This is a genomic window from Nonomuraea sp. NPDC048826, assembly GCF_043198225.1.
In the GTDB taxonomy this organism is placed as follows: Bacteria; Actinomycetota; Actinomycetes; order Streptosporangiales; family Streptosporangiaceae; genus Nonomuraea.
Genome location: NZ_JBICUQ010000007.1, coordinates 442939 through 499399 on the forward strand (window position 1 = coordinate 442939; position 56461 = coordinate 499399).

A 56461-nucleotide genomic window follows, 5' to 3' on the forward strand; every position below is an offset into this window, starting at 1 on the left:
ACGAACGGCTTGCCGGGCAGCAGGTAGTCCCACTCGTGCAGGCTGATGTACAGCCCGTACACCGCCGGCACGGCCACGAACATGCCGAACAGCAGCAGGTACGGGATCAGGAAGAACAGCGGCGTGAGCGGCCCGCGCCTGCGCATGGCGGCCGGGGGCGCGCCGCCCCCGACCGGCGCCGGCCGCCGGGTGCGTACGTCGACCACAGGTCAGCCGCCGTACTTCTTGCGGTTCTGCTCCAGGATCTTGTCGGCCTTGGACACGGCGTCCGACAAGGCCGCCGCCGGCTCCTTCTTGAGCAGGATCGCGCTGCTGACGGCGGCGTCGATGAGCGGGCTGACGTCGGCCACGCCCGCGACCGGCGGCGGGAAGAACAGGTGGTCGATCTGGGAGCCGATGACCGCCTGCTCCTTGAGCGCCGCGAACTCGGCGCTCTCCCTGATCGACTTGCGGGCCGGGACCTGGCCGCCCTTGGCCCACTCCAGGGAGTGCCGGCTGATCCAGTTGATGAACACCTTGGCGGCGGTGAGCTTGTTCTCGTCCGGGCGGCGCTGCTTGAACACCACGAACTGGTGCGAGCCCGCCCACGCCGCCGGCTGGGAGCCGATCTGCGGCAGCGGCGCGACGCCCCACTTGAGGTCCTTGACCTCGTTGAGGGTGTTGATGGTCCAGATGCCGTTCCAGTTGAAGGCGGCCTTGCCGTTCTTCAGCGCGATGACGTCGGCGTCCTGGCCCACGTTCTTCGGGCTGTAGCCCTTCTTCACCAGATCGACCAGCCAGGTCAGGGCCTGGACGCCGGCGTCGTCGCCGAACGTCGCCGTGGCCGCGTCCTCGGTGAACAGCGTGCCGCCGTGCTGGTAGAGCAGGCTGGTGAACTGGAAGGTGCCGGTGAACGGGAACGGGGTCGCCCAGTGGCCCTGCACCCCGGCCTTCTTCAGCTCCTCCAGCGCCGCCAGGTAGTCGTCGGCGGTCTGCGGGGGTTTGTCGGGGTCAAGCCCGGCCTGCTCCATGACGGTCTTGTTGTAGAACATGCCGAGCGGGTGCACGTCCAGCGGGATCGCGTACCGGCCGCCCTTGTACGTGCCGGCCTGCCAGACCGGCGGGGAGAAGTCGGCCTCGTCGAGCTGTAAGGAGGCGGCCAGGTCGTCCAGCGGCAGCACGATCTGCCGGGCGGCGTTGGTCGCCACGCTGTCGACGTGCATGATGCCCAGGTCGGGGCCCTGCCCGGCGGTGACCGCCGCAGGCACCTTCGCGTAGTAGTCCACCCACTGGTAGACGTTCATCGTCACCTTGATGGCGGGGTGCTCGCCGTTGAACTGTTCGACGAGCTTCTTCATGTACGGGCCGTCGCCGCCGGTGAAGCCGTTCCAGAAGGACAGGGTCACGTTGGGGCCCGTGTACGTGGTGGGAGCGGCGGAGGCGGGGCCGGACCGCCGGGCGGCCGGGCCCGCGGGACCGCCGCCTCCGCCGCAGGCCGCGAGGAGCAGGGCGCCGCCGGCGCCGGCGCCGAGGCCCAGCAGGCCCCGGCGGGTGAGGGTGTGGGTGGGCGTTCCGGTCATCACGATCACTTCCCAGCGGTGGTGAGATGATCGCATTTCTACATCGATGCATCCAACGTTGTAAACAGCAGGAAACCGAAGTGTTACATCGTTGGAAAACGGCTATAGTGCCTCTGTGCAGCCACGACTGAAGGACGTCGCCGAGCTCGCCGGAGTGTCGATCAAGACGGTTTCCAACGTCGTCAACGGCTACCCGTTCGTCAAGCCGGAGACCCGCGAGCGGGTCGAGCGGGCCATCTCCGAGCTCAACTACCGGCCCAACCTGACCGCACGCAACCTGCGCCAGGGCCGCTCGGGCGTGATCGCCCTGGCGGTGCCGGACCTCGACATCCCCTACTTCGCCGAGCTCGCCGGCCACGTCATCACCGCCGCCGACCGGCACGGCTGGACCGTGCTCATCGACCAGACGCAGGGCGACCGGGGCAAGGAACGCCTGGTCGTTTCCGGCATCCGGGCGCACCTCATCGACGGGCTGCTGTTCAGCCCGCTCGCCCTCACCGCCGGCGACCTCGCCGGACGCGCCGACCACACGCCGATGGTGCTGCTCGGCGAGCGCATCGGCCGGCGCACCCCGTACGACCACGTGGGCATCGACAACGTGGCCGCGGCCACCGAGGCCGCCGCGCACCTGGCCGGGCTGGGGCGGCGGCGCATCGCGGCGATCGGCGCGCGCCGGGCCGCCTCAGGGGCGACGGCGCGGCTGCGGCTACGCGGCTACCGGCGGGCGCTGGCGGACGCCGGGCTCCCCGAGGACCCGGCGCTGGTCGTGCCCGTGAACGCCTTCCACCGCGCCGACGGGGCGCGGGCCATGGCGGAGCTGCTCGACTCGGGGGCCGCGCCGGATGCCGTCTTCTGCTTCAACGACACCCTCGCCCTGGGCGCGCTGCGCACGCTGCTGTCACGTGGCGTGCGGGTGCCGGACGACATCGCGCTGTTCGGCTTCGACGACATCGAGGACGGGCGGTTCTCCACCCCGTCGCTGTCGACCATCGCGCCCGACCGCGCGGGCATCGCCCAGACTGCCGTCGACCTGCTCGCCGCCCTCCTGTCAGGGCCGGACCCGGAGCACCGGCCCACGGACGTGTGCGCCGCGCACCGCCTGATCGCCCGGGAGAGCACGCTCGGGGTTCAGGCCCCCAGCGCGGCCGGGTCCTCCAGCACCGAGCGCACCGTCGCCAGCGCCGCCCCCAGCAGCGGCCCCCGCCTGCCCAGCTCCGACACGGTCAGCGCCGCCGGGTCCCACGCCCGCACGGTCACCCGCGCGGCCAGTTCCCGGCGCGTCGGCGGCACCAGCCACTCCCCCAGCTCGGCGTAGGCCCCGCCGAGCACCACGGCGGCCGGGTCGAGCAGGTTCACCGCCCCGGCCAGCGCCGTTCCCAGCGCCTCCCCGGCCTTCTCCAGCGCCCGCACCACCCGCACGTCACCTTCCCGCGCCCGCGCCGCCAGCAACCCGATCCCGTCCCCCTCCCTCACGCGGGGGGAACCGGTGTCACCCGGCCGGGAGGGAGGCAGGCCGGCGGCGCGGAGGACGGCGGCCTTGGCGGCGTACTGCTCCAGACACCCCCGGGCGCCGCAGGAGCAGGAAGGCCCGTCCGGGTGGACCGGCATGTGGCCCAGTTCGCCCGCCAGCCCGCGCGCCCCCGTGAACAGGCGACCGCCCACCACCAGGGCCGCGCCGATGCCGCTCTCCGCCGAGACGTGGATGAAGTCGGCGGCCACCGGGTGCGCCCACAGCTCGGCCAGCGCCCCCAGGTTGGCCTCGTTCTCCACTCTCGGCGGCAGCGGCCCGGCCCACAGGTCCGCCACCGGCACATGGTGCCAGCCGAGGTTCGGGGCGCTCTCCACGGTGCCGGAGGACTCGGCGACGAGGCCGGGCACGGCCATCACCGCCGCCACAGGGCGCAGCCCGAGCCCGGCCGCGGTCTCGGTCGCCTCGTCGGCGAGGGCGGCGAGCCGGGCGAGCACCTCGGCCGGGGGCAGCGCCGCGTTCGGGCTGTCCACCACGGTCCAGGCGCGGACCTGGCCGCGCAGGTCGGTCACGCACACGCCCAGGTGCCCGACACCGACCTCCAGGCCGAGCCCGGCAGGGCCGCGGTCGCTCACCATGAGCGCGCTGCCCGGCCGCCCGACCCGCCCGTTGGCGGCCGGGCCCAGCTCGGTCAGCAGCCCGGCGGCGAGCAACGCGTCGACCAGGCTCGACACGGCCGGCCTGGTCAGCCCGGTGTGCCCGGCGACCGCCGCCCTGGACACCGGGCCGTGCCCGGCGACGGTGCCCATGACCAGGGCCAGGTTGTGCTGCCGCATGCTCTGCTGTGACGCCGGCCGCGCCCCGCCCGCGGATCCGTTCCTCATGACCCGTTCCTCACCCACGGCCTCCCCCGTGCCGGTCCGTCCGCCACGACCTTCCGTACCGGCTCCCGCCGCCGCGAGGGCCGCCCTCCGGCCACGCGCGTACGAAGCCCGCGCACGCGACGATCCCCGTCACGGACGAACCAGGGCACGGCCCCCGATAAGCCACCGGCGAACCCGGCCGCGGGAAGCGACGGTACGGGGTCGCGCCGACCGCCAGGAGCTGGGGAGGCGGGAAACGGCCGCACGAGGCGGCGCCGTCCCGCGAACCCCGGGAAGACGGGAAACGGCGGACCGTGGCCGCGCCACCCCGAACTCCGGGAAGACGGGAAACGGCCGCACGGGGCCCCGCCCCGCACGCGCAGGAGAGGTGGAGGGGCCGGGGCGTGACGGGGACGGATGTCACGCATACGATCCCCTCCATCCAGAGCCGCTCAAAACCGGTCAGAGCCGGGTGAACAGCTGTCCGGCTCGGGGCAGCGTACCGGCGATCCGCTCCACCGCCGCCACGTCCTTCGGCACCGGCTCCAGCAGCTCGCCGCGAGCGGTGCCCCAGCGGCGGGCGACGGCGTCCGGGGCCTCGCCCGTGAGGAGGGCCGCCGCCTGGGCGGCGGCGCCGAGGGCGACGAGCTCGCTCGCGGCGGGCACCAGCACCGGGCGGCCGGACAGGCGCAGGATCGTCCGGCGCCAGGCGGTGCCCCGGGCCCCGCCGCCGATGAGCAGCAGCGGCGTCGACGGGTCGGGCCGCTCGCCGCCGGCCCGCAGCACGTCGTCGAGCGCGGCCAGCAGGGCGGCGGCGGCGCCGTCGTAGGCGGCCTGCAGCACCTGCCCTGGGGTGGTGTCGTGGCGCAGCCCGTACACGAGCCCGGCGGCGTGCGGCAGGTTGGGGGTGCGCTCGCCGTCGAGGAACGGCAGCACGACGGCGGCGCCGCCGGGCTCGACCGCCTCCCGGTCACGGCCGAGCAGTTCGGCGAACTTGTCGACGGCCTGGGTGCAGTTGAGCGTGCAGGCGAGGGGCAGCCAGTTGTCGAGCGCGTCGGCGAACCCGGCGACGATGCCGCTCGGGTCCTCGGGGTGCTGCCGGGTGACGGCGTAGACGGTGCCGGAGGTGCCGAGGCTGAGCACGGGGGTGCCGGGTTCGAGGCCGAGGCCGAGCGCGGCGGCCATGTTGTCGCCGGTGCCGGAGGCGACCAGGGCGCCTTCGGCCAGCGGCCCGCCCGATCGTACGGTGCCGGCCTGCCCGGAGACGACCCGGGGCAGCAGGGCGGGGTCGAGCCCGATGTCGCGCAGCAGGTCCGTGTCGTACCCCTGGGGCGTCCACCAGCCGGTGCCTGAGGCGTCGCCGCGGTCGGTGACGCCCTCGCCGGTGAGGCGCTCGGTGAGGTAGTCGTGCGGCAGCCGGACGGCCGCCACCCGCGCGGCGTGGTGCGGCTCGTTCTCGCGCAGCCACAGCCACTTGGCGATGGTGAACGCCGCCGTCGGCACGCTGCCGGTGCGCCGGGCGAGGGTCTCGGCGCCGTACTTGTCGGCCAGCGCGGCGGCCTGCCCGGCGGAGCGGACGTCGTTCCAGAGCAGGGCGGGACGGATGGGCGCGCCGGTCTCGTCGAGCGTGACGAGGCCGTGCTGCTGGCCGCCGACGGAGACCGCGCCGGCCCGGTCGGCCCAGCCGGTCTGCCCGACGGCCGCGCACAGGGCGCGCCACCACTGCTCGGGGTCGCTCTCGCGGCCCGCGCCCGAGGTGACGGAGTGCGGGGCGCGGCCCTCCCCCACGACGGCCCCGCTGTCCACGTCCACGGCCACGGCCTTGGCAGACTGGGTGGAGCTGTCGATCCCGATCACGACACGCTGTGCCGACATGGTGCCTCCCGGTTGTGGGCTTCCCTAGCGCGCTCTCGCATATTAATTTGTTTTTTGCCCTTACGAATAGGAGTCCGATGACTGACAGCCTCGCTCCCCGCCCGGAGCACAAGTTCACGTTCGGCCTGTGGACCGTCGGATGGCAGGGCCGCGACCCGTTCGGCGACGCCACCCGTCCCCCGCTGGACCCGGTGGAGACCGTCAACCGCCTGGCCGAGCTCGGCGCCTACGGCGTGACCTTCCACGACGACGACCTCATCCCGTTCGGCTCGGCCGACGCCGAGCGCGAGTCGCACATCAAGCGCTTCCGCCAGGCGCTGGACGCGGCCGGCCTCGTGGTGCCGATGGCCACCACGAACCTGTTCACGCACCCGGTGTTCAAGGACGGCGCGTTCACCGCCAACGACCGCGACGTGCGCCGCTACGCGCTGCGCAAGACGATCCGCAACATCGACCTCGCCGTCGAGCTGGGCGCCAAGGTCTACGTGGCGTGGGGCGGCCGCGAGGGCGCCGAGTCGGGCGCCGCCAAGGACGTGCGGGCCGCGCTGGACCGCATGAAGGAGGCCTTCGACCTGCTCGGCGAGTACGTCCTCGGCCAGGGCTACGACCTGCGCTTCGCGATCGAGCCCAAGCCGAACGAGCCGCGCGGCGACATCCTGCTGCCCACCGTCGGCCACGCGCTGGCGTTCATCGAGCAGCTCGCCCACCCCGAGCTCGTCGGGCTCAACCCCGAGACCGGCCACGAGCAGATGGCCGGGCTCAACTTCACCCACGGCATCGCCCAGGCGCTCTGGCACGGCAAGCTCTTCCACATCGACCTGAACGGCCAGACCGGCGTCAAGTACGACCAGGACCTGCGGTTCGGCGCCGGCAACCTGCGTGACGCGTTCTGGCTGGTGGACCTGCTGGAGACCGGGGGCTACACCGGCCCGCGGCACTTCGACTTCAAGCCGCCGCGGACCGAGGACATCGACGGCGTGTGGGCCTCGGCGGCCGGCAACATGCGCACGTACCTGCTGCTCAAGGAGCGCGCCGCGGCGTTCCGCGCGGACCCGGAGGTGCAGGAGGCGCTGCGCGCGGCCCGCCTGGACGACCTGGCCCGCCCGACCCTGGCGGCCGGCGAGTCGCTCGCGGACCTGCTCGCGGACCGCGCCGCCTACGAGGAGTTCGACGCCGAGGCCGCCGGCCGGCGCGGCATGGCCTTCGAGCACCTCGACCAGCTGGCGATGGATCATCTGCTCGGCGCCCGCTGAGCCCTTCCGGCGTCCCGCCGCCCCCGCCCCGGCGGGGGCGGCTTTCCGTTCTCCGTATGATTGGCCGATCGCTCACCGTAGCGGCACGAAAGTCTCGATGATAGACAGCGGTGGGGGGTGTCCGGCGCGGACGCCGCGCCGGGCCGGTTCGACCGGACGCGGCTGAGCGGAGCCGCGCCCGGCCATCAGGCGAGGGGCTCGCCTTTCGCTGGAGGAGGCGGACGCGACATGGACGTGGTTACGGTCGGCGCGGTCACGGACGGCACGCTGCCGGTGGTGCTGCGCGGCGACATCGACTTCACCAACGCCGCCCGGGTGCGGGAGACGATCTCCTCGGCGGTGACGGAGCAACGGCCCCCCAGGGTGCGGATCGAGATGGGCCAGGTCACGTTCCTCGACTCCTCCGGCGTCGGCGTGCTGGTCGACGCGATGAAGGCGGCGTGGGCGGTCGAGGCGGGGTTCAAGGTGGTCAACCCCACCCCCCGGGTGTTCGACCAGCTGCGGATCGCCGGCCTGCTGGACGCCTTCGGGCTGGCCTGATCCCCCGGCGGCTGAACCGGATCCCGCCCGCCCCCGTATCCCCAGGAGAACACCCGTTCACGGAGGAAGCCAGACGCTTCAGAGATCTCGTTGGTTTACCCAAATATCCAGATTTTTGGGACAAACCTGAGCGGGACTCGACAGAATGCGGATTCCATCCAGCGTCTACCGCAAACTGGAGGGAACCCCATATGCGTAGACCCCTAGGGGTACTCGCGTGCCTCGCGAGCGCGGCCGCGCTCTCGGCACCCGTCGCCACGGCGAACGCCGCGACGGTGCCCCAGTCGGCCTGCCGCGTCTCCGTGGCCAAGCCGCGCGTCGCGGACGACGGCACGATCAAGGCGACCGCTGCCCTGCGCGGTTGCTTCCGGCCCGGCATGGTACGGGTGCGCATCCTGCGCGCCGTGCCCGGCAAGGACCGGGTGGTCAAGAGCGGTTCGGAGCGGGGCCGCACTCCTCGCCTCACCCTCGCGACGCCGTGCGCCCCCGGCACGTACTACACCTTCGCCACCGATTACCGCGGTCACGTGGGCAAGTCCCGGGCCGTGCGCGTGACGACGTGCGACCCGGCCACCCCGGTCCCGACCGTGACGGCGACCAGGACGCCCACGCCGTCCCCGACGGCGACCAGGACCCCGACGCCGACGCCGACCCGCACGGTCACGCAGACGCCCAAGCCCTCGCCGACCCGCACCGCGACGCAGACTCCCGCTCCCACGGCGACCACGTCGCCGGGCACCGTGGGCACGGCCGAGGAGAACGAGGTCGTCCGGCTGACCAACGCCGAGCGGGCCAAGGGCGGCTGCCAGGCGCTCAAGCACGACCCGCAGCTGAACAAGGCCGCGTCCGGGCACTCCGCGGACATGGCCGCGAAGAACTACTTCAGCCACACCTCGCAGGACGGCCGCACGTTCATGGACCGCATCCGTCAGGCCGGCTTCACCGGCGGCCGCGGCTGGGCCGAGAACATCGCGATGGGCCAGCGCACCCCGGCTGACGTGGTCAACGCCTGGATGAACAGCTCGGGTCACCGGGCCAACATCATGAACTGCTCGTACAACCTGATCGGCGTCGGCGCCGTGAAGAACGCCAAGGGCCAGATCTACTGGACCCAGAACTTCGCCGCCCGCTGACGGTTGGATGATCTTCTCCTCACGCGGCGTGCGGAGAAGACCGCGGCGCCTCGCGACTCCCACCGCGAGGCGCCGCGGCATGTCAGGCGAACACCAGCCGGGGCAGCACGCCGGTGACGGCCAGGTGGAGCGTCATGATGGTCAGGTTGTAGGCGATGTGCAGGGCGATGGCCGCCGGCAGGCCGTGCTCGAACATGACCAGGAAGAAGCACATGCCCATGTACCACGACCAGATCCAGCCGGGCAGCCCCTGGTAGCCGTGCGTGTTGCGGAAGCGGCCGTTGCTGGTGAGGATGGCCGCCGCGACCGTCCACGGGTGCTCGGTCAGCATCGCGTGCATCCACCCGAAGGTGGCGAAGTCGGCGACGGGCACGAGCACCTCGGTGAACACCCACCGCACCGGGTGCAGTCCGGCGAAGCCCAGGACGAGGAAGTCGGCGGCCACGGCCCCGGCGATCGCGGCGTAGAACAGCAGCCACCGGAAGACGATCTCCTCCAGGGCGCTGCGGGACACCAGCGTGACGGGCCCGAGGGTGACCACCCGGCCCTCCGGCGAGCCGTACCACGCGAGCTCCCGCTGGATCCGGCGCTGGCGGGGCAGGCCGGCGAGGGTGACCAGCACCCCGACCGCCATGACGGGCCAGGCGAGCACGACCGAGGCGGTGAACGCGTCCCAGAACGGCCCGTCGACCGTCCAGAACGTCATCAGGTGGAAGGGGATCACATCGGGCGCCGCCCATTCGAGCACCAGCACCAGCAGGACGGAGAACCCGAGCCCGAACGGCAACAGGGAACAGGACAGAGCGAGCCCTGACAGTGGCATACGCGCCCTTTCCGAGGGAACGGCCTGCCTCCATGATGCATCCCCGCGGCCGGGTCGCGACGGGCCAGGGAAAGGTCAGGGCAGGCGGCCCACGACCGCGTCGATCCGCAGCTTCGGGGTGCCCTCCAGCAGGGGCAGCGCCGGCTCCTCGTCGCCCGGCACCCGCCAGTCCTGCACCGCGGCCACGCCCGGCCCGACCAGCTCGAAGCCGTCGCACAGGGCCGTCAGCTCCTCGCGGGAGCGGAAGGTCGGCTGGGCCGGGGAGTTGGCCGTGGACAGGATGAGCTGGGCGATCGCCTCGGGGTCGCTCTCGGACATGGCGTGCGAGAGCACCAGGAAGCTGCCCGGCGCCATGCGCTCGCGGAACGCCGCGATGATGCCCGCCGGGTCCTCCTCGTCGGTGATGAAGTGGAACACCCCGACCAGCAGCACCGCCATCGGCTGCTCGAAGTCGATCAGCCCGGTCACGTGCGGGCCCGCCAGGATGTCGCGCGGGGTGCGGATGTCGCCCTGCACGCTGACCACGCCGGGGTCGCCGCTCAGCAGCACCTCGCCGTGCAGGCGCACCATCGGGTCGTAGTCGACGTAGACCACCCGGCAGGCGGGGTTCACCTTGCGGGCGACCTCGTGCACGCTGGGCGAGGTCGGGATGCCGGCGCCCAGGTCGACGAACTGCCGGATCCCCTGCTCGGCCATGTGCCGCACGGCGCGGGTCAGGAAGACGCGGTTGGCCCGGGCCACCGCCCGCGTGTCGGGCGCGACCGACAGCAGCCGGTCGCCGACGGCGCGGTCGACGGCGAGGTTGTCCTTGCCGCCGAGCAGGTAGTCGTAGATGCGGGCGGCACTGGGCACGTGCGGATCGACACCCGGCGGCACGCGCTCCAGCTCGGTCACGGGGGGAGGCTCCTTGTCGCGTCGAGCAGCTTGATCGACATGCTACTCGCTCGCGCGGCGGCGCCCCACCCCCATCAGGCGGACAGCGAATTCGGGCGGCGGTGATGCAGCCCGATCACCGGCACCTCGTGCAGGCTCCCCGAGTACAGGAACTGCGTCATGCCGACCAGCAGCCGGCGCACGTCCTCCTGCGGCCGCACCACCAGCCGCAGGAACTGGCTGGTCGTGCCCAGCTTGTTGCCGCACTCGCGGACGTACACGCCGTGCTGGGTGAGCAGGTGGTCGCGCAGCGGCACCCCGTCGAACCCGTGCGGCAGCTTCACCAGCAGGAAGTTGCCCTGCGAGGGGAACACCGTCAGCTCCGGCATGCACGACAGCTGCTGGTACATGGCCCGCCGGTCCTGGGCCAGCCGCCGCAGGCTCTCCTGGTACTCGGCGGTGCACTGCTTCATCATGAACACGACGACCTCGGCGAACGAGTTCAGGTTCCACTTGGGCAGCGCGTCCCTGATCTTCCCGGCCAGCGCCGGGTTGGCGACCAGATAGCCGAAGCGGATGCCGTGCAGCCCGAAGTTCTTGCCGAGGCTGCGCAGCACGATCACGTTCGGCCGCACCGCCGCCTCCGCCGCCACCCCGGGATACGGCTCGGCGTCCACGAAGTCGCCGAACGACTCGTCCACGATCACCAGGTCGAGGTCGATGAGCCGGTCGAGCAGGCGGAGCACCTCGTGCTTGGGCAGGTAGCCGCCGTCGGGGTTGTTCGGGTTGCAGATGACCGCGACCCGGGAGCCGCGGGTACGGATGAACGACACGTAGTCGTTCACGTCGAGCGCGAAGTTGCGGCTCTCCAGCAGCGGATACATGTCCACCCGCTTGCCGGTCTCCATCGGCTGGTCGGTCCAGCGGCCGAAGGTGGGGATCGGGATCGCCAGGCTCTCGCGCACCAGCAGGTGGTCGATCCAGGTGATCAGCTCGGTGGAGCCGTTGCCCATGGCCACGGTCTTGGGGTGCAGCCCCATCGTGGAGGACAGCTCGGCGGTGATCGTGTCCGCGTCGCTCGGGTAGAACTTCAGGATCGTCTCCAGGTTCCTCCCCAGGTGCTCGAAGATCTCCGGCGTCGGGAAGTACGGGTTGCACGGGATGCAGAAGTCCACCGGCGGACGCTGGCCGTCGGAGCCGCGCAGCAACGAGAAGTACGACGGGCTGTGCGCCTGCGCGCGCAGAAGGCTGAGCTCCACGACACCTCCATGGCACCTGACCGAACGTGAGGAGGTACGCGCGATCGACCGGGCCGGTTCAGCGGCCCCTGCGAGGGCGTCACCCGGCCGCCTGGCATGATGCGGGAAAAACCCCGAAGGAGCGGATTCGTGCGGATCCTCCTCGTACAGCCCTCCCGCTGGTCCCCCGACGGCCACGCCAACCTCGGCGCCGCCGAGACGCTGCTGGCCGGCGCTCCGCCCGCCGACCTGGTGGTCCTCCCCGAACTGGCCGGCTCCAGGCTGCCGCCCGAGGAGTACCTGGAGCGGCTGCGCGGGCTGGCCGCGCGGACCGGCGCCGTCGTCGTGGGCGGCTCGCACTACACCCCCGGCGGAACGGGCACGGTCAACCGCGGGCTGGCCGTCTCCCCCGGCGGCGAGGTGCTGGCCGAGTACGGCAAGGCCCACCCGTACGGGGTCGAGCGGCGCGACGGGGTCGTGCCCGCCCCGGCCGGGGTCGGCTTCGAGGTGGGCGGGCGACGCGTGCGCGTGCTGCTCTGCGCCGACCTGTGGTACTCCGGGAGCCTGGCCGGCCCGCCGGCCGACGTGGTGGTGGTGCCCGCGTTCTCGGTGACGCAGTGGCCGACGCCAGGCCCGGCGCGCAGCCTGTGGCAGCACATGAGCGTGGCCAGGGCGTACGAGTTCATGACGTACGTGGCGGTCTGCGACTGGCATCACGAGGCCGACTACCACGGGCAGCCCTGCGCCGGGGTGACCGGGCTGGCGAACCCGTCACCGGCCGACGGGGCGGGGTTCTTCACCGCCCGGCCGTCCGCCGTCGCCGCGTACGAGCTGGACTTCGAGCGGCTGGGCAGCTTCCGCCGCAACCGGGCCGACCGGAGCTTCGCCTTTACAAAGTAGATCGCCCGGCTTCCCGCAGGAGGCCGGGCGATCCGCCACCGCTCAGTGGTGGTGACGGTGACGGTGGCCGATGACCTTCACCCAGTCGGTGTCCTCGGAGGGCGCCAGGTGCCGGGAGCCCTCGAAGACCGCGCGCCAGGTGCCGGACGAACGGGCCGGGACCTTGGTGCCGAAATAGCCGTTGCGGTAGGTCTTGACCGTGTCGACGTGCTCCCAGCGGCCGCTGCCCGCCGGCTTGAAGAGGATGACGATCCGCTTCCAGCCGAGCTGGTGCCAGGTGCCCTCCTCGTCGCAGTGATCGGCGTAGTGCACCGAGACGAAGCCGTCGATGTAATCCTCGTCGCACTTCACCGAGAGCTTGCCCTTGATCGACAGCGGCTGGCCGCGCCAGGCCGGCTCCGGGTTGACGTCGACCTGCAGGCGGGTGCGGCCGGGCGCGTCGGCCAGGGCGGGCGTGGCCGAGCCCGCGAGCACCGCGGCGCCCGCGGCGGCCGCGGCCAGTCCGGCGGCGAGTCGTCGCATCATGAACGTGACTTCCTTCCCCGTAGGAGGACGCGCCCCCGACAGAGCGCGCCATCGCCAATGACGGGTAAATGTCAGGAAAAGTTGCAGTAAAGCCGATCACGATTCCGCAACGACCATGAACGGCCGCCTCAGCTCACGCGCGCCCGCGCCTCGTCCGCCGCGTAGTGCCCGGTCCCCGGGAAGTGGACGCGCCACTCGCCGCCCCTGCGGCCGCTCACGGTCCGGGAGAAGACGCCCGCGGCGGTGGTGGTGGCCTCGGCGGCGCGTTCCCAGCCTGCCGTGTCGTCCCGCCGCCAGAGGAGCTGGACACGCTGCCCGCGGAACGGCGCGTACCCGCCGAGACCGCGCGGGTCCAGCCTCTTCAGGCGGCCGCTCAGCCGGACGCTGCCGCCGTCGCGCTCGGCCCGCACCGCCGACAGCCTGGTCTCCCGCCTGAGCTCGAACGAGGCGTACTCGGTCACCTCCGCTCCCCCGGCGCCCTTCGCCGTCACGCGCACGGTCCAGGTGCCGGCCGGGTAGTAGCGGTCGAGCCGCTTGTCGGGCAGGAAGCGCCAGGTCTGCCAGCCGCCGGTGACCAGCCGGGAGGTCATCCTGGCCGGGATGACCCGGCCCGACTTCGCCGCACCGGACTCGTCCCCGTCCGCCCAGTAGGCGCCGAACCCCGGCTCGTCGAGATCGGGCTCGTCCTCGTGCACGGGCAGGAGCCGCTCGCGCTCCTCACCCGGCGGGCGGCTGTCGGGCCGGCTGTCGGGCCGGCTGTCGGGGCGCCGGTCGCCGAGCTCACGCTCCGGCGGCGCGCCCGGCTCGACCTGGACGGCGACGCCGTGCCGCCCGCGCACGCCCCGTGCGACCACGTCGATCACGAGCCGGACGCTGTCCGCGGCCCCGACGACGGGCGCGGCGGGCCGTACGGTGATCTCCCTGATGACGGGCTCGTCGGCGACGGACCCTGACGCGGGTGCGGGCACGCACAGCGCCGCCGCCGTGAGCGAGGCGAGAAGAAGGCATCTGGTCATGCGCAAGACGGTAGGAACCGCCCGGTCATGACCAGTGCCACGACACACGCCCCGATTGGCAAAACCAGCTCAATCGGTGTACAAACCCTCGATCAGGTCGGCGTACTTGCTGTGCACCACCCGCCGCTTGAGCTTGAGGCTGGGCGTCAGCTCCTCGGTCTCGGGGGTCCACTCGGTGCCCAGCAGCGCCCACTTCTTGACCTGCTGCACCCTGGCCAGCTTGGCGTTGGCCGTCTCGACGGCGCTGCCGACCTCCTTCAGCACGTCGGGGTGCTCGGCCAGTTCGGCGAGCGAGCTGTAGGTGATGCCGCGCGACTGGGCCCAGCCGGGGGCGATCTCGGCGTCGAGGGTGAGGACGGCCACCGGGTGGGGCCGGCGGTCGCCGTAGGCGAGTGCCTGGCCGATCAGCGGGTGCTCCTTGAGGTGGTTCTCGATCTCGGCGGGCGAGATGTTCTCGCCGCCGGCCGTGATGATCAGCTCCTTCTTGCGGTCGACCACCCGGTAGAAGCCGTCCTCGTCGACGGTGCCGATGTCGCCGGTGTGCAGCCAGCCGTCGGCGTCGACGAGGTCGGCGGTGGCCTCGGGCCGGTTGAGGTAGCCCCGGGTGTTGAGCGGGCTGCGGGTGAGGATCTCGCCGTCCTCGGCGATGCGCACCTCGACGCCCGGCTCGGCCTGGCCGACGGTGCCCAGGCGGTAGCTGCTGGGTGCGTTGCCGGTGAACGCCCCGGTCGTCTCGGTCATCCCGTACACGTCGATGACCTTCAGCCCGAGGCCGGCGAAGAAGCGCTGCACCTCGCCGGCGAGCGGCGCGGCGCCGGTGGCGGTCCACTGCGCGCGGTCGAACCCGATCATGCCGCGGACGATCGACAGCAGCGAGCTGTCGGCCTTCTCGAACGCGGCCTCGATCTCCGGCGTCATGGTGTGGCCGTACTGACCGGCCTCCACCCAGGCGACGCCGGCGGCCATGGCCTGGCGGACCGCCTCCTGCTGCTCCTCCGGCTGGGTGGACATGACGGCGAGCAGCCGGGCCATCATCTTCTCCCAGACGCGCGGCACGCCGAAGAACATCACCGGCCTGACCTGCCCGAGGGTGGCGCCGAGGTTGGCCAGGTCGGTGCAGAAGTAGACGTGGGAGATCTTCACCAGCGGCAGGTAGAGGCTGAGCACCCGCTCGGCGATGTGCGCGTACGTGAGGTAGGAGATCTGGGTGCCCTGCACGGGCAGGTCGGCCATCCGGTCGGTGCAGGCCACCTCGTAGAACACGTTGGCGTGGGTGAGCGGGACGCCCTTCGGCTGCCCGGTCGTGCCCGAGGTGTAGAGGACGGTGACGGGGTCGTCGGCGGTGACCGCCTGCCAGCGGGCGTCGACCGCGGCCGGGTCGGCCTCCAGCCTGGACCGGCCCAGGTCGAGGAAGTCCTGCCAGGACAGGAAGCGGTCGTCGTCCGGCGCCCCCTCCAGCATGATGATCTTCCGCAGCTCGGGCAGCCGGTCCAGCACGGGCTCCCAGCGGGCCAGCTCGGCGGGCCCGCCGATCACCGCGATCTTGGCGGCCACGTCACCGGCGACGAAGGCGATCTGGTCGGGCGCGAACGTGCCGTAGATGGTGCAGCCGACGCCGCCCGCGTGCACGGCGCCGAGGTCGGCGAGCACGTGCTCGCTCCGGTTGATCATCATGAGCGCGACCGCGTCGCCGGGCTCCAGCCCCAGGGCCGCGAAGCCGGCCGCGATCTCCAGCACGCGCCGCCGGGCCTGCGCGTAGGTGAGGGTGGCCCACCCGTCGCCCTCGGGATCGGAGTAGGCGGGCGCCTCCGCGTACTGTTCGGCCGCCTTTCTCAGCTGCTCGCAGAGAGTAAGCCCCTCGATCGAACGCTCGATCTCGGCTCGCACCTCCAGGATGTCGGCCATGGCACCCGCCTCCAGTCAGTAATCACTTGCGCAGCTGGCTTGCATCGCACCATAAGGCGCGGGTAGCGACAAGGGTTTGAGCCGACCGTCACGTAAAGTGATGATTCACACGCGCCACGTGACCAGGGGGACACGGATGAGCAACGGCGGCAAGACATTCTTCGGTCACCCGTGGGGCCTGGCGACGTTGTTCGGGACCGAGATGTGGGAGCGGTTCAGCTGGTACGGGCTGCGTGCCATCCTGGCGTCGTTCATGATCGCCTCCCCGGCCAGCCAGGGGCTGGGCCTGTCCGAGCAGACCGCCCAGGCCGTGATCGGCATCTACGGCGCGCTGATCTACCTGGTGGCGCTGCCCGGCGGGTGGATCGCGGACAGGATCCTCGGGCCGCGCCGGTCGGTGTTCTGGGGCGGGTTCGTCATCATGTGCGGCCACATCAGCATGGCGCTGCCGGTGCCCTCGGCGGTCTTCGTCTGGCTCGGCCTGCTGCTGATCATCCTGGGCACCGGGCTGCTCAAGCCCAACATCTCGGTCATGGTGGGCAAGCTGTACCCGGAGGACGACGACGCGCGCAGGGACGCCGGCTTCTCGCTGTTCTACCTGGGCATCAACCTGGGCGCGTTCTTCGCGCCGATCGTGGTGGGCTGGCTGGCCTCCGGCGACCGCTGGCATCTCGGCTTCGGCGCCGCGGCGGTCGGCATGGCGCTCGGCCTGCTGCAGTACGCGATCGGCGGCCGGAGCAGCCTGCGCGGGGTGGGCGAGCGGCCGGGGATGCCGCTGACGCCCCGCGAGCTGCGGCGGGCCGGGCTCCTGACCGCGGCGACGGTGGCCGCGGTCGCGATCGCGCTCGGCGTCTGGGCGGCGACCGGCACGTTCACGCTCAGCCGGTTCACCGTGGTGATGACGGTGGTGATCGTGGCGGTGCCGATCGCCTACTTCGCCTACATCATGCTGGGCGCGCACGACCTGACCGAGGACGAGCGGTCCAGGATGAAGGCCTACATCTGGCTGTTCGCCGCCGCCGCGATCTTCTGGATGATCTACGACCTGGCGCCCAGCAAGCTGCTGTTCTTCGCCGAGAACAACACCGACCTGTCGCTGTTCGGCATCCCGATCCAGGCGGCCACCACCCAGTCGTTCAACCCGCTGTTCATCATGATCTTCGTGCCGGTGTTCGCCGCGCTCTGGGTGAAGCTCGGCAACCGGGTGAGCACCGCCCAGAAGTTCGCCTTCGCGCTGGTCATGGTCGGGCTGAGCTTCGTCGTCATGGCGCTCGCGGCCAACCTGGCGGAGAGCGGCCGGGTGTCGGTGTGGTGGCTGGTGCTGGTCTACCTGATCCAGGTCTTCGGCGAGCTGTCGCTCAGCCCGGTGGGCCTGTCGGTGACGACCAAGCTGGCGCCGCGCGCGTTCAAGGGGCAGATGCTGGGCGTCTGGTTCATCGCGGTGTCGGTGGGCGACGCGATCGGCGGCCAGACCGGGCGGCTCAGCGAGGTGATGTCGGAGCCGGCCTACTACCTGCTGCTGGCCGCGATGGCGATCATCGCGGGGCTGGCGCTGTTCATGTTCTCCCGCAAGCTGCGCGCGATGATGGCCGAGCACCATGCGCCCGCCGTGCCGCCGATCCGATAGACAATCCTGCGTGGCTGAACTCTTCGACTTCGCGGGCATCTTCGTGTTCGCGCTCACCGGCGCGCTCATGGGGGTGCGCAAGCGCCTGGACGTCGTCGGCATGGCCGTGCTCGCGGAGATCACCGCGCTCGGCGGCGGCATCATGCGCGACCTGATGCTGAACGTCACCCCGGTGGCCTTCCTGAGCGTGGGGTACGTGCTGGTGCCGGTGGCGGCGACCGCGGTGGTGTTCTTCTGGCATCCGCACGTGACCCGGGTGATGCCGGCCATCCTGGTGCTGGACGCCGCGGGGCTCGGCCTGTTCTGCGCGGTGGGGACCGCCAAGGCGCTGGAGTACGGGCTCAGCCCGCTGCACGCCACCCTGCTCGGCGCCATCACCGCCGTGGGCGGCGGCATGCTGCGCGACCTGCTGGCGGGCGAGATCCCGACCCTGCTGTACGACAGGCAGCTGTACGCGGTCCCGGCCCTGGTCGGCTCGGCGGCGCTGGCCGTCATGTCGTGGGCCGGGCTGACCGGCTGGCCGGTCGCGCTGGGCGCGGCGGTGCTGGCCTTCGGGCTGCGCATCGCCGCGATGCGGCTGAACTGGCGCGCTCCGCTGGCCCGCGGCGTCAGCGAATGAGGCTCACACCATCGGGCTGAGCGCGTCGGGCACCCTCACGGCCCCGGTCAGGCCCAGGCGCCGGGCCGTCTCCAGCCGGGCGACCGCCTCCCGCAGCACCTGGGGCGGCTGGGTGAAGGGCAGCCGCAGATAGCCGTCCAGCGTGCCCTCCAGGCCGAACCAGGGGCCTGGCGCGATCCGTACACCGTGGCAGGCGGCGGCCTCGGCGAGGGAGACGGCCGAGCCGGAGTCCAGCCGGATCCAGAGCGTGCCGCCGCCGGGCGGCACCGTGAACTCCCAGGCCGGCAGCCGTTCGCGCAGCTCGGCCACGAGGGCGTCGCGTGAGGCGAGCAGCCTGCGGCGGCGCTCCGCCCTGGTCTCCGCCAGGCGGCCGAACAGGGCGGCCACGACGAGCTGCTCCAGCACCGGGCTGGCGATGTCGACCGAGGCCCGGTGCCCCGCCATCCGGCGGGCCAGCGCGGCCGTGGCGCGGATCCAGCCGATGCGCAGCCCGCCCCACCACAGCTTGGAGGCCGAGCCGATGCTGATCACCCGGCCGTCGGTGTCGAAGGCGGCCATCGGCGCGGTGCGCGGCACCTCGTCCAGCGCCAGCTCGGCCCAGGTCTCGTCGACGAGCAGGATCGTGCCGGCCCGCCGGGCCGTGCCGGCGACGGCGGACCGGGCGGCGTCGTCCATGAGCGCGCCGGTGGGGTTCTGGAAGTCGGGCATGAGGTAGGCGAGCCGGGCGCCGGCCTGCCGCATCGCGCTGGAGACCAGGTCCTCGTGCCAGCCGCCGGAGGAGACGCCGACCGACACGACGCGGGCGCCGAGCCGGCGGGCGGAGTCGATGGCGTGCGGGTAGGTGGGCGACTCCACCAGGATCGCGTCACCGGGTCCTGCGAGCACGCCGAACACGATCTCGATGGCCTGCTGGGAGCCGGTGGTGACGAGGATCTGCTCGGGCCGGGTGGCCAGGCCGCGCTCGGTGTAGCGGGCGGCGATCGCCTCCCGCAGGACGGGCAGGCCGAGCGGGTGGTAGCCGTTGCCCATGCCGTACCTGGGCACCTCGTCGACGGCCTCCAGCATGGCCGCGCGCAGCGCGGACGGGGCGGGCGGGGCGGCGGCGTGCAGCTGGATGAGGCCCTCGCCGTCGACGGCCAGCCACGGGTTGTCGGCGGTGACGGCCGGGTCGGGCAGCGCGGTCCAGCTCCCCGAGCCCTGCCGGCTCTCCAGGAAGCCGCGCTCGCGGAGCAGGTCGTAGGCGGCGGTCACGGTGGTGCGGCTGACGCCGAGCGTCCTGGCCAGGTCGCGTTCGGCCGGCATGCGTACCCGGACCGGGATCTGCCCGCCCATGACGGCGGCGCGCATCGCCTCGGCGAGCGCCCGGTAGTAGGGCCTGGCGTGCGGGTCGACGTCGACGAGCCGGGCCAGCTGACCGGCCGAGAAGAACCTCATAAGGCCACTTTTCGCGATTGGCTCTGTATTGGCAAACCGGCCCTGTGCCACGGTGGGCCCATCATGAGTGAAGCGACAATCCCGCACGCCGGTTCCCTCCCCGCCCGCCTGGTCCGCCTCTACGGCGGCCTGGCGCTCTACGGGGCCGGCATCGGGCTGCAGATACGGTCGGGCCTCGGCAACGGCCCCTGGGACGTCTTCCACCAGGGCGCCGCGCTGCGCACCGGCCTGACCGTCGGAACAATGATCATCATCGTCGGGGCGCTGGTCATGCTGTTCTGGATCCCGCTGCGGCAGCGGCCCGGGTTCGGCACGATCAGCAACGTCATCTTCGTCGGCGTCTTCGCCGACCTCGCGCTCCACCTGGTGCCCGCGTCCGGGCACCTCGCCGTCAGCTGGCTCTACGTCGCGCTCGCCGTCACGTCCATCGCGCTGGCCACCGTCCTGTACATCGGCGCGGGAATGGGGGCCGGGCCGCGCGACGGCGTCATGACCGGCCTGATGCGGCTCGGGCTCTCGGTCCGGCTGAGCCGGTTTCTCATCGAGATCACCGTACTGGCCGCCGGATGGCTGCTCGGCGGCACGGTGGGGCTCGGCACCCTCGCCTTCGCCCTCGCCATCGGCCCCCTGACCCAGCTCTTCACCCGCTGGTTCCCGCTGGATTGAGGCTAGTGTCATGACATGCGGATCGAGGACTACGCGCTCATCGGTGACATGCAGTCGGCGGCACTGGTCGGGAGAGACGGCTCCATCGACTGGCTCTGCCTGCCCAGGTTCGACTCCCCCGCCTGCTTCGCCGCCCTGCTCGGCAACGACCGCAACGGGCACTGGTGGATCGGCCCCGTCGGGAGGCGGCCGGCCGACCGGCGCCGCTACCGTCCTGACACGCTGATCCTGGAGAGCGAGTGGGACACCCCCACGGGCACCGTGCGGGTGATCGACTTCATGCCGGCCCGTGACGTCAACCCCGACGTGGTCCGCATCGTCGAGGGGGTGTCGGGCACCGTCGAGATGTCCACCCACCTGCGGGTCCGTTTCGACTACGGCCGGATCGTGCCGTGGATGCGCCGCAACGGCGGCCACCTGCAGGCCGTCGGCGGCCCCGACTCGGTCTGGCTGCACTCCCCCATCCCGCTGCGCGGCGGCGACTACGCGCACGTGGCCAACTTCGAGGTGAAGGCGGGCGACCGGCTGCCGTTCGTCTTCACCTGGCACCCGTCGCACGAGCCGATGCCGCCGCAGATCCAGTGCGACGACCAGCTCGTCCAGACCGAGGCCATGTGGCGCGAGTGGGTCGACACCTGCACCCACGAGGGGCCGTGGCGCGAGGCCGTGATCCGCTCGCTGATCACGCTCAAGGCGCTCACGTACGCCCCCACGGGCGGCATCGTGGCCGCGCCCACCACCTCCCTGCCGGAGGACATCGGCGGCGTGCGCAACTGGGACTACCGCTTCTGCTGGCTGCGCGACGCCACCTTGACGCTGGACGCGCTGATCGGCGCCGGCTACCTGGAGGAGGCCGCCGCGTGGCGGGCCTGGCTGCTGCGCGCGATCGCGGGCCGGCCGCAGGACCTGCAGATCATGTACGGGGTCGCGGGCGAGCGCCGGCTGCCCGAGCTGGAGCTCGACTGGCTCGACGGCTACGAGGGCTCCCGCCCGGTCCGGATCGGCAACCAGGCCGTCGACCAGCTCCAGCTCGACGTGTACGGCGAGGTGATGAACTGCCTCTACCTCGCCCGCACCTCCGGCCTGACCCCCGACGAGCGGGCCTGGTCGATCCAGCGGCAGCTGCTCGACTACGTGGAGGAGCACTGGGACGAGCCCGACGAGGGCCTGTGGGAGGTGCGCGGGCCGCGCCGCCACTTCGTGCACTCGAAGATGATGTGCTGGGTGGCGATGGACCGCGCGGTCAAGTACGTCGAGCGGTTCGACCGCACCGGCCCCGCCGACCGGTGGCGGGCGATGCGCGACAAGATGCACGACGAGATCTGCGACAAGGGCTTCGACCCCGACCGCAACACCTTCACCCAGTCCTACGGCTCCCGCGAGCTGGACGCGGCCCTGCTGCTCATGCCCATGCTCGGGTTCCTGCCGATCGACGACCCGCGGGTGACCGGCACGGTCGCGGCGATCGAGAAGGAGCTGATGGACGACGGCTTCGTGCTGCGCTACCCGGTGGCCGACACCAACCACGTCGACGGGCTGCCCGGCGGCGAGGGCGCGTTCCTGGCGTGCAGCTTCTGGCTCGTCGAGGTCATGGCCATGCAGGGGCGCAAGGACGAGGCGGCGGAGCTGTTCAACCGGCTGCTGGCGCTCCGCAACGACGTCGGGCTGCTGGCCGAGGAGTACGACCCGCGCTACGGCAGGCTGGTCGGCAACTTCCCGCAGGCGTTCTCGCACGTGCCGCTGATCCACGCGGCCCGGGCGCTGACGAAGCTGTTGTGACTCACACGGCCAGTCTGGCGAGCACCTTGGCGAACTCCGGCGGCGGGGCCACGACCAGCCTCGTCTGGCCCTGCCGCAGCTCGATGTCCGCCTTGATGAGCGCGAGCCGGCCGTCGTGCCACCAGTAGACCTGGGAGCTGAGCCCGCCGGTGCGGGCCGCGTGCACGCGCAGCCGTTCGATCGCGCGCACCACGCCGATCCCGTCGACGGGGTGGACGAGCAGGGTGTACGGGTCGGGCAGCACGGCGAGCACCCCGTCGGCCGGCACCGGAAGATACTCCTCCAGCCAGCGCAGGTGAGTGGCGGCGGCCGGGGTGGCCGCCGTGAGCCGGGTGACCGGGGTGCCGGACAGCTCGATGGACTCGACCGTCAGCCGCTCCCCGCGCCGTGTGTTGGACACGGCCAGCTCCAGCGCCCGCGCGGCGGGCACCGGCCAGCAGCCGGCCTCCTCCGGCCGGACCGGGCGGTCGCCGACGGTGAGCAGCTCCAGCAGGTCGCCGTTGAGGTGGCGGCCCACCACGCGGGCCGGGTCGGCCACCTCGTCCGCCGACTCCACCCGGGTGGCCAGCAGCGGCCGGACCTGCTCCAGGTCGCAGTAGTCGAGCGGGCCGCCGGCGACGGCGTGCGCGAGGTGCTCGGAGACCAGTGTCGGCCAGTCCTCGCGGGCCCGCCGGCCGGCCTCGCGGCGCAGCCCCGCCAGCCTGACCCGGATGTCGCGCGGGCCGCTCAAGCTCAGGGACGCGCCGTCGGCGGCGAACGCGCAGGTGTAGCCGAGGGACTCGGCGACGAGCGCCAGCAGCGAGTCGAGGTCGACGTCCTCGGCCGAGCGGCGCACGGGCTCCCGGTCACGTTCGGAGAATGACACGCGCCCGTGTCCCTTCTGTCGGTTTCGTCCCTTTCTCGTCCTACCTTGCCTGCTCCTCGTTCCAGTACGGGCCGGTCAGGGAGCACGATTCGGTATCAATAGCCCCAAGAGCCCCAAGCCACACACTCATCTGGGGTGATCCATGGCCCACCGGAAGCCCCGCGACGACCGGCACCCCGAGCGGCTCCAGCCGGTCGCGGAGCACCGGGTAGGGATCACCGCAGTCGACCCACGACCCCAGCGCGATCCCCCGCACCCCCGCGAACACCCCCGCCTGAAGCAGCTGGGTGAGCATGCGGTCGATGCGGTAGGGCTCCTCCCCGATGTCTTCCAGGAACCCGATCCGGCCGTCGAACGACGGTTGGTGGCGCGTGCCGCAGAGCGAGGCGAGCAGCGACAGATTACCGCCGGTCAGCACCCCCTCGGCCCGGCCGGGCACCAGCACCCGATCGCCCGTCACCGTGCCGGGAGCGCCGGACAGCGCCGTCAGCAGGCGGTCCCAGGTGACCGGCTCGGGGCCTCCATCCGGGCCGTGCTCGCCGCCCAGCAGCACGTTGCCGGGCATCGGCCCGTGCAGGGTGGGCACGCCCAGCTCCACGGCGAAGGCCTGGTGCAGCGCGGTGACGTCGCTGGAGCCGACGAGCACCTTCGGCCCGGCGGCGCGCATCGCGTCCCAGTCGAGCAGGCCGAGCAGCCGGCCCGCGCCGTAGCCGCCCCTGGCGCAGAACACCGCCGACACCGCCGGGTCGCACCACGCCGCCTGCAGGTCGCCCGCCCGCGCCGCGTCCTCCCCCGCCAGATAGGGCAGATCCTGGCGGTCGAGCGCGTGCGGGCCGACGACCACTTTCATGCCGAGCCCCTCCAGCCGCTCGACCCCCCGCCTGAGCAGGGCCGGGTCCGCCGGGCCTGACGGGGAGACGACGGCGACCGTGGCATCGTGGTGCGAAAATCCGGTTGTCTCTATCACCCGGAAAACGGTGTCACACTTACCTCTCGTATGCGACTTCCGCCCCACATCCTCGTGGTCAACGGCATCAAGGTCCGCAGGCCGGTGTTCCTGGTCGGCGCCCCGCACTCGGGCACGGACCTGGTGGCGCGCGCCCTCAAGCGGGCGCCCGGCTTCCACGTGACGACGGGCCGCGCCTGCGTGGCCCACGTGGTGTACGCCTTCGCCCGCCGGCCGTCGATCGGCGGCACCTCGGGCGCGGTGCGGGTGCTGCGCGACGCGCTGGCCGAGTCGTGGCAACTGCTCGACGGCTCGTGCGGGCTGTGCTCCGACGCCTGCCGCGAGGCGGGCGGCGTGACGAGCACCGGCCCGTGCGTGGCGGCCGGCGAGGTGACCCGGTTCGGCGACGCCAGCCCCGACCTGCTCTACTCCGTGCCGGTGCTGCTGCGCGCCTTCCCCGACGCGCGGTTCGTGCAGCTCATCCGCGACGGCCGCGACGTCACCGCCGACATGCTGGACGACCCCGCCTGCCTGGCCTGGTTCAAGCCCGTGATGTTCCCGATCGACACCGAGTTCCCCAACGCGTTCCTCGGCGTCAACCGCGACGAGCACCGCGACCGCTGGAAGACCATGCCGGTGGCGGGCAAGAGCGCACTGCGCTGGCGCAGCGCGGTGCGGCTGAACGCGACGCTCCGCAAGGACCTGCCGGACGACCAGCTCATCACGGTCCGGTACGAGGACCTGGCGCTCAAGCCCGCCCAAGAGGCCGCCCGGCTGTCGGAGTTCCTGGAGACGCGGGTGCCGAAGGTGGCCCTGTACGGGCCGCGGGCGCCCCGGGTGGGCGAATGGCGCACCCGGCTGCGTACGGCGGACGCCGAGCTGGTGGAGAAGGTGGCCCGCCAGGAGCTCACCCGGCTGGGCTACCTGACGAGCTGAACTGGGTGCGGTAGAGCTCGGCGTACAGCCCGCCGCGCTCCAGCAGGTCCTCGTGACGGCCGCGTTCGGCGATCCGGCCGGCGTGCACGACCAGGATCTCGTCGGCCTCCCTGATCGTGGAGAGCCGGTGCGCGATCACCAGCGAGGTGCGGCCCGCCAGCGCGGTCTTCAGCGCCTGCTGCACGGCCGCCTCCGACTCCGAGTCCAGGTGGGCGGTCGCCTCGTCGAGGACGACCACCCGGGGCGCCTTCAGCAGCAGCCTGGCCAGCGCCAGACGCTGCTTCTCGCCGCCGGACAGCCGGTAGCCGCGCTCGCCGACCACGGTCTCCAGCTGCTCGGGCAGGGCCTCGACCAGCTCGCCGATCTGCGCGGCCCGCAGCGCCGCCCACATCTCGTCCTCGGTGGCGCCTGGACGGGCGTAGCGCAGGTTGGCCGCGATCGTGTCGTGGAACAGGTGGGGGTCCTGCATGACGACGCCCACGGTGTCGCGCAGCGAGGCGAGCGTGGCCTCGCGCACGTCCAGGCCGTTGATCCGGACCGCCCCGTCCGTGACGTCGTAGAGCCGGGAGACCAGCGAGGTGATCGTGGTCTTGCCGGCGCCTGAGTGGCCGACCAGGGCGATGAGCCGGCCGGGCGCGGCGGTGAAGGTCACGCCGTCGAGCACCTGCGGCGACGGGCCGGTGTCGGGCTTGGCGACCGACTCCAGGGACGCCAGCGACACCTCCTCGGCCGACGGGTAGTGGAAGCGCACCTGGTCGAACTCGATCGTGACCGGGCCGCCGGGCACCGGCCTGGCGTCCGGCCGCTCGGCCACCATCGGCTTGAGGTCCAGGATCTCGAAGACCCGGTCGAAGCTGACCAGGGCCGTCATCACGTCGACGTGCACGTTCGACAGCGAGGTGAGCGGCCCGTACAGGCGCATGAGCAGCGCGGCCAGGGCCACGAGCGTGCCCAGCTCGAACACGTCGGACACGGCCAGCACGCCGCCGACCCCGTACACCAGGGCCGTCGCCAGGGCTGCGACCAGGCCGAGCGCCACCCGGAACACGGTGCCGTACATGCCGACCTTGACCCCGATGTCGCGCACCCGGGCGGCCCGCTCGCCGAACATGGCGGCGTCGTCCTCGGGGCGGCCGTAGAGCTTGGCCACCATGGCGCCGGCGACGTTGAACCGCTCGGTGGTGACGCTGCTCATCTCGGCGTCGAGCTGCATCTGCTCGCGGGTCAGCGCGGACATGCGGCGGCCCACCCACTTGGCGGGCCCGATGAAGATCGGCAGCAGCACCAGCGCGACCAGCGTCACCTGCCACGACAGCACCAGCATGGCGCCCAGCACCAGCACGAGGCTGACCACGTTGGACACCACGGACGACAGCGTGCTGGTCAGCGCCCGCTGGGCGCCGATCACGTCGGTGTTGAGCCGCGACACCAGCGCCCCGGTCTGGGTGCGGGTGAAGAACGCCACCGGCATCCGCTGCACGTGGTCGAACACCTCGGTGCGCAGGTCGTAGATCAGGCCCTCGCCGATGCGGCTGGAGAACCACCGCTGCACCAGCGTCAGCCCCGCGTCGACGACCGCCAGCACGGCGATGGCCACCGCAAGACCGATCACCACGCCGGTGTCCTTGGGCAGGATGCCGTCGTCGATGATGGCCTTCATGAGCAGCGGGTTGGCCACCACGATGCCCGCGCCCGCCACGACGAGCAGCAGGAACGCCGCGATCTGCCTGCGGTAGGGCAAGGCGTAGCCGGCGATCCGCCGCACCGTGCCGGGCGCGAGTCGCTGTTTGGTCACCGAGCCGTCGCGACGCAGCGAGGCCCATACATGGGGGCCGAAGCCCCCGCCCATCATCGCCATCTAGGGGAAATCCCTCCACTCCCCCAGCAAAGCGCCGCCGGGCCGTCTGTCGATTCCCTCCTCAGCTCGTGGCGTAACCGCCCGGAACCGGTCAGGACTGTGCGTTGAAGACCGCGCGGAGGCGTACGGCCTGTTCGGCGCCCTCCGCGGCTCTCTGCTCCTCCAGGGTGCGCCCGGACGCGCCCTGAAGGAGTCGCTTGGTCGCCGCCGCCGCGTCGCGGTTGGTCGACAGCAGCTGCGCGACCTTGGCGGCCACGGCCTTGTCGAGGTCGCCCCCGGCGACCACCTGCTCGGCCAGGCCGATGCGGTAGGCCTCGTCGGCCTCCACGTTCCTGGCCGTGAGGCAGATGTCGATCGCCTTGGCCAGGCCCACCAGCTCCACCAGTGGCTTGGTGCCGGTCAGATCGGGCACCAGCCCGAGTGCGGGCTCTTTCATGCAGAACTTGACATCGTCGGCCACGATCCGCAGGTCACAGGAGAGCGCGAGCTGGAACCCCGCGCCGACCGCGTGTCCGTGCACGGCCGCGATGGAGACGATCTCGGGGCGGCGCAGCCACAGGAAACCCTGCTGGGCCTGGCCGATCAGCTCCTGCAGCGAGCTGTCGTCCTGCCTGCTGGCCGAGCCGAACGAGCCCTGCCCCGGCACCCCCTCTTTCGTGAACATCCGCAGGTCGATGCCTGCCGAGAAGGACGGTCCCTCACCTTTCACCACGACCACGCGCACCTGCTCCGGCAAGCCGGCGCCGATTCGCGCCAGAGCCGACCAGGTCGCGGTCGTCTGTGCGTTCCGCTTCTCCGGCCGGTTCAGGGTGATCGTGGCTATCTCACCGTCCACCTCGAAGCGCAGGCCGATCTCCGCCAGCTCTTCGGCGGAAACCTCCTCCGCATACCCCCCGCGCTGCTGCGCCTTCGTGTCCGCCATCACCGCTGCCCTCCTCGCTGAACCGTCGCGCCCGAGCTTACAGAATGACATTCTGGCCGCCGGGCGCGACGGCAGGCTGACTAGGGACGAGCGGCTGCGGTCGCACGTTCCGAGGCGGCCGTCAGCGCTTGGACTTGCCTCGGGTCGCCCCTCCGCGTCCGCGCAGAGTCACCCCGGACTCGCTGAGGATGCGGTGGATGAACCCGTAGGACCGGCCGGTCGAAGCCGCCAGGGCGCGGATGCTCTCGCCCGCGGCATAGCGCTTCTTCAGGTCGCCGGCCAGTTTCTCGCGATCGGCCCCAGTCACCCGGGTGCCCTTCTTCAGTGTCTCGGCCACGAGTACCTCCTGTAGTGCCGGACTTCCGCAGCGTTACTCCGCCATGATCAGTCATTTCAGCGGGATCGGCTACCTACTCCACGGGAAAAGATCCGTACCCACCCAAATTAAGATCAGGCAAGTGCCACAAGATCGGAAAATTCCTCGCTCCACGCGTCTTCAGTTCCGTCTGGCAGCAAGATCACCCTATCCGGTGAAAGGGCGTCGACGGCACCCTCGTCATGGGTCACCAGGACGATCGCTCCTGAATACGACCTCAGAGCTTGGAGAACCTGCTCACGGCTGACCGGATCGAGGTTGTTGGTGGGCTCGTCGAGCAGCAGCACATTGGCGCTGGAAAGCACCAGTGTGGCCAGTGCGAGACGGGTCTTCTCGCCTCCGGAGAGGACTCCGGCCGGTTTGTCGACGTCGTCGCCGGAGAACAGGAACGATCCGAGAACCTTGCGCAGCTCGGTGTCAGTGAACGTTCCGCCTGCCGAACGCATGTTCTCCAGGACGGTTCTGTCAGCGTCGAGCGTCTCGTGCTCCTGGGCGTAATAACCGATCTTCAGGCCGTGGCCGGGCCGGATCATCCCGGTGTCGGGCTGCTCCAGACCGCCCAGCAGGCGCAGCAGCGTGGTCTTGCCGGCGCCGTTGAGGCCGAGGATGACCACCCGATGACCTCGGTCGATGGCCACGTCGACGTCGGTGAAGACCTCCAGGGACCCGTAGGACTTGGACAGGCCCTCGGCGGTCAGCGGGGTGCGGCCGCACGGCTGGGGCTCGGGGAAGCGCAGCCTGGCCACCTTGTCGTTCACCCGCTCCTCCTCGGTGGAGGCCAGCAGACGGTGCGCGCGGCGCATCATGTCCTGCGCGGCCTTGGCCTTGGTGGCCTTGGCGCGCATCTTGTCGGCCTGCGCCAGCAGCGCCCCGGCCTGCTTCTCGGCGTTGGCGCGCTCGCGCTTGCGGCGCTTCTCGTCGGTCTCGCGCTGGGCGAGATAGGCCTTCCAGCCGACGTTGTAGTGATCGACCACGCACCGGTTGGCGTCCAGGTGGAGCACCTTGTTGACCGTGGCTTCAAGAAGCTGGACGTCGTGGCTGATGATCACCAAGCCGCCCTGATGAGATCGCAAAAAATCACGAAGCCACCCGATTGAGTCCGCATCTAGGTGGTTTGTCGGCTCATCCAGAAGGAGAGTTTCCGCGCCGCTGAAAAGAATTCTCGCCAATTCCACCCTGCGGCGCTGGCCGCCAGAAAGCGTTTTCAGCGGTTGCCCGAGCACCCGGTCGGGCAGACCGAGGCTGGAGGCGATGGAGGCCGCCTCCGACTCGGCGGCGTAGCCGCCGAGCACGTGCATCTGGTCCTCCAGCCGGCCGTACTGCCGGACCGCCCGCTCGCGGGTGCGCTCGTCGGCCGAGGACATGCCGAGCTCGGCCTGGCGCAGCCTGCGCAGTACGTCGTCCAGGCCCCTGGCCGACAGCACGCGGTCGCGGGCGAGCACCTCCAGGTCGCCGGTGCGGGGATCCTGCGGCAGGTAGCCGACGCTGCCGGTGCGGGTGACGGTGCCGCCGGCCGGCAGCCCCTCCCCGGCCAGCACCTTGGTGAGGGTTGTCTTGCCGGCGCCGTTGCGGCCGACGAGCCCGATCTTGTCGCCGGGGTTGACCCGGAAGGAGGCGTTCTCGATGAGGAGGCGCGAGCCCGCACGCAGTTCGATGTCAGTAGCGATGATCATGGTTGGCGAAGCACTCCCGAGCTAGGAAACGAGGGATGAGGGCGTGCGACGCCGGTCAATCGGGAGTGTGCATACCGATCAGTGTAGGGCCCGTGCCTGGAGCTCCACCTCTGCTTAACGCGTCGCACACCGGTGAACGCCGGGCGGCCGGGGTTCGATTCCGTCAGCCCTCCGGCAGGTGCGCGGCGATCAGGGCCAGGTTCTGGATCGCGGCGAGCCCGTACTGGGCGGCGTCGTTGGTGCTGACGAACGGCGCGTCCCAGAGCGCGGCGGGCACCTGCGGCCCCTCGACCCGGGTCAGCCGCCAGACGGGCTCGCGCTGCAACGGGTTGGTGTTGAGCTGGTCGCCCTCGTCCCTGAAGAACGCCCGCCAGGCCAGCGCGGCCAGCTCGGGGTCGTCCAGCCGGGCGGCGGCGTAGGCGGCCAGGCGGCTGTGCGCCTGGATCAGCGAGACGCCGGTCAGCGGGCGGCCCGTCTCGGCGGCCTGCCGCTCGGGCGCGGCGAGGTAGAGGCGGCAGTAGTCGAGCCAGGCCCGCTCGAACCCGGGCACGTCCAGGCCGAGCGCGAGCAGCTCCGAGCAGATCTCGGGCAGGCCGAAGACGGCCGACAGGTGCGAGACGGAGACGGCGTCCCTGGAGGTGTCGAACCGGCCGGCGGCCAGGTCGAGGCGGGCCTCGCCGGTGAGGAACCCGCGGGGCAGCGCGCCGATGCCGGCCATGGTGCCCAGCAGCTTGTCCCTGGCACGCTCGTCGCCGTGCCGCTCCCAGCGGGTCAGCCAGGCGGCGGCGAGCGCGCCCCAGTCGGTGCCGAGCCCGATCGACAGCGCCGACGGGTCGGGCGTGTAGACGTCCTCGCGCACCTTGCGCAGCGGGTCCAGGGCCGCGTACGCCTCCTCGGCGGACGCCACCTCGTCGAGCAGGTCACCGGTTCGCTCGTCGGCGGTCAGGTAGTGGAAGAAGCGCCGGTAGACGGCGCTGGAGATGCGCAACTGCTTGCAGCTGCACCCCCAGTGCTGCACGTTGTGGCGGCTGCCCAGGCCCTTCCACCGGCCCAGGTGGTAGACGTCGACCTCGCCGGTGTGGCGGGTCATCGCCTCGGCGAGGCGGAACACCTCGGCCCTGCCGGTCCGCAGGAACTGGTACCACAGCCACAGGTCCGGCGACAGCTCGGAGTTGTCCCAGGCGTAGCCGCCGACGTCGTAACGCCAGGTGCGCCGGTCGGCGTCGTAGGTGTGCATGACGTCGCCGTAGTCCCAGAACCCGTACCAGCGGCGCTGCTCACGTTCGCGCGCGTACAGGTCGAACAGGAAGTCCAGCCGGTCCTCGATCGCGGCGCGGGCCGGCGTGCTCCGGTCGGCCGGGGCCCAGTCGCCGAACACGCCGGCCGCCTTGATCCTCTCGGGGGAGGCGACCAGCAGCGGGGGCTCGTTCATGACGGCGGCGTGCGCGGCCAGTTCCGGGTGCGCTGGCGTGGCGGCGTACGCGCGCAGGGTCAGCTCGTGGGTGCGGGCGACGCCGTACGGGTCGCCGAATCCGGGTTCGTGGTCCTCGTACGTGATCTCCAGTCCTTCGAGCTGCTCGGCGAAGGTGTCCTGGCCCAGGCCGTCGTGCCAGAACCGCAGGTCCATGGCCGGCGCGGACGGGGACCAGAGCCAGACGGTGGCGGTGGCCAGGCCGGTGGCGGCGTCGCGGACGTCGAGCCTGGTGGGGTGCAGACGCCAGAAGTCGCGCAGCCCGAAGCCGAGGCCGCCGCTGATCCCTCCGACGTAGCCGTACCCGGCCGAGCGGGTGCCGGACGGGATCGTCACCCAGGCGTGGCCCTCGGCGGTGCGCTTGCGCAGCAGGTAGCCGTCGGCGGAGTTCTGGTCGAGCGTGTAGTCGTTCCAGGCGGGTATGAGGTGGAGCCGGCCGGCCACCTCGGGGTTGCCGATGGGCCCGCACGGGCGGCCCTCGACCTGGGCGCGCCGCACGTCCTCGCCGGGGTCGCGGCGCAGGCCGGTCAGGCCGCGCACGGCCTCGGTGAGGAAGCCGCCGGGGCCGGCCAGCCGGACGTGCCGGTCGTGCGGCTCGTCCCGCATCACCACGCCGGCGCGCAGGCCCAGCCCGGCCAGGAAGTCCCGGCCCGGGTCGCCGTCCCAGACGAACGTGTGCGCGATCCGCACGTCCTCGGCCCCGGCGTAGAAGTACAGGCGGACGGTGAAGGGCAGCCAGTCGCCGTGCCGGCCCTCCGCCCTGATCACCGCGCGCACCGGGCCGTCCTGTTCGACCGTGACCCGCTCGACCCGTCCGGTGACGCTCTCCCGCCGGACGGCGCCGCCCTCGTCGGGGGTGGGACCGTCCTGGCGCAGGCTGACCAGGCGGACGTCGCGGAGGATCTTCCGGCCGTCGCGGTGCGCGGACCGCACCAGGGTGTCCCCCTCCTCCGCGATCGTCCAGGTGACGGGCCCGGTGCTCACCCGGAGCAGGCCACCCTCGCGGGCGACGGTGACGGGCACGCGCGGCGCCGCGGGGTTCCTTCCGGGTACGAGCCGGTACGCCCCCTCGCCGGGATCCCCGGGGACGGCGGCGTGCGCGGACCACTTGACCGAGCCGTCAGGCCAGGTGGCCGTGGTCCAGCTCTGCACCGGCAGCTCCGCACCGCCGGGGCCGGTCAGCCCGAACGGCGCGCCGGCCGCGACCGTGCCGCGCGGCCACGGGACGCCCCAGGTCACCCCCTGCCCGCCCGGACGGTCCAGCCAGCGCAGGGTGGTCTCCACCTCGGTCACTCCTTCACCGACCCGATCAGCACGCCCTTGGCGAAGTGCTTCTGCAGGAACGGGTAGAAGAGCAGGATCGGCAGCGTGGCGATGACCACCACGGCGAACATCAGGCCCTTGGCCGGGAAGAAGACTGTGTCCAGGGCGCTGATGGCGTTGGCCGCGTCGGGGCTGGTGAGCTGCCTGACGAGCACCTGCAGGGTCCATTTGTCGTTGTCGTTGATGTACAGCAGCGGCGACATGTAGTCGTTCCAGATGCCCACCGCGTAGAACAGCGAGAACGTGGCGATGATCGGCTTCGACAGCGGCAGGACGATCTTGAAGAACACCCCCATCTCGTTGCAGCCGTCGATGCGCGCCGCCTCCTCCAGGGCCTGCGGCAGCTCCTGGAAGAACGACTTGACGATGATCAGGTAGAACGGGTTGATGGCCAGCGGCAGGATGAGCGCCCAGTAGCTGTCCAGCAGCCCCAGGTCGCGCACCACCAGGAAGGTCGGCACGATCCCGCCGCCGAAGACGAGCGTGAACACCACCAGGTTGAGCACCAGGGCCCGGCCGGGCAGATACTTCTTCGACAGCGGGTAGGCCATGGTGAAGGTCAGCGCGACCTGCACCACGGTGCCCACCGCCGTCACCACGACCGTGGTGAGCAGCGCCCGCAGCATGGTGTCGTTGGCGAAGACGTACTCGTACGTGCTGGTGACGAACTTCTCCGGCCACAGGAAGAACGGCCGGGTGGAGATCTCCGACTCGGTCGCGAACGACCCGGCGAGCACGTAGAGCAGCGGGAGCACGGTGATCAGCGCGAGCCCGCCGAGCAGGATGACGTTCAGCGTGTCGAACACCCGGCTGCCGAGCGAGCCGTAGTGCTTGATCGACGTGCCCGCGGGCCGGTCGGTCGAGGTGTTGGCAGACATGTCCACGGGCTCCTCAGAACAGTCCCCGCTGGCCCATGCGCTTGGCCAGCCAGTTGGCGCCGAAGATCAGGACGACGCCGGCGATCCCCTTGAACAGGCCGACCGCCGTGGCGTAGCTGTAGCCGGCGCCCTGGATGCCGACGTAGTAGACGAAGGTGTCGAACACCTCGGCGGTGGAGCGGTTCAGCGAGTTGGTGAGCAGCCAGATCTGCTCGAAGCTCTGGTCGAGGAGGTTGCCGGAGGTCAGGATCGCCATGACCACGATCGTGGGGCGGATCGCGGGCAGTGTGACGTGCCAGAACTGGCGCCACCGGCCGGCGCCGTCCATGCGCGCCGCCTCGTACAGGTTGGTGTCCACGCCGGCCAGCGCGGCGAGGTAGATGATCGTCCCCCAGCCGGACGTCTTCCAGAGCAGCTGCAGGATGACCAGCGGCCGGAACCACTCGGGCCGGGCCATGTAGTCGATCTGGGGACCGCCGCCGCTCAGGCCGTGGATCCAGCCGGCGATGACGCCGAAGTCCACTGCGAACAGCAGGTACGTCAGCGAGAAGACGATCGTCCAGGACAGGAAGTGCGGGATGTAGATCAGCGACTGCACGTAGCGCTTGTAGACGCTGACCCGCAGCTCGTTCAGCAGCAGCGCGATGATGATCGGCGCCGGGAAGACGAAGACCGCGGTCAGCAGCGCGAGGAACAGGGTGTTGAAGAGCAGCCGGCCGAAGTCGGGCCCGGTGAACAGCGTCTCGAAGTGCTTGAGACCGACCCAGGGGCTGCCCGCGTAGCCGGAGAACGGCAGGAAGTCCTGGAACGCGATGGTCAGGCCGTACATCGGCAGGTATCTGAAGATCGCGAAGTAGACCAGGCCGGGGATGAGCATCACGTACAGCCAGCGGTAGCGCCGCAGCGCCGTGCGGACCGGCACCTTGCCGGGCCCGTCCCGCCTGCTCCTGGGGGCCGCCTCGGTGACGGGCGACGCCAGATCGGTGGCCACGGCGGCCTCCTTTCCGAACTTTCCAAACTTTCCGAATGTCGAAAGGGGAGGCCCGGGTGTCCCCAGGCCTCCCGGCCGAGCCGTCAGCCGCCTACCTTGGAGATCCCCGCCTGGAGCTCGGTGAGGATCTGGGTGCCGCCGCTGTCGTACCAGCGCTTGATCTCCGCCTTGAACTGCTCCTCGCTCAGGTCACCCGCCAGATACTTGATGCGGGCGTCGGTGGGGATCGGGTTGAGGGTCGGGCCCTGGTCGACCGCCGTCTGCGAGATCACCGGCAGCGACGGGTCGTGCACCGCGGTCTGCAGGTCGAGCTCCATGAGCTCGTCGCGCTGCTTGAGCCACTCCTGCTCGGCCTGGCTGGGGCGCATCCACTCGTACGCCTCCCCGGCCACGCCGACGCTGGAGGTCATGCCGAGCTGGATGAAGCCGAACTGGACGTCGTTGTTGATGACCTTGATCGCCGGGTCCTCTTCGTCGATCTTGACGGCGAAGCCGTTCTCGGCTTTGAAGTTGCGGCCCTCGATCCCGTTGTTGACCAGGATCGAGCCTTCCTTGGACGCCAGCTTGTCCAGCGTCGTCAGCACGTCGTCGAGCTGCTCCTCGGTCTGCACGCGCTGCTTGGAGATCGCCACGATGCCGTTGAAGCCGGTGAACGGCAGGGAGAACTTCTGCCCGTCGGGCCGCGTCAGGTTGCCCGCCATCGCGACCTTCTGGTCGTACGTCTCCGGGTCCAGCTCCTTGAACTTGTCGAAGAGCTCGCCGGCCCGGACGTTGACGTCGATGATGATGCCGCCCTTGCCCTGCAGGAACGGGTCGTTCCACTTGCCGGTGTCGAGGGTCGCCCAGTCGGGGTTGACCAGGCCTTCGTCGATGAACTTCTTCGTGTACTTCTGGGCCTCCCAGAACTCCGGCACGTCGAACTCGGGCACCAGCTTGCCGTCGCGCACGCCGTAGTTGTTGGGGGTGCCGAACCAGACGTCGATGGCGTTGTACGGGCTGGACGCGGAGAACACGGGGGCGGGCCACTTCGGCAGGATGAGGCCGTAGGTGTCCTTCTTGCCGTTGCCGTCCGGGTCCTTCTCGGTGAACGCCTTGGCGATCTCGTACAGGTCGTCGGTGGTCTTGGGCAGCTCCAGGTCGAGCTTCTCCAGCCAGTCCTTGCGCAGGATGACGGCCGAGCGGAGCAGCGGGCGGACCCGGTAGATGCCGTAGTTGCGGCCGTCGGTCTTGGAGTTCATCCAGACCTGCTGTGACTTCGGCTTGAGGTTCGGGTACTTGTCGAGCTTGTCGGTCAGGTCCCAGAACGCCCCCGCCTTGGCGGCCTTGACGAAGGACGCGCCCTTGTTGTCCTGGATGACCATCACGTCCGGCAGGGAGGCGGACGCGAGCGTGATGTTGGTCTTCTCGTTGTAGTCGGCGTTGGGCACCCAGGTGATCTGGAGCTTCTTGCCGATCAGCTTCTCGACCGCCTGGTGGATCTCCCCCTTGGGGTCGGGGGCGGTCTGGAAGAGCGGGACCATCATGGTCAGCGTGTTCGTGTCCGCCGCCTCACCGCCGCTGCCGCTGGAGCAGGCGGAGGCGACGAGGGCCGCTGTTAGCGTTAACGCACCGGCTGCCAGCCGGCGACGACGGGATGCGGTCATCGGTTCCCTTTCGAGTGCAGACGCGCCTCGTTCTCGGCGAAGAAGCGCAGGCAGAGCCACGTGTTGAGGCAGATCCACGCGCCGGCGCTGATGAGCAGGGCGAGGAGGGGCGCCGCCACCGTCGCGAAGACGATCGCGGCGAGCACGAACAGCAGCAGGACGGACGAGGCGGGCCGGGTCAGCGCCAGCAGCGACGCCTTCGGCAGGTAGGCCGGCAACGGCAGGTCGTAGTGCGCGTAGAGCGGCCCCAGGTAGGACCCGACGCCGGCCAGCGCGACGAGCGCCACCAGGGTGGCCACCCGCCAGGGCGCCGCGTCCGGGCCCAGGGCGGTGAAGTACAGGTAGTTGCCGATCAGGACGGTGGCGACCACCGCCAGGGGCAGGACGAGCAGGGACGCGCGGACGAACTCGCGCCGGTAGACGCGCCAGAACTCACCCACGCCCTGAATCGATTCACCCTGAGCATGCCTGCGGGCCAGCGCGTACGCGGCCACGGTGGCCGGCCCGAGCCCCAGGACCACCCCGCCGAGAAGCGTGAAGGCGATCCAGAGCACGTTCAGCCGGGCCGCCCAGACCACCTCGGAACAGGCGGCCTGAAACCTGATTGACATGGCGGAATGGCTCATCCGGCAGCATCTTCTCGTGGCGTGTGCGCGGACCCGTGGACGGGACCCGTTGCCGGGTGGTTCCCGTCCCGTTACGCGGGGGTGAACGGCGGTCGGTTGCTGCGAAAGTAGTGTTGAATCGAATCAAAGTCAACCATCTCAGCCCAGGAATCCGGCCACTGGACGCCGGTCTGGGAAAACGCCTTCCCAACCTCGCATCCGGCACGTACCGCGGCACAGCACCGAGCCTGGGCCCCCGCGTGCGCGTTCAGCCCTTCCTGACGCGTACGCCCCGAGCCCGGGACACGCATGCTCACCAGGGCCTCCCCCGCCCCCGAATGGGCACCCGACGGGTGCGCAGCGCTGGTCGCGGGCTCGCCCCCTTCTCAACGAGTCCTACGAGCCCGCCGTGCCGGGACACGCGCACCCCCACCCGGGGCGCGTGCGACCAGGACCGTCAGGTGTCGCGGCGGACCGCCTTGCTCGACTCCCTGACCACCAGGTCGGGCTGGAAGATCACCTGCCTGTGCCGGTGCTCGTCCGCCGCCGTGACCTCCTCCAGCAGCAGCTCGATCGCGGTACGCCCGAGCAGCTCGCGCGGCTGGCGCACCGACGACAGCGGCACCGCCGCGGCGGCGGCGAAGTCGATGTCGTCGTAGCCGACGATGGCCACGTCGTCGGGCACCCGCAGCCCGCGCAGCGACATGGCCTGCAGGAACCCCAGCGCGAGCAGGTCGTTGGCGCAGAAGGCGGCCGTGGGCCGCTGCGCCTCGGGCAGCGCGGCCAGGCGTTCGCCCGCGGCCCGGCCGGCGGCGACGCCGAGCGAGGTGATCTCGAAGTCGACCAGCTCGGCGCCCTCCCCCGCGGCCGCCACGGCGGCGGACGCCCCGTCCCGGCGGTCGGCGACCTGCTTGATCGACAGCGGCCCGCCGACGAACGCGATGCGCCGGTGGCCGCGCTCGACCAGGTGGGCGGCGGCGAGCCGGCCGCCGAGCCGGTCGTCGACCGCGACCGAGCACTGCGGGCCGGCGGCGGCGCTGTCGACCAGCACCACGGGCGTGCCCCTGGCGGTGAGCTGGGCCAGGCGCGGGCTGGCGGCGTCGACCGGCGTGATCAGCACGCCCAGCACCCGCTGCTGTTCGAGCTGGTCGAGGTGGCGGCGCTCGCGGTCGGGGTCGGCGGCGCTGTTGCAGAGCATCATCATCGTGTCGTGCTCGTCGGCCACGGACTCGGCGCCCTGGGCGACGTCGGCGAAGAACGGGTTGGAGACGTCGAGGACGACCAGCCCGACCGTGCGGCTGCGGCCGACGCGCAGGTGACGGGCCACCTCGTTGCGGACGAAGCCCAGCTCGCGGATGGCCTCGAAGACCCGCTCACGCGTCGGGGGCGAGACGATCTCGGGGCGGTTGAGCACGTTGCTCACGGTGCCGACCGAGACCCGCGCCAGCTGCGCGACCTCCTTGATGCTCCTGGTCCCCATTGATCCTCACGAGGCCGTGCCGCTGTGAACGCGTCCCATCATAGCGGCCTTGAAGATTTTTTTGAATCGTCTCAAAGATGTGCCGATCCCGTGATCACCCCTGCGCGGCCCCGGCGCCCATCCCGTCCAGCATCAGCCCGAGGAACCAGGCGGGCCGGGCCGCCACCCGCGGAGGCAACGAGTCGGGATGGCAGGCGAACAGGTTGAGCAGCGCCACCACGTCCTCAGCCCCGACGTCGGCGCGCATCCGGCCGTCGGCCTGCGCCTGCTCGACGAGGCCGGTGAACCGCTCCAGCCACCGTCGCCGGATCTCCACGAACCCGGGCCCGACCGTCTCCTCCTCGGGCACCCCGGCCAGCGCGGCGGCGAGCACGCCCCGCCCGGTGTCGCCCACCCACAGCACGAACGCCCGCAGCGCGCTCCAGGCGTCGGGCTCCTCCTCCACCGCCCGGTCCAGGGCCTCGGCCAGGGAGTGCACGTAGTGCTCGCCCATGGCGGCGAGCAACGCGGCCCGGTCGGGGAAGCGCCGGTAGAGGGTGCCCACGCCGACGCCCGCGCGGCGGGCGATGAGTTCCATGGGCGCCGCTGGACCGCGCTCGGCCATGACGGCCGCCGCGGCCTCCACGATCTTGCCCAGGTTGCGCCTGGCGTCCGCACGCACGGAGGGAAGCGTACCCCCGAATATGTGGACGACGACATTCCGCTTCCTGTACGTTCCCCTTAACCGGAATGTCGTCATCCGCTTAGGAGCACTCATGATCGTCGTCACCGGCGCCACCGGCTCGATCGGCCGGGAACTCGTCTCCCTCCTGCCTCCCGACGAGGTGCTCGCCGTGGTCCGCAAGCCCGCCGAGGTGGGATGCCCGCACGCGCTGGGCGACCTCGAACAGCCGGAGTCGATCGCCGCGCACCTGTCACCGGGTGACCGGCTGTTCCTCAACAGCTCTCTCTTCCCGGGCGTGGTCGACGCCCACCGCGCGGTGATCGACCTGGCCCGGGCGGCCGGGGTGGCGCAGGTGGTGACGGTCTCGGTGCGGCACGCCAGGCCGGGCGGCCGGCTCGGCCAGGACATGCACGGCCACATCGACGAGCACCTGCGCGCCTCGGGCGTGCCGCACGCGATCCTGCGGCCGGGCGGGTTCATGCAGAACCTGCTGACGGAGGTGCGCGACGGCCGCTTCCACGGCTCGTACGGGGCGGCCCGGGTCAGCTACATCGACAGCCGGGACATCGCCGCGGTGGCGGCGGCACTGCTGACCAGGCCGGTCGGGCCGAGCGAGACCTACACGCTGACCGGTCCCGAGGCGCTCACCCACGACGAGATCGCCGCCGCGATCACGGCCGCGACCGGCCGACCGGTGACCTACGTCGACCTGCCGGTCCCTGACCTGACCGCCCACCTGACGGCACAGGGGCTCCCCGACGCCCTCGCCGCCCAGCTGGCCGCGATGATGCGGGAGATGGGGACGGAGGACTGGGCCTCGGCCTCGTCCACGGTCGAGGACCTCACCGGCCGCCCGCCGCGCTCGCTCGCGGACTTCCTCGCCGATCACGCCCACGCCTTCGACGCCTGAGGGTCAGGGCGGGTCCACCACGCGCACGCGTACCGCCCGGAACTGGGACGGCGTCTCCTTGAGCACCGCCAGCTTCGGGTCGGGGACCGTCAGGAACGGCTCCGCCTCCAGGGCCAGCAGCGGTGCCAGCCGCCGGTCGGCGCGCAGGGCGTCGACCGCCTTGCGGTCGCCGCCGAGCACGACGGCGTCCAGTTGGTCCAGGTGCGGCGCCACGACCCGCAGCGCGGTCTCGGCGGCCACCTCGAACGCCTTGTCCGCCTGGTTGGACCTGCGGCGGGCGAAGCGCTGCTGGGACCAGCCGCCGGCCGCGGTACGCCCCTGCACCAGCCGCGATCCGACCTTGGACGCCACCAGCTCCACCCCGTCGAACACCCCGGCCGCGTACCCGCCCAGCCGCACCAGCACCACCCCCACCCGGCGGGCGGCGCGGGCGTGCTCGACGAGCCGGGTCACGTGCGGCGGCCCCGGGCGCATCGGCGGGAAGGGCACGTGCAGCTCGGCCAGCGCGCCGTCACGGGCCGTCAGCCGCACGAGACGGTCGTCCCCGGTGGCCTCGAAGGGCCCGTGGCGGGTGGCGAACCCGTCGATCCACGGATTCAGCCGCTCCGGCGGCACGGACACCCACCGGCCACCGCCCTTCGCCGGTCGCGCACTCATGCGGGAAGGCTAGCGGACGGATCTTCCCCGGCATCCCGGAGAGCCGTGGTGCCGGTGTCGCCCGGGTCCCGCAGGTAACGACTCGTCCGGTCCTCTGGGCAGATCCCGGCGCGCCGGGATAGGAAGGAGGCGTGACGCGACCGCTGAACAGACGGGCTCTGCTCGGCACCGGCATGCTCGCCGGGGTGGCGGCCTGCACGTCATCCCCTGCCCCTCAGCCCGCCGCGACGACCACGGCGACCGGCGCGCCGGCCTTCGACCCGGACGACTGGGAGTCGGTGCGCGCCCAGTTCACCCTGGATCCGGCGTACGGGCAGTTCGCGGCGTTCGTGCTGGCCCCCGCGCCCGCCCCGGTGCGCGCGGCGATCGAGCGGCACCGCGCGGGCCTGGACGCCGACCCGCACTACCTGCCCGGCGGCCGCTCCCCCGACGAGTCCATCCGGGAGACGGCCGCGCGGTTCATCGGCGCCGCCGCCCAGGAGATCGCGCTCACCGACAGCACCACGATGGGCCTCGGCCTGCTCTACTCCGGCCTGCGGCTCACCCGCGGCCAGGACGTCCTCACCACCGAGCACGACTTCCTGGCCACCCACGAGGGAGTGCGGCTGCTCGCCGACCGCACCGGCGCGAAGGTGCGCAGGGTCAGGCTGTACGACGATCCGGCCCGGGCCTCGGCCGGCCGGATGGTCGAGGCGATCAAGGAGGGCCTGGGACCGCGCACCCGCGTGGTGGCGGTGACGTGGGTCCACTCCAGCACCGGGGTGCGGCTGCCGATCCGGTCCGTCGCCGACATGCTGGCCGAGGCCAACCGGGGCCGCGACGAGGCCGACCGGGCGCTGCTGTGCGTCGACGGGGTGCACGGGTTCGGCGCCGTGGCTGACGGGATGGACGACCTGGGCTGCGACTTCATGGCCAGCGGCACCCACAAGTGGCTGTTCGGGCCGCGCGGCACCGGCATCCTGTGGGGGCGCGCCTGGGACGCGCTCGCCCCGGTCATCCCGGGTTTCGGGCAGGCGTCGTTCATGGCCTGGCAGAGCGGGGAGGGCCCGGCCGAGACCACCGCCGAGCTGGCCACGCCCGGCGGCTACAAGGCGTTCGAGCACCGGTGGGCGATGACGCAGGCGTTCAACTTCCAGACGGCGATCGGCAAGGACCGCGTGCAGCGCCGTACGCAGGAGCTGGCCACCCGGCTCAAGGCCGGGCTGCGCGCGCTCCCGCATGTCAGGCTCGCCACCCCGGACTCCCCCGACCTGTCCGCCGGGCTGGTGTGCTGCTCGATCGACGGCCTGGAGCCCGCCGAGGCGGTGGCGCGCCTGCACGACCGCAAGGTCATCGCCTCGACCACCCCGTACGTGCCGTCGCTGCTGCGCTTCGGCACCAGCATCGTCACCTCACCCGAACAGGTCGACCACGCCATCGAGGCGGTGAAGGGACTCGCATGAACTGGGCCGAGCCGTACGGGCCGCTGATCGAGACGACGGCCCGGGTGCTGACCTGGAACGTGTGGGGCGAGCACGGCCCGTACGAGGAACGGGCGGAGCGAATCGCCAAGCTGGTGCGCGAGCTGGACCCGGACGTGATCGCCCTGCAGGAATGGGCCGGGCAGGAGCTCGGCTACGAGCACGTGACCGGGCTGCCGGGGCGGCTGTGCGCGATCCTGTCGCGCTGGCCGATCGTCCGGCGGGAGGAGCGGACGTTGCCCGGCGGCAGGATGCCCGGCGGCGCGCTGTTCTGTGAGCTGGCGGGGCCGCGCGGGCCGCTGCAGGTGTTCAGCGTGGCCCTGGGCTCCTACCGGCTCGGCGAGTCGGCCGAGCGTCAGGACCAGGTGCGGGCGCTGACGGCGTTCGTGGCGCAGGCGGCGGCGGGCCGGCGTCCGGCGGTGGTCTGCGGCGACTTCAACGCGCCGCCCGACAGCGACGAGATCAGGATGCTCACCGGACGGACGGCGCCCGGCCTGCCGGGCGTGGTGTTCTACGACGCCTGGGAGGTGGCGGGCACGGGCGGCCCCGGGCACACGTGGAGCAACGCCAACCCGTTCGCCCGCCCCGCCCTCTATCCGGACCGCCGCTTCGACTACGTGTTCAGCGCCTGGCCGCGCGCGGGCGGAGCGGGCCACCCGGTGCGCTGCGAGGTCATCGGCGACGGCCCGGAACCGGGCTCCGACCACTACGGCGTGCTGGCCGACGTGCGCTACTAACGGCCCGGTCCACGACCCACGAGGAACTTCGGCGGCGCCGCACCAGGCGGCGCGCCGGTCAGGCCGCGCGGCTCAGAGCCGGCAGGCGTAGATGTCGGTGACCAGGATGGCCCGGGCGCCGATGTCCCACAGCTGGTCCATCACCTGCTGGTGGCCCTTGCGGCGGACCATCGCCCGGACGGCCACCCAGCCCTCGCGGTGCAGCGGGGAGACCGTCGGCCCCTCCATGCCGGGCGTGAGCGCGATGGCCTCCTCGATCCGCTCGGCGCGGATGTCGTAGTCCATCATCACGAAGTCGCGGGCGTGCACCACCCCCTGGAAGCGGCGGATGATCTGCTGGGTGCCGGACGACTCGGGCACACCCTGCCGCTTGATCAGCACCGCCTCGGAGCGCATGATCGGCTCGCCGAACACCTCCAGGCCGACGTTGCGCAGCGTGGTGCCGGTCTCGACCACGTCGGCCACCGCGTCGGCGACGCCCAGCCTGATGGCGGTCTCGACCGCGCCGTCGAGCTTGATGACGCGGGCGTCGACCCCCTGGTCGGACAGGTACTTCTCGAGCAGCCCGGTGTAGGAGGTGGCGACCCGCAGGCCCTGCAGGTCGTGCACGCTCGTCATGGTGCCGGTCTTGGCGGCCAGCCGGAACGTGGAGGCGCCGAAACCGAGCGGCATGATCTCCTCGACGGGCGCGCCGGAGTCGATGAGCATGTCCCTGCCGGTGATGCCGGCGTCGAGCGTGCCCTCGCCGACGTAGACGGCGATGTCGCGGGGACGCAGGAAGAACAGCTCGCAGCCGTTGGCCTCGTCGACGACGAACAGCTCCTTGCTGTCGCGCCGGGGACGGTAGCCGGCCTCCTTGAGCATGACCTGGGCGGCCTCGCTGAGTACGCCCTTGTTGGGTACGGCCAGACGTAGCATTTCAGTGATCCTCGGATGTGTCGCGAAAGTGCGGGTCGTGGTGGGCGGAGGCGGGCGCGGGGCGCCCTAGAGATGCTTGTACACCTCGTCCAGCCCGATCCCCTTCGCGATCATCAGCACCTGCACGTGGTAGAGGAGCTGCGAGATCTCCTCGGCGGCCCGGTCGTTCGACTCGTGCTCGGCGGCCATCCAGCTCTCGGCGGCCTCCTCGACGACCTTCTTGCCGATGGCATGGACGCCGGCGTCGAGCGCGGCCACGGTGCCCGAGCCCGCGGGCCGGGTCTGCGCCTTCTCTGACAGCTCGGCGAACAGCTCTTCGAAGGTCTTCATGATCTCTCTCGTCGTTCGGCAGGAGTGCAACTCAAGCCTAGTCTGCGCCAGGCACCGGAGTCGCCGAGGGTTGGCGCGTTCCCGGGCGCGTCGCCCGGCGTTTCCGGGGTGCCCCGCCCCTGTCCCTGTACGTGTCGTACCCGCCTCTCCGGCGCCTTCCCCGTACGACCCCCGCGACAGGGACAGAGGCCGGCGGCCGGGCGGGCGCCCGGCCGCCGGGGGGTCACCAGGGGACGGGGCCCTCCGCGCTGAAGAAGCCGGCGGTCGGGCCGTCGGCGTCGAGCGTGGCCAGGCGGACCACGATCGTGGCGCCCTGCGCGGGGGTGAGGAACCCGCGGTGGTTGTTGATGTCCGTGGCCACGTAACCCGGGGCGGCGGCGTTGACCAGGATGCCGTCCTTGCGCAGCTCGTTGGCGTACTGCACGGTCAGCGCGTTCAGCGCCGTCTTGGAGGGCGCGTACGCGGCCGACGGCGGCAGTCCCTTCATCGGGCCGTACGGGTCGCTGGTGACGGCCAGCGACCCGGCGCCGCTGCTGAGGTTGACGATGCGCGGCGCCGGGGACCTCCGCAGCAGCGGGAGCATCGTGTTGGTCACGGTGATCACCCCGAAGACGTTGGTCTCGTACACCGCCCGCACCATGTCCAGGTCGACGACGCTGGGGATCTGGTCGACGGCGTCCTCGGGCGAGACCCGGCCGGAGCCGGTGATGGCCGCGTTGTTGACCAGCACGTCGAGGTGGCCGAAGAGCTCCTCGATCCAGGCCGCCGTCTGCTTGACGGTGGCCGGGTCGGTGACGTCCAGGGCGACCGGGTGAGCGTCGCCGCCGCCCGCGCGCACCCGCTCCGCGGCCTCCTCGCCGCGCAGCGGGTCCCTGGCTCCCATCAGGACCGTCATGCCCAGGGCGGCGAGCCGCTCCGCGGTCGCCAGCCCGATCCCCTTGTTCGCCCCGGTGATCAGGGCGACCCGCTGGTGCGGGGTTTGCTCGTCCATGGTCAAGCTCCTGTCTTGGTGAGTCTGTCCTGCCCGGGACGATCCGGGCCGGCCGTTCTGTGACATGGACGGCCGATGTCACAGAACGGCTGGGCTGTTTCGTCCCGGGTACGGACATGGCTACTGATGTGAGGAAGTGATGGTCATGCGGGTGTTCGTGGCCGGTGGGGCCGGGGTGCTGGGGCGTCGGCTGGTGCCGCGGCTCGTGGAGCGGGGTCACCTGGTGACGGCGACGACGACGGGCGCGGGCAAGCTGGCCCTCCTGGAGGATCTGGGCGCCGAGGCGGTCGTGATGGACGGGCTGGACGCGGAAGCCGTCGGCGAGGCGGTGGCCCGGGCCCGGCCGGACGTGATCGTCCACCAGATGACCGCCATCAGCGGCAAGCCCGACATCAAACACTTCGACCGCTGGTTCGCCACCACCAACCGGCTGCGCACCGAGGGGACGGACCACCTGCTGGCCGCCGCCGAGGCGACCGGCGTCTCCCACGTCGTCGCGCAGAGCTACGCCTCGTGGAACGGCATCCGCACGGGCGGCTGGGTGAAGACCGAGGAGGACCCGCTGGACCCGACGAGCACCGGCCAGGGCGCCGAGGCGATCCGCCACCTGGAGGAGGCCGTACTCGCGGCCGGGGGCGCGGTCCTGCGCTACGGCGCCTTCTACGGGCCGGGCGCCACCGACGACCAGGTCGAACTCGTACGCAAGCGGCAGTACCCGATCATCGGTGACGGCGCCGGCCACAGCTCGTGGGTGCACCTCGACGACGCGGCCGAGGCCACCGTCCTGGCCGTGGAGCAGCGGGTGCGGGGCGTGTTCAACATCGTCGACGACGAGCCCGCGCCGGCGCGCGAGTGGCTGACCCATCTGGCGGCTTGCGCGGGGGCCAAGCCGCCGATGCGGATCCCGGTCTGGCTGGCGAGGCCGCTGGCGGGCAAGACCGCGGTGGCGATGATGACCGAGGGCCGCGGCTTCTCCAACGCCAAGGCCAAGCGGGAGCTGGGCTGGCGGCTGCGCCACCCCTCCTGGCGCGAGGGCTTCAAGGAGGAGCTGGCGTGACCAGGGCCGAGGAGTTCCTGGAGCTGCGGCCGCTGCTGTTCTCGATCGCCTACCGGATCCTGGGCAGCGTGAGCGAGGCCGAGGACGCGGTCCAGGAGGCGTGGCTGCGCTACGACGCCTACCCGGGACAGCCCGCCTCGGCCAAGGCGTTCCTGTCGGCCACGGTGTCCAGGATCGCGATCGACGTGCTGCGCTCGGCCCGCGTCCGGCGGGAGGAGTACGCGGGACGGTGGTTCCCCGAGCCGCTGCTCGCCGATCCGTACGAGGACCCGGAGCGGTCGGCCGAGCTGGCCGACTCGGTGTCGACGGCGGCGTTGCTGCTGCTGGAGCGGCTCTCGCCGCTCGAACGGGCGGTCTTCGTGCTGCGCGAGGTGTTCGGGTTCGGCTTCGACGAGGTCGCCTCGGCTGTCGGGCGCTCGGAGGCGGCCTGCCGCCAGCTCGCCGTACGGGCGCGGCGCCACATGGACTCCGGACGCGCCCGGTTCGAGGCCGACCGCCACGAGCGCGAGGAACTCGCGGGACGGTTCTTCGACGCCTTACGGGAAGGCGACGTGGACGGGCTGCGGGAGCTGCTCGCCGCCGACGTGCAGCTGATCGGCGACAGCGGCGGCAACGCCCCGCTGTGGGGCCAGGGCGTCTTCGGCTGCGACAACGTGGCCCGGATCCTGACCGCCATCATGGAGCCGTTCGCCCGCATCGGCGGCACGATGCGCACCCACGAGGTCAACGGCCAGCCGGGCGCGATCTTCCACGACCGCGACGGCAAGATCATCAACACGCTGGCGTTCGACGTCCTCGACGGGCGGATCCAGACCATCCGCGCCGTACTCAACCCCGACAAACTCCGCCACCTGGGCCCGGTGGCGGACGCCTGGGCAGTGATCCGCGAAGCCAACCAAGCCCGCCGCCACCCCACCACCTGACACCCCGACCCTCCGCACTCCCCCGTGGATCGCGGGGTCTCACCCACCCGCCCGCGGGCTCGGGGGGCGTGGAAGGTGGAGACCACGAGGCGGAGACCCGGAGGCAGAACCGGGGGCGAAGACCCATGGGCTGGCAGCCAGGAGGGACGAGAGCGCAACCCAGGCTTATGGGCCGCGACCGGGGACCCGGAATTGTCACCGAGTCCCAGGCTCAGAGCTATGGCGCACCGGACACGCGAGCACCCCCGCACCATTCACGATGAACGGTACGGGGGTGCTCGTGGTTCGGGTTACCGGCTGGGCCGGTCAGCGGTCGTAGCTGCGGCCGGAGCCGCCGCGGCGGTAGCCGCCCCTGCTGCCGCGGTCGTCCGAGCGGAAGCCGCCGGGACGGTAGCCGTCGCGGGGGCGGTCGTCGGAGCGGTAGCCGCCGCGGTCGCGGTCGCCCGTGGAGGGGCGGCCGCGGTCGGCGGAGTAGCGGCCGGCGCGGTCGTCGGAGCGGAACCCGCCACCGCGCGTGCCGCGGTCGTCGGAGCGGAACCCGCCGCGCGGGCGGTCACCCTCGCGGAACGGGCGGTCGTCGCCGTGGCCGCGCTGGTCCGACCGGAACCCGCCGTCGCGGCGGTCCTCGCCGAAGGTGCGGGATCCGCGGTCGTCGCGGCGCGGGCCGGAGAACGGCCGGTCGCCGCCCTCACGCCGACGCCCCGAGAAGCCGTCCTCGTGCCGTCGCGGGCCGGAGAAGCCCTGCTCGCGTCGCGGGCCGGAGAAACCGTCCTCACGGCGCGGACCGGAGCCCTGCTCGCCGCGCGGGCCGGAGAAGCCGTCCTCACGGCGCGGACCCGAGAAACCGTCGTCGTGACGCCGAGGGCCGGAGAACCCGTCCTCGTGGCGCCGGGGACGGCGGTCGCCGTCGAAGTCGCGGCGGGGCCGGCGGGTGCGGGCGCCGTGGTTGTCGCGGCGCGGACGCAGGGGCTTGCGGACGTCCGGCTCCCAGACGGGGATGGACTCGCCGTTCGGGATGCGGGCGCCGGTGACCTCCGCCACCCGCGGGTGACCGGGGGTCGCCTTGAGGCGGAACGGGTGGATGCCGGCCCGCCGGGTCAGCGACTCGGTGGAGCGGCGCTCGTTCGGCAGGACCAGGGTGACCACGGTGCCCTTCTCCCCGGCGCGGGCCGTGCGGCCGCCCCGGTGGAGGTAGCTCTTGTGGTCCTGGGGCGGGTCGACGTGCAGCACGAGGCTGATGTTGTCGACGTGGATGCCGCGGGCGGCGACGTCGGTGCAGACGAGCACGTTGATCGAGCCCTCGCGGAACTCGGCAAGGATGCGGGTGCGCTGGTTCTGGCGCTTGCCGCCGTGCAGGCCGCCGGCCTTGACGCCGACCCTGGCGAGCTGCTTGCAGAGCCGGTCGACGCCGTGCTGGGTGCGCACGAAGATGATCGTGCGGCCCTCACGGTTGGCGATCTCGGCGGTGATGTCGAACTTGTCGTCCCGGGTCACCTGCAGCACGTGGTGCTCCATGGTGTCGACGGGCGAGGTCGCGGGGGCGACGGAGTGGGTGATCGGGTCCTTGAGGAAACGCTGGACGAGCTTGTCCACGTCGCCGTCGAGGGTGGCGGAGAACAGCAGCCGCTGCCCGCCGGGCGGGGTCTGCGCGAGCAGTTCCGTCACCACCGGGAAGAAGCCGAGGTCACACATGTGGTCGGCCTCGTCCAGGACGCTGACCTCGATGTCCTCCAGGGAGCATTCGCCCTGGCGGATGAGGTCGCCGAGGCGGCCGGGGGTGGCGACGACGATGTCGACGCCGCGGCGCAGCGCCTCGATCTGCTTGCCCATGGACATGCCGCCGACGACGACCTTCATGCGCAGGCCGAGGCCGCGGCCGAGGGGTTCGAGTGCGTCGTGCACCTGGAGGGCGAGCTCGCGGGTGGGGACGAGGACCATCGCGCGGGGACGGCCGGGGGCCGGCTTGACGCCGGCGATGCGGGCCATCGTGGGCAGCCCGAAGGCGAGGGTCTTGCCGGAGCCGGTCTGGCCGCGGCCGAGTACGTCGGCGCCGGCGAGCACGTCCGGGATGGCCGCGCTCTGGATGGGGAACGGTGAAGCGATGCCCTGCCTGGCCAGACCGGTCACGAGCGGCTTGGGCAGACCGAGCAACTCGAACTCGGACGGGCCCTGCTCGGGGGTCGTCTCGGGCAGGACAGCGTCAAGCATGGTCACGAAATTCGTGCCTTTCAGTCGAAGTGGCACGTCACTTCTGCGAAAGGACGAGCCAGGACGTACGGCATCGTCGCCGTACACATTGCAGTGCGCCCGCCATCGGGGCGGAGCTTGGGGGAAGGCGCACCTGAGGGCGCCGGCCGCAGGCGGCGCGGGACGCGCGATGAGGCGTCAGGTGTCCTTGTGTGCCAACAAGGGAGAGATCACGATTATTCCCGAGGAGGGTCTCCGGACTTTCCGGATCCCTCGGCACGCTGAGACGGCCGGTGCCGGAGCACCAGCCTCCAGCCGAAAAGATCAGACGTTGAAGCCTAGCATACGAAGCTGGTCACGGCCCTCATCGGTGATCTTGTCAGGGCCCCACGGGGGCAGCCAGACCCAGTTGATCTTCACATCGGAGACCATGCCGTCGAGTGCGGAGTGCGCCTGGTCCTCGATGACGTCGGTCAGCGGGCAGGCGGCGCTGGTGAGGGTCATGTCGATGGTCGCGACGGGCTTGCCGTCGTCGCCCGGGTCGAGGTTGAGGCCGTAGATCAGGCCGAGATCGACGACGTTGATGCCCAGCTCGGGGTCGACGACGTCCTTCAGCGCCTCCATGACCTCCTCGACGGTCGCGTCGCCGTCGAAGCCGGTCGGGGTCTCGACAGGCTTGCTCATCGCGCAGCACTCCTCACCACAGCGTCCTTGTAGGCCATCCACGACAGCAGCGCGCACTTGACGCGTGCCGGGAACTTGGCCACCCCGGCGAACGCGACCGCGTCGCCGAGCACGTCCTCGTCGGGGTCTACCTTGCCCCTGCCCTGCATGAGCCGGGTGAACTCGTCGACCACCGACAGGGTCTCCTCGACGGTCGAGCCGGTCGCCAGCTCGTGCAGCACCGACGCCGCGGCCTGGCTGATGGAGCAGCCCTGACCGTCGTACGAGACATCCTCGATCTTACCGGCGTCGCCCACCTTGACCCGCAGCGTGATCTCGTCGCCGCACGTCGGGTTCACGTGGTGAACCTCGGCGTCGTACGGCTCGCGCAGCCCCCGCCCCTGCGGGTGCTTGTAGTGCTCCAGGATCAGCTCCTGGTACATCGACTCGCCGATCATGGCTATGCGAACACCTTCTGAACGTGGTGGAGGCCGCGCACCAGGGCGTCGATCTCGCCCGTGGTGTTGTACAGATAGAACGACGCCCGGGTGGTCGCCGGTATTCCGAACCGCAGGTGCAGCGGGCGCGCACAGTGGTGGCCGACGCGCACCGCGACGCCGAAGCTGTCGTCGAGGATCTGGCCGACGTCGTGCGGGTGGATGCCCTCAAGGGTGAACGAGAGGGTGCCGCCGCGCAGCTCCAGCGAGTCGGGGCCGATCAGCCGCAGCCCCGGCACCTCGCGGAGCGCGTCCAGCGCGTACGCGGTGAGCTCGCGCTCGTGGGCCTCGACGGCCGTCATGCCGACCCCGGTGAGGTAGTCGACGGCCGCGCCGAGGCCGATGGCCTCGACGATCGGCGGTGTGCCCGCCTCGAACTTGTGCGGGATGGGGGCGAAGGTCGAGCGGTCCATCCAGACCGCCTCGATCATCTCGCCGCCGCCGAGGAACGGGGGCATGGCGTCGAGCAGCTCGCCCCGGCCCCACAGCACGCCGATGCCGGAGGGCCCGACCATCTTGTGGCCGGTGAAGGCGACGAAGTCGACGCCCAGCGCGGCGACGTCCACCGGGTGGTGGGGCACCGACTGGGAGGCGTCGAGCATGACCAGCGCCCCGGCCTGGCGGGCGCGGGCCAGCACGTCGGCCACCGGGTTGACGGTGCCGAGCACGTTCGACTGGTGGGCGATCGAGATGATCTTCGTCCGCTCGCCGACCAGGTCGTCCAGCTTGGACAGGTCGAGCCGGCCCTCGTCGGTGACGCCGAACCACTTCAGCGTCGCGCCGGTGCGCTGCGCGAGCAGCTGCCACGGCACGATGTTGGAGTGGTGCTCCATCTCGGAGATGACGATCTCGTCACCGGGGCCGAGCCGGAAGCGGTCGTCGGCGTTGGCCGGGTTGCCGAAGGAGTAGGCGACCAGGTTGAGTGCCTCGGAGGCGTTCTTGGTGAAGACGACCTCTTCGCGCGCGGGCGCGCCGATGAACGCGGCGATCTTGTCGCGAGCGCTCTCGTAGGCCTCCGTGGACTCCGCCCCCAGCACGTGCATGGCGCGCCCGACGTTGCTGTAGTGCATCGCGAGGTGCTCGCGCATGGTCTCGATGACCTGGGTGGGCTTCTGGGAGGAGTTGCCCGAGTCGAGGTAGACGAGCGGACGCCCGCCGGGCAGCTCGCGGGAGAGGACCGGGAAGTCCTTCCTGATCCTCTCCACGTCCAAGCTGGTCTGAGTCATGCAGATGCCTTCGTGTACTGCTCGTAGCCCTCGGACTCGAGCTTGTCGGCCAGCTCCGGCCCGCCCTCCTCGACGATCTTGCCGGCGGCGAAGACGTGCACGAAGTCGGGCTTCACGTAGCGGAGGATGCGGGTGTAGTGGGTGATCAGCAGCACGCCGGTCTCACCGGAGGCGCGGAAGCGGTTGATGCCCTCCGACACCACGCGCAGCGCGTCGACGTCGAGGCCGGAGTCGGTCTCGTCGAGCACCGCGATCTTCGGCTTGAGCAGCTCGAGCTGGAGGATCTCGTGGCGCTTCTTCTCGCCGCCGGAGAAGCCCTCGTTGAGGTTGCGCTGGGCGAAGGCGGCGTCGATGGAGAGCGCGTCCATGCCGGACTTCAGGTCCTTGGCGAACTCACGTAGCTTGGGCGCCTCGCCGCGGACGGCGGTGACGGCCGAGCGCAGGAAGTTGGACACCGACACGCCGGGGACCTCGACGGGGTACTGCATGGCCAGGAACAGGCCGGCGCGGGCCCGCTCGTCGACCGACAGCTCCAGCAGGTCGACGCCGTCGAGCAGGACCTGCCCGCCGGTGATCGTGTACTTGGGGTGGCCGGCCACCGCGTAGGCGAGCGTGGACTTGCCGGAGCCGTTGGGGCCCATGATGGCGTGGGTCTCGCCCGACTTCACCGTCAGGTTGACGCCGCGCAGGATTTCCTTGTCCTCGACGGCGACGTGGAGGTCACGGATCTCAAGGGTGGACATGGCTTATGACTCCTTCGAGAGCGAGACGAGCACGTCATCGCCGTCGATCTTGACTGTGTAGACGTTCACGGGCTGGGTGGCGGGCGGGCCGGTGGGCTTGCCGGTGCGGATGTCGAAGCACGAGCCGTGCAGCCAGCACTCGAGCGTGTCGTCGTAGACGTCACCCTCGCTCAGGCTCACCTCGGCGTGCGAGCAGACGTCGTGCAGGGCGAACACGTCGCCGCCCTTGCGCACCAGCGCGACCGGCGTCTCGCCGACCTCGACGGCGATGACACCCCCGTCGGGGATGTCGCCGATCTGGCAGACCTTCTCGAAGCTCATCGGGCGAGCTCCGCTTCCAGCGCCGCCATGACGCGATCGCGGATCTCCTCGATCTGGATCTTCTCGACGAGCTGGCCGAGGAAGCCCCGGATGACCAGGCGGCGGGCCTCGTCGAAGGGGATGCCCCGGGCCTGGAGGTAGAACAGGTGCTCGTCGTCGAGCCGGCCGGACGTCGAGGCGTGCCCCGCGCCGGCCACCTCGCCGGTGAGGATCTCCAGGTTGGGCACCGAGTCGGCGCGGGCGCCGTCGGTGAGGATGAGGTTGCGGTTGAGCTCGTAGGTGTCGGTGCCCTCGGCCTCGACCCGGATGATCACATCGCCGATCCACACGGCGTGCGCGTCCTCGCCCTGGAGGGCGCCGCGGTAGTCGACGTTGCTCTTGCAGTTGGGCTGCGAGTGGTCGACCAGGAGGCGGTGCTCCAGGTGCTGACCGGCGTCGACGAAGTAGACCCCGGCCAGGTCGGCGTCGCCGCCGGGGGCGGCGTAGGACACGCTGGGCGACAGCCGGACGAGGTCGCCGCCGAGCGTCACCACGAAGCTGCGGAAGGTGGCGTCCTTGCCGAGCCTGGCGTGGTGGTGGCTGACGTGCACCGCGTCGTCGTCCCAGTCCTGCAGGCTGACGACGCGCAGGATGGCGCCGTCGCCGACGGCGAACTCCACGTTGTCGGCGTAGACGGCGCTGCCCTTGTGGTCGAGCACGATCACGGCCTCGGCCATCGGCTCGACCTGGACCAGCAGGTGGCCGAAGGCGGCGCCGTCACCGGCGCCGGTGAGCGTGACGACGGTCGGCCTGGAGGCCACCGCCTCGCGCGGCACCGTGAGCACGGTCGCCTTCTCGAAGGCGTTGTAGGCCTGGGCGCTGACCCGGTCGGCCGGCACGTAGACCTGGCCGAGCCGCGGGTCGTCGCGGCCCACGGTCTCGACGGTGACCTCCGGCGCGGCGTCCACGTCCACCTTGACGTGGCCGCCCGCGACGGCCTTGCCGTTGTGCAGGCCCTTCAGCCGCGCGAGCGGGGTGAAGCGCCACGCCTCCTCGCGCCCGGCCGGCACCTCGAAGTCGGCCAGGTCGTACGACGCCTTCTCGTGCAGGGTCGACAGGGGCTTCTCGTTCAGGCCCATCAGCCGACGGCTCCTTCCATCTGCAGCTCGATCAGCCGGTTGAGCTCGAGCGCGTACTCCATGGGCAGCTCACGCGCGATCGGCTCGACGAAGCCGCGCACGATCATCGCCATCGCCTCGTCCTCGTCGAGCCCGCGGCTCATGAGGTAGAACAGCTGGTCCTCGCTCACCTTGGAGACCGTGGCCTCGTGACCCATCGAGACGTCGTCCTCGCGGACGTCGACGTAGGGGTAGGTGTCGGAGCGGCTGATCTGGTCGACGAGCAGGGCGTCGCACTTGACGGTGCTGGCGCTGCCGTGGGCGCCCTCCTCGATCTGCACCAGACCGCGGTAGGAGGTGCGGCCGCCGCCGCGCGCCACCGACTTGGAGATGACGCTGGAGCTGGTGTGCGGCGCCAGGTGGACCATCTTGGACCCGGCGTCCTGGTGCTGGCCCTCGCCCGCGAACGCGACGCTCAGGGTCTCGCCCTTGGCGTGCTCGCCCATGAGGTAGACGGCGGGGTACTTCATCGTGACCTTGGACCCGATGTTGCCGTCGATCCACTCCATGGTGGCGCCCTCGTAGGCGACGGCGCGCTTGGTGACCAGGTTGTAGACGTTGTTGGACCAGTTCTGGATGGTCGTGTAGCGGCAGCGCGCGTTCTTCTTCACGATGATCTCGACGACCGCGGAGTGCAGCGAGTCGGACGAGTAGATCGGCGCGGTGCAGCCCTCGACGTAGTGGACGTAGCTGTTCTCGTCCACGATGATCAGGGTCCGCTCGAACTGGCCCATGTTCTCGGTGTTGATCCGGAAGTAGGCCTGCAGCGGGATCTCGACCTCGACGTTCGGCGGCACGTAGATGAACGAGCCACCGGACCACACGGCGGTGTTGAGCGCGGCGAACTTGTTGTCGCCGACCGGGATGACGGAGCCGAAGTACTCCTTGAAGAGCTCCTCGTGCTCCTTCAGGCCCGTGTCGGTGTCGACGAAGATGACGCCCTTCTCCTCGAGGTCCTCACGGATCTTGTGGTAGACGACCTCGGATTCGTACTGGGCGGCGACGCCGGCGATGAGGCGCTGCTTCTCCGCCTCGGGGATGCCGAGCTTGTCGTAGGTGTTCTTGATGTCGGCGGGCAGCTCGTCCCAGGACGTCGCCTGCTTCTCCGTCGAGCGGACGAAGTACTTGATGTTGTCGAAGTTGATGGCGGTGAGGTCGGAGCCCCAGGTCGGCAGCGGCTTCCTGTCGAACAGGCGGAGGCCCTTCAGGCGAAGGTCGAGCATCCATTCAGGCTCGTTCTTCAGCCCGGAGATGTTGCGTACGACCTCCTCGGACAGGCCGCGCTTGGCCGCCGCGCCGGCGGCGTCGGGGTCGGCCCAGCCGAACTTGTAATTCCCGAGGCCTTCCAGCTCCGGGCGGTCGGTGACAGTCACCCTCCGGTCTCCTTGCTCTCATCGCGAATGCTCTCATCGCGAAAGCTCTTGTCGCGTACGCTTCTGTCGGCTCTATGTGGGACCCCCAGCGACTGAGGGCTCACGTGCGTGGTGCAGACCCCGTCGCCGTGCGCGATCGTGGCCAGGCGCTGCACGGGGGTGCCGAGCAGCTGCGCGAACGCCTCCGTCTCGGCCTCGCACAGCTGCGGGAACTCCGCGGCCGCGTGGGCCACCGGGCAGTGGTGCTGGCAGAGCTGGTCGCCACCCGACTTGGCCTTGCTGGCCGAGGCGGCGTAGCCCTCCTCGGACAGCGCCTGCGCCAGCACCTGGACGCGCTGGTCGGGCGGCACCTGCCGCATGACCGGCTCCAGCCGCCGCAGCAGGCTGTCGACCTGTCGGCGGGCGAAGTCGGACACCGCCTCCTCACCCAGGCGCTCGGCCAGGAAGCGTAGCGCGCTCCCGGCCAGGTCGTCGTAGGCGTGCTCGAAGGCGTTGCGCCCCGCGTCGGTGATGGCGAACAGCTTGGCCGGACGTCCGCGCCCCCGCTGGCCGCGCGGCCGGACCGTACGGGGCTCTATCATCCCGTCGGCGAGCAGCGCGTCGAGGTGACGCCGGACGGCCGCGGGCGTCAGCCCGAGCCGCTCGCCCAGCGCCGCCGCGGCGATGGGCCCGTGCTCGAGAATGAGCCGGGCGACGCGCGCACGGGTGCTGCGCTCGCTACCGGGCTCTATCAAGGGCACGTTTTTCACAACATCAGTGTGCCGTAATTCCTTCCCGCTCCACAAACGGTTCGGAGCAGGAGGTCAATGCAATTTCTCACTCAGGTAAGGCTTACCTAACAACGGTGCGGTTCATCACCGAGAAGGTCACCGCGGAGCAGGCGAACAAGATGGTCATGACGACCGCCATGGGCAGCGCGGTGCCGGAGCCGAACAGGCCGACGAACGGCGCGGCGAGGGCGCCCAGCGCGAACTGCAGCACGCCGAGCAGGGCCGAGGCCGCCCCCGCCACCTGCGGCGGCTGCCCGGCCAGGGCGAGCGCGCCGGTGCCCGGCAGGATCAGGCCCTGGCCGCACATGAGGACGAACAGCCCCGCCACGACCCCGCCCAGCCCCAGACCGGTGGAGACGGCCAGCAGCAGCAGCGCCGCGCCGGCCAGCGCGATCATCAGGCCGATCATGACGAGCCGGGGCTGCGGCACCCGGCCCGCCAGCCGCCCGCCGACCTGCGACATGACGATCAGGCCGAGCGCGTTGAGCCCGAAGATGAGGGAGTACTGCTGCGGCGAGGCCCCGTACACCTCCTGGAGCACGAACGGCGAGCCGGAGATGTAGGCGAACATCGCGCCGAACGCGAACCCGGCGGTCAGCGCGCAGCTCATGAACGGCCGGTCGCGCAAAAGGCGCCAGAAGCTGCGCCCGGTGTGCCGGAGCCCGCCGCTCTCCCGCTGGTCCGCCGGGAGCGTCTCGCGCACCCCGGTCAGCACCGCCAGCATCAGCGCCAGCCCCATCAGGCTCAGCGCCACGAACACGCCCCGCCACGAGGTGAACGCCAGCAGCTGCGCCCCCGCGATCGGCGCCAGGAT

At 71.4% G+C, this 56461-nt stretch carries 52 protein-coding genes and 1 pseudogene (2 of these 53 running past the window's edge); 15 read left to right on the top strand and 38 right to left on the bottom strand.

All coding sequences use genetic code 11. The features are described 5' to 3' along the window. Together ACGFI7_RS26950 and ACGFI7_RS26955 are read right to left on the bottom strand one after the other, a co-directional pair. Window positions 1–206, bottom strand: the start of a protein-coding gene (locus tag ACGFI7_RS26950) for a carbohydrate ABC transporter permease (protein WP_393409381.1). It extends 721 nt beyond the left edge of the window; 206 of the gene's 927 nt are visible here — the first part of the coding sequence; its start codon is at window positions 204–206; its stop codon lies off the left edge, out of view. A gap of 3 nt (window positions 207–209) precedes the next feature. Then, entirely contained in the window at window positions 210–1559 is a 1350-nt protein-coding gene (locus ACGFI7_RS26955; RefSeq protein WP_393409383.1) for an ABC transporter substrate-binding protein, read from the bottom strand. 115 nt (window positions 1560–1674) lie between these two features. Between ACGFI7_RS26955 and ACGFI7_RS26960 the strand changes: the two are divergent. Next, window positions 1675–2667: pseudogene (locus ACGFI7_RS26960) on the top strand (LacI family DNA-binding transcriptional regulator); the annotation flags it as partial. 20 nt (window positions 2668–2687) lie between these two features. Here the strand turns inward: ACGFI7_RS26960 and ACGFI7_RS26965 are convergent. Both ACGFI7_RS26965 and xylB read right to left on the bottom strand, forming a co-directional pair. Continuing rightward, on the bottom strand, window positions 2688–3911 hold the full coding sequence (locus ACGFI7_RS26965) for an ROK family protein (protein ID WP_393409385.1): 1224 nt from the start codon (window positions 3909–3911) through the stop codon (window positions 2688–2690). A 441-nt stretch (window positions 3912–4352) separates the two neighbouring features. Then, window positions 4353–5765: a xylulokinase gene (gene xylB / locus ACGFI7_RS26970; protein WP_393409387.1), complete on the bottom strand. Its 1413-nt coding sequence runs from the start codon at window positions 5763–5765 to the stop codon at window positions 4353–4355. 77 nt (window positions 5766–5842) lie between these two features. Here xylB and xylA point away from each other — a divergent pair, with 77 nt between their 5' ends. The 3 genes from xylA (at window position 5843) to ACGFI7_RS26985 (ending at window position 8691) form a co-directional block, all read left to right on the top strand. Next, window positions 5843–7018 carry a xylose isomerase gene (xylA, locus tag ACGFI7_RS26975; protein WP_393409389.1) on the top strand — a complete coding sequence of 392 codons (1176 nt, stop codon included), beginning with the start codon at window positions 5843–5845 and terminating at the stop codon, window positions 7016–7018. Window positions 7019–7246: 228 nt separating this feature from the next. After that, the gene (locus ACGFI7_RS26980) at window positions 7247–7558 is read left to right on the top strand and encodes an STAS domain-containing protein (RefSeq protein ID WP_393409391.1); all 312 of its coding nucleotides are present in this window, start codon (window positions 7247–7249) and stop codon (window positions 7556–7558) included. 191 nt (window positions 7559–7749) lie between these two features. Continuing rightward, window positions 7750–8691 carry a CAP domain-containing protein gene (locus ACGFI7_RS26985; RefSeq protein WP_393409393.1) on the top strand — a complete coding sequence of 314 codons (942 nt, stop codon included), beginning with the start codon at window positions 7750–7752 and terminating at the stop codon, window positions 8689–8691. 82 nt (window positions 8692–8773) lie between these two features. Here ACGFI7_RS26985 and ACGFI7_RS26990 read toward each other — a convergent pair whose 3' ends face one another. The 3 genes from ACGFI7_RS26990 to ACGFI7_RS27000 all read right to left on the bottom strand — a co-directional run bounded on the left by ACGFI7_RS26990 (window position 8774) and on the right by ACGFI7_RS27000 (window position 11646). Then, window positions 8774–9478, bottom strand: a complete 705-nt coding sequence (locus ACGFI7_RS26990; RefSeq protein WP_393409395.1) for a hypothetical protein — start codon at window positions 9476–9478, stop codon at window positions 8774–8776. 111 nt (window positions 9479–9589) lie between these two features. Continuing rightward, window positions 9590–10408, bottom strand: a complete 819-nt coding sequence (locus tag ACGFI7_RS26995) for an SAM-dependent methyltransferase (protein WP_393409397.1) — start codon at window positions 10406–10408, stop codon at window positions 9590–9592. A gap of 74 nt (window positions 10409–10482) precedes the next feature. Continuing rightward, window positions 10483–11646 (bottom strand): pyridoxal phosphate-dependent aminotransferase, encoded by a 1164-nt coding sequence (locus ACGFI7_RS27000; RefSeq protein ID WP_393409399.1) that lies wholly within the window; start codon window positions 11644–11646, stop codon window positions 10483–10485. 129 nt (window positions 11647–11775) lie between these two features. Here ACGFI7_RS27000 and ACGFI7_RS27005 point away from each other — a divergent pair, with 129 nt between their 5' ends. Next, window positions 11776–12525: a carbon-nitrogen hydrolase family protein gene (locus tag ACGFI7_RS27005; protein WP_393409401.1), complete on the top strand. Its 750-nt coding sequence runs from the start codon at window positions 11776–11778 to the stop codon at window positions 12523–12525. 42 nt (window positions 12526–12567) lie between these two features. Here the strand turns inward: ACGFI7_RS27005 and ACGFI7_RS27010 are convergent, their stop codons facing one another. The 3 genes from ACGFI7_RS27010 to ACGFI7_RS27020 all read right to left on the bottom strand — a co-directional run bounded on the left by ACGFI7_RS27010 (window position 12568) and on the right by ACGFI7_RS27020 (window position 15971). After that, entirely contained in the window at window positions 12568–13050 is a 483-nt protein-coding gene (locus ACGFI7_RS27010) for a hypothetical protein (RefSeq protein WP_393409403.1), read from the bottom strand. 128 nt (window positions 13051–13178) lie between these two features. Next, the gene (locus ACGFI7_RS27015) at window positions 13179–14066 is read right to left on the bottom strand and encodes a hypothetical protein (protein ID WP_393409405.1); all 888 of its coding nucleotides are present in this window, start codon (window positions 14064–14066) and stop codon (window positions 13179–13181) included. A 69-nt stretch (window positions 14067–14135) separates the two neighbouring features. After that, the gene (locus ACGFI7_RS27020; protein ID WP_393409407.1) at window positions 14136–15971 is read right to left on the bottom strand and encodes an AMP-dependent synthetase/ligase; all 1836 of its coding nucleotides are present in this window, start codon (window positions 15969–15971) and stop codon (window positions 14136–14138) included. Between the two features lie 136 nt (window positions 15972–16107). Here ACGFI7_RS27020 and ACGFI7_RS27025 point away from each other — a divergent pair, with 136 nt between their 5' ends. After that, entirely contained in the window at window positions 16108–17598 is a 1491-nt protein-coding gene (locus ACGFI7_RS27025) for a peptide MFS transporter (RefSeq protein ID WP_393409409.1), read from the top strand. 10 nt (window positions 17599–17608) lie between these two features. Next, on the top strand, window positions 17609–18217 hold the full coding sequence (locus tag ACGFI7_RS27030; RefSeq protein WP_393409411.1) for a trimeric intracellular cation channel family protein: 609 nt from the start codon (window positions 17609–17611) through the stop codon (window positions 18215–18217). A gap of 3 nt (window positions 18218–18220) precedes the next feature. Here the strand turns inward: ACGFI7_RS27030 and ACGFI7_RS27035 are convergent, their stop codons facing one another. Next, a complete protein-coding gene (locus tag ACGFI7_RS27035; protein WP_393409412.1) occupies window positions 18221–19651 on the bottom strand; it encodes a PLP-dependent aminotransferase family protein in 1431 nt (476 codons plus the stop codon). A 63-nt stretch (window positions 19652–19714) separates the two neighbouring features. Between ACGFI7_RS27035 and ACGFI7_RS27040 the strand changes: the two genes are divergently transcribed. Both ACGFI7_RS27040 and ACGFI7_RS27045 read left to right on the top strand, forming a co-directional pair. After that, a complete protein-coding gene (locus ACGFI7_RS27040) occupies window positions 19715–20317 on the top strand; it encodes a YitT family protein (RefSeq protein WP_393409414.1) in 603 nt (200 codons plus the stop codon). A 15-nt stretch (window positions 20318–20332) separates the two neighbouring features. After that, window positions 20333–22096, top strand: coding sequence for a glycoside hydrolase family 15 protein (locus ACGFI7_RS27045; RefSeq protein WP_393409415.1), 1764 nt, complete (start codon window positions 20333–20335; stop codon window positions 22094–22096). A gap of 1 nt (window position 22097) precedes the next feature. Here ACGFI7_RS27045 and ACGFI7_RS27050 read toward each other — a convergent pair whose 3' ends face one another. After that, entirely contained in the window at window positions 22098–22961 is an 864-nt protein-coding gene (locus ACGFI7_RS27050) for a hypothetical protein (protein ID WP_393409416.1), read from the bottom strand. Window positions 22962–23001: 40 nt separating this feature from the next. Then, the gene (locus ACGFI7_RS27055; RefSeq protein ID WP_393409417.1) at window positions 23002–23928 is read right to left on the bottom strand and encodes an LD-carboxypeptidase; all 927 of its coding nucleotides are present in this window, start codon (window positions 23926–23928) and stop codon (window positions 23002–23004) included. Window positions 23929–23958: 30 nt separating this feature from the next. Here ACGFI7_RS27055 and ACGFI7_RS27060 point away from each other — a divergent pair, with 30 nt between their 5' ends. Then, on the top strand, window positions 23959–24843 hold the full coding sequence (locus ACGFI7_RS27060) for a sulfotransferase family protein (protein ID WP_393409418.1): 885 nt from the start codon (window positions 23959–23961) through the stop codon (window positions 24841–24843). Here the strand turns inward: ACGFI7_RS27060 and ACGFI7_RS27065 are convergent. The 11 genes from ACGFI7_RS27065 to ACGFI7_RS27115 all read right to left on the bottom strand — a co-directional run bounded on the left by ACGFI7_RS27065 (window position 24815) and on the right by ACGFI7_RS27115 (window position 38724). Next, window positions 24815–26701, bottom strand: a complete 1887-nt coding sequence (locus ACGFI7_RS27065) for an ABC transporter ATP-binding protein (protein WP_393409420.1) — start codon at window positions 26699–26701, stop codon at window positions 24815–24817. The genes ACGFI7_RS27060 and ACGFI7_RS27065 overlap by 29 nt on opposite strands. A 91-nt stretch (window positions 26702–26792) precedes the next feature. Next, window positions 26793–27623: an enoyl-CoA hydratase/isomerase family protein gene (locus ACGFI7_RS27070; protein ID WP_393409422.1), complete on the bottom strand. Its 831-nt coding sequence runs from the start codon at window positions 27621–27623 to the stop codon at window positions 26793–26795. Between the two features lie 121 nt (window positions 27624–27744). Then, complete coding sequence (locus ACGFI7_RS27075; protein WP_020547488.1) at window positions 27745–27960, bottom strand: helix-turn-helix domain-containing protein; 216 nt, start codon at window positions 27958–27960, stop codon at window positions 27745–27747. Between the two features lie 113 nt (window positions 27961–28073). Then, window positions 28074–29672, bottom strand: a complete 1599-nt coding sequence (locus ACGFI7_RS27080; protein ID WP_393409424.1) for an ABC-F family ATP-binding cassette domain-containing protein — start codon at window positions 29670–29672, stop codon at window positions 28074–28076. A 163-nt stretch (window positions 29673–29835) separates the two neighbouring features. Beyond that, window positions 29836–32427, bottom strand: a complete 2592-nt coding sequence (locus ACGFI7_RS27085) for a Tat pathway signal sequence domain protein (RefSeq protein ID WP_393409425.1) — start codon at window positions 32425–32427, stop codon at window positions 29836–29838. A gap of 5 nt (window positions 32428–32432) precedes the next feature. Further along, entirely contained in the window at window positions 32433–33344 is a 912-nt protein-coding gene (locus tag ACGFI7_RS27090; RefSeq protein ID WP_219547717.1) for a carbohydrate ABC transporter permease, read from the bottom strand. A gap of 13 nt (window positions 33345–33357) precedes the next feature. Continuing rightward, window positions 33358–34335 carry an ABC transporter permease gene (locus ACGFI7_RS27095; RefSeq protein ID WP_393409426.1) on the bottom strand — a complete coding sequence of 326 codons (978 nt, stop codon included), beginning with the start codon at window positions 34333–34335 and terminating at the stop codon, window positions 33358–33360. Window positions 34336–34418: 83 nt separating this feature from the next. Next, window positions 34419–35978 (bottom strand): extracellular solute-binding protein, encoded by a 1560-nt coding sequence (locus ACGFI7_RS27100; RefSeq protein WP_393409427.1) that lies wholly within the window; start codon window positions 35976–35978, stop codon window positions 34419–34421. Further along, on the bottom strand, window positions 35975–36589 hold the full coding sequence (locus ACGFI7_RS27105; protein WP_393409428.1) for a YesL family protein: 615 nt from the start codon (window positions 36587–36589) through the stop codon (window positions 35975–35977). The genes ACGFI7_RS27100 and ACGFI7_RS27105 overlap by 4 nt, the downstream gene beginning before the upstream one ends. Window positions 36590–37040: 451 nt before the next feature. After that, window positions 37041–38063, bottom strand: coding sequence for a LacI family DNA-binding transcriptional regulator (locus ACGFI7_RS27110; RefSeq protein WP_393409429.1), 1023 nt, complete (start codon window positions 38061–38063; stop codon window positions 37041–37043). 94 nt (window positions 38064–38157) lie between these two features. Beyond that, complete coding sequence (locus ACGFI7_RS27115) at window positions 38158–38724, bottom strand: TetR/AcrR family transcriptional regulator (RefSeq protein WP_393409431.1); 567 nt, start codon at window positions 38722–38724, stop codon at window positions 38158–38160. 94 nt (window positions 38725–38818) lie between these two features. On the opposite strand from ACGFI7_RS27115, the gene ACGFI7_RS27120 reads away from it, so the two are divergent. Beyond that, window positions 38819–39637 (top strand): NAD(P)H-binding protein, encoded by an 819-nt coding sequence (locus tag ACGFI7_RS27120; protein WP_393409432.1) that lies wholly within the window; start codon window positions 38819–38821, stop codon window positions 39635–39637. 3 nt (window positions 39638–39640) lie between these two features. Here ACGFI7_RS27120 and ACGFI7_RS27125 read toward each other — a convergent pair whose 3' ends face one another. Continuing rightward, window positions 39641–40294: an acVLRF1 family peptidyl-tRNA hydrolase gene (locus tag ACGFI7_RS27125; protein WP_393409434.1), complete on the bottom strand. Its 654-nt coding sequence runs from the start codon at window positions 40292–40294 to the stop codon at window positions 39641–39643. A gap of 131 nt (window positions 40295–40425) precedes the next feature. Between ACGFI7_RS27125 and ACGFI7_RS27130 the strand changes: the two genes are divergently transcribed. Together ACGFI7_RS27130 and ACGFI7_RS27135 are read left to right on the top strand one after the other, a co-directional pair. Continuing rightward, a complete protein-coding gene (locus ACGFI7_RS27130) occupies window positions 40426–41736 on the top strand; it encodes an aminotransferase class V-fold PLP-dependent enzyme (protein WP_393409436.1) in 1311 nt (436 codons plus the stop codon). After that, complete coding sequence (locus ACGFI7_RS27135; protein ID WP_393409438.1) at window positions 41733–42491, top strand: endonuclease/exonuclease/phosphatase family protein; 759 nt, start codon at window positions 41733–41735, stop codon at window positions 42489–42491. The genes ACGFI7_RS27130 and ACGFI7_RS27135 overlap by 4 nt, the downstream gene beginning before the upstream one ends. Before the next feature lie 72 nt (window positions 42492–42563). Here the strand turns inward: ACGFI7_RS27135 and hisG are convergent, their stop codons facing one another. The 3 genes from hisG to ACGFI7_RS27150 form a co-directional block, all read right to left on the bottom strand. Then, window positions 42564–43418: an ATP phosphoribosyltransferase gene (hisG, locus tag ACGFI7_RS27140; RefSeq protein WP_393409574.1), complete on the bottom strand. Its 855-nt coding sequence runs from the start codon at window positions 43416–43418 to the stop codon at window positions 42564–42566. Between the two features lie 57 nt (window positions 43419–43475). Then, complete coding sequence (locus tag ACGFI7_RS27145; protein ID WP_148031308.1) at window positions 43476–43739, bottom strand: phosphoribosyl-ATP diphosphatase; 264 nt, start codon at window positions 43737–43739, stop codon at window positions 43476–43478. A gap of 223 nt (window positions 43740–43962) precedes the next feature. Continuing rightward, window positions 43963–44730, bottom strand: coding sequence for an SDR family oxidoreductase (locus tag ACGFI7_RS27150; protein ID WP_393409439.1), 768 nt, complete (start codon window positions 44728–44730; stop codon window positions 43963–43965). A gap of 145 nt (window positions 44731–44875) precedes the next feature. Between ACGFI7_RS27150 and ACGFI7_RS27155 the strand changes: the two genes are divergently transcribed. Next, on the top strand, window positions 44876–45787 hold the full coding sequence (locus ACGFI7_RS27155; RefSeq protein ID WP_393409440.1) for an NAD-dependent epimerase/dehydratase family protein: 912 nt from the start codon (window positions 44876–44878) through the stop codon (window positions 45785–45787). Next, window positions 45784–46710, top strand: a complete 927-nt coding sequence (locus ACGFI7_RS27160) for an RNA polymerase sigma-70 factor (protein ID WP_393409442.1) — start codon at window positions 45784–45786, stop codon at window positions 46708–46710. The genes ACGFI7_RS27155 and ACGFI7_RS27160 overlap by 4 nt, the downstream gene beginning before the upstream one ends. Before the next feature lie 306 nt (window positions 46711–47016). On the opposite strand, the gene ACGFI7_RS27165 is transcribed toward ACGFI7_RS27160, so the two are convergent. The 10 genes from ACGFI7_RS27165 to ACGFI7_RS27210 form a co-directional block, all read right to left on the bottom strand. Further along, the gene (locus tag ACGFI7_RS27165) at window positions 47017–48918 is read right to left on the bottom strand and encodes a DEAD/DEAH box helicase (RefSeq protein ID WP_393409443.1); all 1902 of its coding nucleotides are present in this window, start codon (window positions 48916–48918) and stop codon (window positions 47017–47019) included. 303 nt (window positions 48919–49221) lie between these two features. Further along, window positions 49222–49581: a metal-sulfur cluster assembly factor gene (locus tag ACGFI7_RS27170; RefSeq protein ID WP_393409444.1), complete on the bottom strand. Its 360-nt coding sequence runs from the start codon at window positions 49579–49581 to the stop codon at window positions 49222–49224. Beyond that, window positions 49578–50018, bottom strand: coding sequence for a Fe-S cluster assembly sulfur transfer protein SufU (sufU, locus tag ACGFI7_RS27175; RefSeq protein WP_393409445.1), 441 nt, complete (start codon window positions 50016–50018; stop codon window positions 49578–49580). Before sufU ends, ACGFI7_RS27170 begins: the two co-directional genes overlap by 4 nt. Before the next feature lie 2 nt (window positions 50019–50020). Beyond that, window positions 50021–51283 carry a cysteine desulfurase gene (locus tag ACGFI7_RS27180; protein WP_393409446.1) on the bottom strand — a complete coding sequence of 421 codons (1263 nt, stop codon included), beginning with the start codon at window positions 51281–51283 and terminating at the stop codon, window positions 50021–50023. Continuing rightward, complete coding sequence (gene sufC / locus ACGFI7_RS27185; protein WP_393409447.1) at window positions 51280–52026, bottom strand: Fe-S cluster assembly ATPase SufC; 747 nt, start codon at window positions 52024–52026, stop codon at window positions 51280–51282. The genes ACGFI7_RS27180 and sufC overlap by 4 nt, the downstream gene beginning before the upstream one ends. Window positions 52027–52029: 3 nt before the next feature. Next, window positions 52030–52347, bottom strand: a complete 318-nt coding sequence (locus tag ACGFI7_RS27190; RefSeq protein ID WP_393409449.1) for a non-heme iron oxygenase ferredoxin subunit — start codon at window positions 52345–52347, stop codon at window positions 52030–52032. Further along, window positions 52344–53465: a Fe-S cluster assembly protein SufD gene (gene sufD / locus ACGFI7_RS27195; RefSeq protein ID WP_393409451.1), complete on the bottom strand. Its 1122-nt coding sequence runs from the start codon at window positions 53463–53465 to the stop codon at window positions 52344–52346. The genes ACGFI7_RS27190 and sufD overlap by 4 nt, the downstream gene beginning before the upstream one ends. Beyond that, the gene (gene sufB / locus ACGFI7_RS27200) at window positions 53465–54877 is read right to left on the bottom strand and encodes a Fe-S cluster assembly protein SufB (protein WP_393409453.1); all 1413 of its coding nucleotides are present in this window, start codon (window positions 54875–54877) and stop codon (window positions 53465–53467) included. The genes sufD and sufB overlap by 1 nt, the downstream gene beginning before the upstream one ends. Then, complete coding sequence (locus ACGFI7_RS27205) at window positions 54874–55617, bottom strand: helix-turn-helix transcriptional regulator (protein WP_393409454.1); 744 nt, start codon at window positions 55615–55617, stop codon at window positions 54874–54876. Before ACGFI7_RS27205 ends, sufB begins: the two co-directional genes overlap by 4 nt. A gap of 91 nt (window positions 55618–55708) precedes the next feature. Then, window positions 55709–56461, bottom strand: partial view of a multidrug effflux MFS transporter gene (locus ACGFI7_RS27210; protein ID WP_393409455.1) — the 3' portion only. Its footprint extends 465 nt past the window's final position; the window shows 753 of its 1218 coding nt (coding positions 466–1218); the start codon falls outside the window, past its right edge; its stop codon occupies window positions 55709–55711.

Bases quoted from the DNA above. Each gene is read 5' to 3' on its own strand.
- ACGFI7_RS26955 (WP_393409383.1), bottom strand. From the start codon at position 1,559: ATGACCGGAACGCCCACCCACACCCTCACCCGCCGGGGCCTGCTGGGC.
- ACGFI7_RS26965 (WP_393409385.1), bottom strand. From the start codon at position 3,911: ATGAGGAACGGATCCGCGGGCGGGGCGCGGCCGGCGTCACAGCAGAGC.
- xylB (WP_393409387.1), bottom strand. From the start codon at position 5,765: ATGTCGGCACAGCGTGTCGTGATCGGGATCGACAGCTCCACCCAGTCT.
- xylA (WP_393409389.1), top strand. From the start codon at position 5,843: ATGACTGACAGCCTCGCTCCCCGCCCGGAGCACAAGTTCACGTTCGGC.
- ACGFI7_RS26980 (WP_393409391.1), top strand. From the start codon at position 7,247: ATGGACGTGGTTACGGTCGGCGCGGTCACGGACGGCACGCTGCCGGTG.
- ACGFI7_RS26985 (WP_393409393.1), top strand. From the start codon at position 7,750: ATGCGTAGACCCCTAGGGGTACTCGCGTGCCTCGCGAGCGCGGCCGCG.
- ACGFI7_RS27010 (WP_393409403.1), bottom strand. From the start codon at position 13,050: ATGATGCGACGACTCGCCGCCGGACTGGCCGCGGCCGCCGCGGGCGCC.
- ACGFI7_RS27015 (WP_393409405.1), bottom strand. From the start codon at position 14,066: ATGACCAGATGCCTTCTTCTCGCCTCGCTCACGGCGGCGGCGCTGTGC.
- ACGFI7_RS27020 (WP_393409407.1), bottom strand. From the start codon at position 15,971: ATGGCCGACATCCTGGAGGTGCGAGCCGAGATCGAGCGTTCGATCGAG.
- ACGFI7_RS27025 (WP_393409409.1), top strand. From the start codon at position 16,108: ATGAGCAACGGCGGCAAGACATTCTTCGGTCACCCGTGGGGCCTGGCG.
- ACGFI7_RS27035 (WP_393409412.1), bottom strand. From the start codon at position 19,651: ATGAGGTTCTTCTCGGCCGGTCAGCTGGCCCGGCTCGTCGACGTCGAC.
- ACGFI7_RS27040 (WP_393409414.1), top strand. From the start codon at position 19,715: ATGAGTGAAGCGACAATCCCGCACGCCGGTTCCCTCCCCGCCCGCCTG.
- ACGFI7_RS27045 (WP_393409415.1), top strand. From the start codon at position 20,333: ATGCGGATCGAGGACTACGCGCTCATCGGTGACATGCAGTCGGCGGCA.
- ACGFI7_RS27060 (WP_393409418.1), top strand. From the start codon at position 23,959: ATGCGACTTCCGCCCCACATCCTCGTGGTCAACGGCATCAAGGTCCGC.
- ACGFI7_RS27065 (WP_393409420.1), bottom strand. From the start codon at position 26,701: ATGGCGATGATGGGCGGGGGCTTCGGCCCCCATGTATGGGCCTCGCTG.
- ACGFI7_RS27070 (WP_393409422.1), bottom strand. From the start codon at position 27,623: ATGGCGGACACGAAGGCGCAGCAGCGCGGGGGGTATGCGGAGGAGGTT.
- ACGFI7_RS27080 (WP_393409424.1), bottom strand. From the start codon at position 29,672: ATGATCATCGCTACTGACATCGAACTGCGTGCGGGCTCGCGCCTCCTC.
- ACGFI7_RS27090 (WP_219547717.1), bottom strand. From the start codon at position 33,344: ATGTCTGCCAACACCTCGACCGACCGGCCCGCGGGCACGTCGATCAAG.
- ACGFI7_RS27100 (WP_393409427.1), bottom strand. From the start codon at position 35,978: ATGACCGCATCCCGTCGTCGCCGGCTGGCAGCCGGTGCGTTAACGCTA.
- ACGFI7_RS27105 (WP_393409428.1), bottom strand. From the start codon at position 36,589: ATGTCAATCAGGTTTCAGGCCGCCTGTTCCGAGGTGGTCTGGGCGGCC.
- ACGFI7_RS27110 (WP_393409429.1), bottom strand. From the start codon at position 38,063: ATGGGGACCAGGAGCATCAAGGAGGTCGCGCAGCTGGCGCGGGTCTCG.
- ACGFI7_RS27120 (WP_393409432.1), top strand. From the start codon at position 38,819: ATGATCGTCGTCACCGGCGCCACCGGCTCGATCGGCCGGGAACTCGTC.
- ACGFI7_RS27125 (WP_393409434.1), bottom strand. From the start codon at position 40,294: ATGAGTGCGCGACCGGCGAAGGGCGGTGGCCGGTGGGTGTCCGTGCCG.
- ACGFI7_RS27135 (WP_393409438.1), top strand. From the start codon at position 41,733: ATGAACTGGGCCGAGCCGTACGGGCCGCTGATCGAGACGACGGCCCGG.
- ACGFI7_RS27145 (WP_148031308.1), bottom strand. From the start codon at position 43,739: ATGAAGACCTTCGAAGAGCTGTTCGCCGAGCTGTCAGAGAAGGCGCAG.
- ACGFI7_RS27150 (WP_393409439.1), bottom strand. From the start codon at position 44,730: ATGGACGAGCAAACCCCGCACCAGCGGGTCGCCCTGATCACCGGGGCG.
- ACGFI7_RS27155 (WP_393409440.1), top strand. From the start codon at position 44,876: ATGCGGGTGTTCGTGGCCGGTGGGGCCGGGGTGCTGGGGCGTCGGCTG.
- ACGFI7_RS27165 (WP_393409443.1), bottom strand. From the start codon at position 48,918: ATGCTTGACGCTGTCCTGCCCGAGACGACCCCCGAGCAGGGCCCGTCC.
- ACGFI7_RS27170 (WP_393409444.1), bottom strand. From the start codon at position 49,581: ATGAGCAAGCCTGTCGAGACCCCGACCGGCTTCGACGGCGACGCGACC.
- sufU (WP_393409445.1), bottom strand. From the start codon at position 50,018: ATGATCGGCGAGTCGATGTACCAGGAGCTGATCCTGGAGCACTACAAG.
- ACGFI7_RS27180 (WP_393409446.1), bottom strand. From the start codon at position 51,283: ATGACTCAGACCAGCTTGGACGTGGAGAGGATCAGGAAGGACTTCCCG.
- sufC (WP_393409447.1), bottom strand. From the start codon at position 52,026: ATGTCCACCCTTGAGATCCGTGACCTCCACGTCGCCGTCGAGGACAAG.
- ACGFI7_RS27190 (WP_393409449.1), bottom strand. From the start codon at position 52,347: ATGAGCTTCGAGAAGGTCTGCCAGATCGGCGACATCCCCGACGGGGGT.
- sufD (WP_393409451.1), bottom strand. From the start codon at position 53,465: ATGGGCCTGAACGAGAAGCCCCTGTCGACCCTGCACGAGAAGGCGTCG.